At 62.4% G+C, this 57374-nt stretch carries 53 protein-coding genes (2 of these 53 only partly in view); 19 read left to right on the forward strand and 34 right to left on the reverse strand.

Annotation, left to right across the window (positions count from 1 at the left end):
• From tgt to V3330_RS13055, 6 genes are all read left to right on the forward strand, one after another.
• On the forward strand, positions 1–348 hold the end of the coding sequence (gene tgt, locus V3330_RS13030) for a tRNA guanosine(34) transglycosylase Tgt (protein ID WP_354695866.1). It extends 759 nt beyond the left edge of the window; the window shows 348 of its 1107 coding nt (coding positions 760–1107); the start codon falls outside the window, past its left edge; its stop codon occupies positions 346–348.
• 266 nt (positions 349–614) lie between these two features.
• Positions 615–944: a preprotein translocase subunit YajC gene (gene yajC, locus V3330_RS13035; RefSeq protein WP_354695867.1), complete on the forward strand. Its 330-nt coding sequence runs from the start codon at positions 615–617 to the stop codon at positions 942–944.
• 40 nt (positions 945–984) lie between these two features.
• A complete protein-coding gene (secD, locus tag V3330_RS13040; protein ID WP_354695868.1) occupies positions 985–2817 on the forward strand; it encodes a protein translocase subunit SecD in 1833 nt (610 codons plus the stop codon).
• 8 nt (positions 2818–2825) lie between these two features.
• Positions 2826–3797 (forward strand): protein translocase subunit SecF, encoded by a 972-nt coding sequence (secF, locus tag V3330_RS13045; protein WP_354695869.1) that lies wholly within the window; start codon positions 2826–2828, stop codon positions 3795–3797.
• A gap of 100 nt (positions 3798–3897) precedes the next feature.
• On the forward strand, positions 3898–4887 hold the full coding sequence (locus V3330_RS13050) for an aspartyl/asparaginyl beta-hydroxylase domain-containing protein (RefSeq protein WP_354695870.1): 990 nt from the start codon (positions 3898–3900) through the stop codon (positions 4885–4887).
• 7 nt (positions 4888–4894) lie between these two features.
• Positions 4895–5788, forward strand: coding sequence for a sulfotransferase family protein (locus tag V3330_RS13055; protein ID WP_354695871.1), 894 nt, complete (start codon positions 4895–4897; stop codon positions 5786–5788).
• 49 nt (positions 5789–5837) lie between these two features.
• Here V3330_RS13055 and V3330_RS13060 read toward each other — a convergent pair whose 3' ends face one another.
• Positions 5838–6458 (reverse strand): hypothetical protein, encoded by a 621-nt coding sequence (locus tag V3330_RS13060; protein WP_354695943.1) that lies wholly within the window; start codon positions 6456–6458, stop codon positions 5838–5840.
• A gap of 243 nt (positions 6459–6701) precedes the next feature.
• Positions 6702–7505, reverse strand: a complete 804-nt coding sequence (locus V3330_RS13065) for an inositol monophosphatase family protein (RefSeq protein WP_354695872.1) — start codon at positions 7503–7505, stop codon at positions 6702–6704.
• A 78-nt stretch (positions 7506–7583) separates the two neighbouring features.
• Between V3330_RS13065 and V3330_RS13070 the strand changes: the two genes are divergently transcribed.
• Positions 7584–8324 (forward strand): RNA methyltransferase, encoded by a 741-nt coding sequence (locus V3330_RS13070; RefSeq protein ID WP_354695873.1) that lies wholly within the window; start codon positions 7584–7586, stop codon positions 8322–8324.
• Complete coding sequence (locus tag V3330_RS13075; RefSeq protein ID WP_354695874.1) at positions 8317–9279, forward strand: alpha/beta fold hydrolase; 963 nt, start codon at positions 8317–8319, stop codon at positions 9277–9279. The genes V3330_RS13070 and V3330_RS13075 overlap by 8 nt, the downstream gene beginning before the upstream one ends.
• A gap of 39 nt (positions 9280–9318) precedes the next feature.
• On the opposite strand, the gene V3330_RS13080 is transcribed toward V3330_RS13075, so the two are convergent.
• Positions 9319–9966, reverse strand: a complete 648-nt coding sequence (locus V3330_RS13080; protein WP_354695875.1) for a pyridoxamine 5'-phosphate oxidase family protein — start codon at positions 9964–9966, stop codon at positions 9319–9321.
• Positions 9967–10130: 164 nt separating this feature from the next.
• Here V3330_RS13080 and V3330_RS13085 point away from each other — a divergent pair, with 164 nt between their 5' ends.
• Entirely contained in the window at positions 10131–10511 is a 381-nt protein-coding gene (locus V3330_RS13085) for an MGMT family protein (RefSeq protein WP_354695876.1), read from the forward strand.
• Positions 10512–10713: 202 nt separating this feature from the next.
• Positions 10714–11250, forward strand: a complete 537-nt coding sequence (locus tag V3330_RS13090) for a TlpA family protein disulfide reductase (RefSeq protein ID WP_354695877.1) — start codon at positions 10714–10716, stop codon at positions 11248–11250.
• Positions 11251–11318: 68 nt separating this feature from the next.
• Here the strand turns inward: V3330_RS13090 and fghA are convergent, their stop codons facing one another.
• The 13 genes from fghA to V3330_RS13155 all read right to left on the reverse strand — a co-directional run bounded on the left by fghA (position 11319) and on the right by V3330_RS13155 (position 25460).
• Positions 11319–12155 (reverse strand): S-formylglutathione hydrolase, encoded by an 837-nt coding sequence (gene fghA / locus V3330_RS13095; RefSeq protein ID WP_354695878.1) that lies wholly within the window; start codon positions 12153–12155, stop codon positions 11319–11321.
• Between the two features lie 8 nt (positions 12156–12163).
• On the reverse strand, positions 12164–13273 hold the full coding sequence (locus tag V3330_RS13100) for an S-(hydroxymethyl)glutathione dehydrogenase/class III alcohol dehydrogenase (RefSeq protein WP_354695879.1): 1110 nt from the start codon (positions 13271–13273) through the stop codon (positions 12164–12166).
• 118 nt (positions 13274–13391) lie between these two features.
• Positions 13392–13793, reverse strand: a complete 402-nt coding sequence (locus V3330_RS13105) for a hypothetical protein (protein WP_354695880.1) — start codon at positions 13791–13793, stop codon at positions 13392–13394.
• A gap of 138 nt (positions 13794–13931) precedes the next feature.
• The gene (locus V3330_RS13110) at positions 13932–14231 is read right to left on the reverse strand and encodes an encapsulin-associated ferritin-like protein (protein ID WP_354695881.1); all 300 of its coding nucleotides are present in this window, start codon (positions 14229–14231) and stop codon (positions 13932–13934) included.
• Positions 14232–14261: 30 nt separating this feature from the next.
• Positions 14262–15104: a mechanosensitive ion channel family protein gene (locus V3330_RS13115; protein WP_354695882.1), complete on the reverse strand. Its 843-nt coding sequence runs from the start codon at positions 15102–15104 to the stop codon at positions 14262–14264.
• A 34-nt stretch (positions 15105–15138) separates the two neighbouring features.
• Positions 15139–15546: a hypothetical protein gene (locus V3330_RS13120; protein ID WP_354695883.1), complete on the reverse strand. Its 408-nt coding sequence runs from the start codon at positions 15544–15546 to the stop codon at positions 15139–15141.
• Between the two features lie 37 nt (positions 15547–15583).
• The gene (locus tag V3330_RS13125) at positions 15584–16351 is read right to left on the reverse strand and encodes an SDR family NAD(P)-dependent oxidoreductase (RefSeq protein ID WP_354695884.1); all 768 of its coding nucleotides are present in this window, start codon (positions 16349–16351) and stop codon (positions 15584–15586) included.
• A 39-nt stretch (positions 16352–16390) separates the two neighbouring features.
• On the reverse strand, positions 16391–17302 hold the full coding sequence (locus V3330_RS13130) for a hydroxymethylglutaryl-CoA lyase (protein ID WP_354695885.1): 912 nt from the start codon (positions 17300–17302) through the stop codon (positions 16391–16393).
• Positions 17295–18107: an enoyl-CoA hydratase-related protein gene (locus V3330_RS13135; RefSeq protein WP_354695886.1), complete on the reverse strand. Its 813-nt coding sequence runs from the start codon at positions 18105–18107 to the stop codon at positions 17295–17297. Before V3330_RS13135 ends, V3330_RS13130 begins: the two co-directional genes overlap by 8 nt.
• 64 nt (positions 18108–18171) lie before the next feature.
• Positions 18172–19791 carry a carboxyl transferase domain-containing protein gene (locus tag V3330_RS13140; RefSeq protein WP_354695887.1) on the reverse strand — a complete coding sequence of 540 codons (1620 nt, stop codon included), beginning with the start codon at positions 19789–19791 and terminating at the stop codon, positions 18172–18174.
• Positions 19792–19859: 68 nt separating this feature from the next.
• Positions 19860–21038 (reverse strand): thiolase family protein, encoded by a 1179-nt coding sequence (locus V3330_RS13145; RefSeq protein WP_354695888.1) that lies wholly within the window; start codon positions 21036–21038, stop codon positions 19860–19862.
• Positions 21039–21208: 170 nt separating this feature from the next.
• On the reverse strand, positions 21209–22378 hold the full coding sequence (locus V3330_RS13150; protein ID WP_435791825.1) for an acyl-CoA dehydrogenase family protein: 1170 nt from the start codon (positions 22376–22378) through the stop codon (positions 21209–21211).
• 82 nt (positions 22379–22460) lie between these two features.
• On the reverse strand, positions 22461–25460 hold the full coding sequence (locus tag V3330_RS13155) for a M16 family metallopeptidase (protein WP_354695889.1): 3000 nt from the start codon (positions 25458–25460) through the stop codon (positions 22461–22463).
• A gap of 527 nt (positions 25461–25987) precedes the next feature.
• Here V3330_RS13155 and V3330_RS13160 point away from each other — a divergent pair.
• Entirely contained in the window at positions 25988–26737 is a 750-nt protein-coding gene (locus tag V3330_RS13160) for a sulfotransferase family protein (RefSeq protein WP_354695890.1), read from the forward strand.
• A 26-nt stretch (positions 26738–26763) separates the two neighbouring features.
• Here the strand turns inward: V3330_RS13160 and V3330_RS13165 are convergent, their stop codons facing one another.
• Entirely contained in the window at positions 26764–27837 is a 1074-nt protein-coding gene (locus V3330_RS13165) for a sulfotransferase family protein (RefSeq protein ID WP_354695891.1), read from the reverse strand.
• A gap of 334 nt (positions 27838–28171) precedes the next feature.
• On the opposite strand from V3330_RS13165, the gene V3330_RS13170 reads away from it, so the two are divergent.
• Positions 28172–29332, forward strand: a complete 1161-nt coding sequence (locus V3330_RS13170) for an acyl-CoA dehydrogenase family protein (protein WP_354695892.1) — start codon at positions 28172–28174, stop codon at positions 29330–29332.
• Between the two features lie 13 nt (positions 29333–29345).
• Here V3330_RS13170 and V3330_RS13175 read toward each other — a convergent pair whose 3' ends face one another.
• Together V3330_RS13175 and V3330_RS13180 are read right to left on the reverse strand one after the other, a co-directional pair.
• Positions 29346–30758 (reverse strand): enoyl-CoA hydratase-related protein, encoded by a 1413-nt coding sequence (locus V3330_RS13175; protein WP_354695893.1) that lies wholly within the window; start codon positions 30756–30758, stop codon positions 29346–29348.
• Between the two features lie 35 nt (positions 30759–30793).
• Positions 30794–32002 (reverse strand): acetyl-CoA C-acetyltransferase, encoded by a 1209-nt coding sequence (locus V3330_RS13180; RefSeq protein WP_354695894.1) that lies wholly within the window; start codon positions 32000–32002, stop codon positions 30794–30796.
• A gap of 199 nt (positions 32003–32201) precedes the next feature.
• On the opposite strand from V3330_RS13180, the gene V3330_RS13185 reads away from it, so the two are divergent.
• The gene (locus V3330_RS13185; protein ID WP_354695895.1) at positions 32202–32966 is read left to right on the forward strand and encodes an SDR family NAD(P)-dependent oxidoreductase; all 765 of its coding nucleotides are present in this window, start codon (positions 32202–32204) and stop codon (positions 32964–32966) included.
• A 108-nt stretch (positions 32967–33074) separates the two neighbouring features.
• On the opposite strand, the gene V3330_RS13190 is transcribed toward V3330_RS13185, so the two are convergent.
• The 5 genes from V3330_RS13190 to V3330_RS13210 form a co-directional block, all read right to left on the reverse strand.
• Positions 33075–33962 carry a fumarylacetoacetate hydrolase family protein gene (locus tag V3330_RS13190; RefSeq protein WP_354695896.1) on the reverse strand — a complete coding sequence of 296 codons (888 nt, stop codon included), beginning with the start codon at positions 33960–33962 and terminating at the stop codon, positions 33075–33077.
• A gap of 40 nt (positions 33963–34002) precedes the next feature.
• Positions 34003–34944: a fumarylacetoacetate hydrolase family protein gene (locus V3330_RS13195; RefSeq protein ID WP_354695897.1), complete on the reverse strand. Its 942-nt coding sequence runs from the start codon at positions 34942–34944 to the stop codon at positions 34003–34005.
• 135 nt (positions 34945–35079) lie between these two features.
• Entirely contained in the window at positions 35080–35556 is a 477-nt protein-coding gene (locus V3330_RS13200) for a nuclear transport factor 2 family protein (RefSeq protein WP_354695898.1), read from the reverse strand.
• Positions 35553–37220, reverse strand: a complete 1668-nt coding sequence (locus V3330_RS13205) for a hydantoinase B/oxoprolinase family protein (protein WP_354695899.1) — start codon at positions 37218–37220, stop codon at positions 35553–35555. The genes V3330_RS13200 and V3330_RS13205 overlap by 4 nt, the downstream gene beginning before the upstream one ends.
• 50 nt (positions 37221–37270) lie before the next feature.
• Positions 37271–37717 (reverse strand): nuclear transport factor 2 family protein, encoded by a 447-nt coding sequence (locus V3330_RS13210; protein WP_354695900.1) that lies wholly within the window; start codon positions 37715–37717, stop codon positions 37271–37273.
• Between the two features lie 284 nt (positions 37718–38001).
• On the opposite strand from V3330_RS13210, the gene V3330_RS13215 reads away from it, so the two are divergent.
• Positions 38002–39366: a spinster family MFS transporter gene (locus V3330_RS13215; protein ID WP_354695901.1), complete on the forward strand. Its 1365-nt coding sequence runs from the start codon at positions 38002–38004 to the stop codon at positions 39364–39366.
• Positions 39367–39407: 41 nt separating this feature from the next.
• Here V3330_RS13215 and V3330_RS13220 read toward each other — a convergent pair whose 3' ends face one another.
• The 9 genes from V3330_RS13220 to V3330_RS13260 all read right to left on the reverse strand — a co-directional run bounded on the left by V3330_RS13220 (position 39408) and on the right by V3330_RS13260 (position 51285).
• Positions 39408–40445, reverse strand: coding sequence for an NAD(P)-dependent alcohol dehydrogenase (locus V3330_RS13220; RefSeq protein WP_354695902.1), 1038 nt, complete (start codon positions 40443–40445; stop codon positions 39408–39410).
• 34 nt (positions 40446–40479) lie between these two features.
• Positions 40480–41751, reverse strand: coding sequence for a cytochrome P450 (locus V3330_RS13225; RefSeq protein ID WP_354695903.1), 1272 nt, complete (start codon positions 41749–41751; stop codon positions 40480–40482).
• A 16-nt stretch (positions 41752–41767) separates the two neighbouring features.
• Positions 41768–42931 (reverse strand): thiolase family protein, encoded by a 1164-nt coding sequence (locus V3330_RS13230; RefSeq protein ID WP_354695904.1) that lies wholly within the window; start codon positions 42929–42931, stop codon positions 41768–41770.
• Between the two features lie 3 nt (positions 42932–42934).
• The gene (locus tag V3330_RS13235) at positions 42935–44485 is read right to left on the reverse strand and encodes a class I adenylate-forming enzyme family protein (RefSeq protein WP_354695905.1); all 1551 of its coding nucleotides are present in this window, start codon (positions 44483–44485) and stop codon (positions 42935–42937) included.
• Positions 44482–44892: a Zn-ribbon domain-containing OB-fold protein gene (locus tag V3330_RS13240; protein WP_354695906.1), complete on the reverse strand. Its 411-nt coding sequence runs from the start codon at positions 44890–44892 to the stop codon at positions 44482–44484. The genes V3330_RS13235 and V3330_RS13240 overlap by 4 nt, the downstream gene beginning before the upstream one ends.
• The gene (locus tag V3330_RS13245) at positions 44889–45755 is read right to left on the reverse strand and encodes a hypothetical protein (protein ID WP_354695907.1); all 867 of its coding nucleotides are present in this window, start codon (positions 45753–45755) and stop codon (positions 44889–44891) included. Before V3330_RS13245 ends, V3330_RS13240 begins: the two co-directional genes overlap by 4 nt.
• Positions 45756–45877: 122 nt before the next feature.
• Complete coding sequence (locus tag V3330_RS13250; protein WP_354695908.1) at positions 45878–47917, reverse strand: hydantoinase/oxoprolinase family protein; 2040 nt, start codon at positions 47915–47917, stop codon at positions 45878–45880.
• 11 nt (positions 47918–47928) lie between these two features.
• Positions 47929–48771 (reverse strand): hypothetical protein, encoded by an 843-nt coding sequence (locus V3330_RS13255; protein ID WP_354695909.1) that lies wholly within the window; start codon positions 48769–48771, stop codon positions 47929–47931.
• A gap of 84 nt (positions 48772–48855) precedes the next feature.
• Positions 48856–51285, reverse strand: coding sequence for a TonB-dependent receptor (locus V3330_RS13260; protein ID WP_354695910.1), 2430 nt, complete (start codon positions 51283–51285; stop codon positions 48856–48858).
• Between the two features lie 260 nt (positions 51286–51545).
• On the opposite strand from V3330_RS13260, the gene V3330_RS13265 reads away from it, so the two are divergent.
• Genes V3330_RS13265 through V3330_RS13285 form a run of 5 tightly spaced genes read left to right on the forward strand, consistent with a single transcriptional unit; the run spans position 51546 to position 55916 of the window.
• Positions 51546–53171 (forward strand): GMC family oxidoreductase, encoded by a 1626-nt coding sequence (locus V3330_RS13265; RefSeq protein WP_354695911.1) that lies wholly within the window; start codon positions 51546–51548, stop codon positions 53169–53171.
• On the forward strand, positions 53168–53617 hold the full coding sequence (locus V3330_RS13270) for a hypothetical protein (protein ID WP_354695912.1): 450 nt from the start codon (positions 53168–53170) through the stop codon (positions 53615–53617). The genes V3330_RS13265 and V3330_RS13270 overlap by 4 nt, the downstream gene beginning before the upstream one ends.
• Positions 53614–54381 carry an electron transfer flavoprotein subunit beta/FixA family protein gene (locus V3330_RS13275; protein ID WP_354695913.1) on the forward strand — a complete coding sequence of 256 codons (768 nt, stop codon included), beginning with the start codon at positions 53614–53616 and terminating at the stop codon, positions 54379–54381. Before V3330_RS13270 ends, V3330_RS13275 begins: the two co-directional genes overlap by 4 nt.
• Positions 54378–55325 carry an electron transfer flavoprotein subunit alpha/FixB family protein gene (locus tag V3330_RS13280; protein ID WP_354695914.1) on the forward strand — a complete coding sequence of 316 codons (948 nt, stop codon included), beginning with the start codon at positions 54378–54380 and terminating at the stop codon, positions 55323–55325. The genes V3330_RS13275 and V3330_RS13280 overlap by 4 nt, the downstream gene beginning before the upstream one ends.
• Positions 55326–55340: 15 nt before the next feature.
• Complete coding sequence (locus V3330_RS13285; RefSeq protein WP_354695915.1) at positions 55341–55916, forward strand: carboxymuconolactone decarboxylase family protein; 576 nt, start codon at positions 55341–55343, stop codon at positions 55914–55916.
• Between the two features lie 89 nt (positions 55917–56005).
• Here the strand turns inward: V3330_RS13285 and V3330_RS13290 are convergent, their stop codons facing one another.
• A protein-coding gene (locus tag V3330_RS13290; protein ID WP_354695916.1) for an ATP-dependent acyl-CoA ligase crosses the window boundary here: on the reverse strand, positions 56006–57374 show its 3' portion. It continues 293 nt past the right edge of the window; 1369 of the gene's 1662 nt are visible here — the last part of the coding sequence; its start codon lies beyond the right edge, outside the window; its stop codon occupies positions 56006–56008.

Below are 57374 nucleotides of genomic sequence, written 5' to 3' on the forward strand. Positions count from 1 at the left end.
GTGCAGCGTGGTATCGACATGTTCGATTGCGTGATGCCGACCCGCAATGCGCGTAACGGCTACCTGTTCACCAGCCGGGGCGTGATCAAGATTCGAAACGCCCGTTACGGGTCGGATACCCGGCCGCTCGATCCGGAGTGTGGCTGCGAGACCTGCCGGCTTTACTCACGGGCCTACCTGAAGCACCTGGAACGCTGCAACGAGATCCTCGGCGCCCGGCTGATGACCTTGCACAATCTTTATTTTTATCAGGAACTCATGCGCGGCATCCGTGCGTCCGTTGAAGCGGGGACGTTTGACGAATTCCGGCGGGGATTCCTGGACAAACAGGCAATGGGGCCGGAATAGGTGGTGCTTTCGCCGGTGCCCACGCGGTTTCGGCACCGTGCGGCGTGTGCGGTTTCGTGCTCGAGAAGGCGCCAATCGACCGGATGCGGTGCCTGACGGGGCGGGGGCGGGTCCGAACGAATCCACGGGGCATAGGCGGCTACCCGCGATTGATTTATAATGCCCGGCTTACCTGCGGGCCGGTCGTAGCCGAAGGGGTGAGCCGTCGATTGAATTGACCCAAACGGCCCCCATATCCGCACCATAACGCCAAGTAGAGGTTTTTCATGGATTTCTTCATTTCCAGCGCGTACGCACAGGCGCCGAGCGGCGGAGCGGAGGGCGGACTGCTCTCGTTCCTTCCCCTGATCATCATCTTCGTGGTGTTCTATTTCCTGCTCATTCGCCCGCAAACCAAGCGCGCCAAGGAGCATCGTCAACTGGTGGCCAATCTGTCCAACGGCGACGAGGTGGTGACCAACGGCGGAATGCTGGGACGGATCACCAACGTGGGCGAATCGTTCGTCACCGTCGAACTGGCTGACAATGTCAGCGTCAAACTGCAGAAACACGCAGTCGCCAGCGTCATGCCCAAGGGCACGATCAAATCGGCCTGAGTCGACCGGCCGGCCCCATTCTGCTTCCCGAGGCCAGAAAATGAATCAATACCCCGCCTGGAAGTACGCCCTTATTCTTGCCGTATTGTTGTGCGGCGCGATTTACGCGCTGCCCAATCTCTACGGCGAAGATCCGGCGTTGCAGGTTACCTCCGCGCGCGGCTTCGCGCTGCCGCTGGATCTCACGACGACCATCGATGATGCCCTGGTGGTCGAGAAAATCTCCTACAAGAGCCGCGAGCAGGCGGGCAACCGTCTTCTGTACCGTTTCAGTTCCGCCGAGGATCAATTGCTGGCGGCTGATGTGGTGAAGGCCAAGCTCGGAGAACAGTACATCGTGGCGCTCAACCTGGCCCATGCGACGCCGGACTGGCTGCGCGCGCTCGGCGGCAAGCCGATGACCCTCGGTCTGGACCTGCAGGGCGGTGTTCACTTTCTGATGCAGGTGGACATGGATACCGCACGGGGGCAGCAGCTCGACCGTTTCGTGGACGACATTCGTGTTGCGCTGCGTGACGAGAGCATCCGTTACGTCTCGGTTCGTCGTGAAGGCCAGGGATTACTGGCCCTGCTGCGTTCCGCGGAGGACCGCGATCGGGCGCTGAGCATTATCCGGGCCGACCAGAGCCTGCAGGGCCTGGACCTGGACGAAACCGAGACGGGTGAATACTTCGGCATCTCGGCGAAAGTTCAGGAACAGCAGCTGCTCGACCTGCAGCAAACGGCTTTGCGCCAGAACATCACCACCCTGCGCAACCGGGTAAATGAACTCGGCGTGGCCGAGCCCGTGATTCAGCAACAGGGCGCGGACCGGGTCGTTGTGCAGCTTCCGGGCGTACAGGATACGGTGCAAGCGAAGAAAATCATCGGTGCCACCGCCACCCTGGAATACCGTGCCGTGGACGAGCAGAACGATCCCTTCACGGCCGCACAGTCGGGGCGTGTGCCGCCGGAATCCCGCCTGTATTACGACAACACCGGGCAGCCGGTGCTACTCAAGAAGCGGCTTATCGTTTCCGGTGATCAACTCATCGGGGCTTCTTCCGGATTCGACCAGCAGACCGGCGAACCGCAGGTCAGCGTCACCCTGGATGGTGTGGGTGCCAAGCGCATGCTGGATTTCACCCGCGACAACGTGGGGAACCGCATGGCGGTGGTGTACATCGAGCAGAAGCCGGGTGGTCGCCGCACCGAGGAAGTCATCAGCGTGGCCGTTGTGCGTGAGCCTTTCGGCAAGCGGTTTCAGACCACCGGGCTCGACTCGATGGACGAGGCCAGCCAACTGGCGTTGCTGCTGCGGGCCGGCGCGCTCGCCGCCCCGATGGAGATCGTCGAGGAACGCACGGTGGGCCCGAGCCTGGGCGCGGACAACGTCGCCCAGGGCTTCAAGTCGGTCATGATCGGCTTCATCCTGGTATTGGTTCTGATGTCGCTTTACTACCGGGTGTTCGGCCTGGTGGCCGATCTGGCCCTGTTCACCAACCTGGTACTGATTGTTGCACTGCTGTCCATGCTGGGTGCGACGCTGACCATGCCGGGTATCGCGGGTATCGTTCTGACCGTGGGCATGGCTGTCGACGCCAACGTCTTGATCTACGAGCGCATCCGCGAAGAGATTCGCAACGGCAACACGCCTCAGGCCAGTATCCGGGCGGGTTACGACAAGGCTTTCTCGACCATCGCGGATGCCAACATCACCACTTTGATCGCCGCCTTCGTGTTGTTCCTGTTCGGTACCGGACCAATCAAGGGCTTTGCGGTCACCCTGTCGCTCGGCATCCTGACGTCGATGTTCACGGCCATCATGGGTACCCGTGCGGTGGTCAACCTGATATACGGCGGGCGTAAACGTATCGCCAAGCTGGCGATCTGAGGTCCAGAATGAAACTTCTCAAAGAGAAAACCCGTTACGATTTTCTGAAGTTCAGTTCAGCCGCGGTCATCGTGTCGGCCGCGCTGATCGTGCTCAGTATCGGTTCGCTTGCCACACGCGGGCTGAATTTCGGTCTCGACTTCACCGGCGGTACCCTGATCGAGGTCAGTTATCCCAAAGCGCCTCGCATTGCCGATGTTCGCGACAATCTGGAAAGCCAGGGGTTCGGCGACGCGGTGGTGCAGACTTTCGGGGCTGCCACGGACATTGTCGTTCGCATCCCCCCGCGCGACACCGACAGCGAAGACTCCGCCGGCTCCACTGAAGAAAGCAATGCAGAACTTTCAACCGAGGTTCTGGCGGCGCTGCAGCAGAATGTGGAGGGCACCGTTGAAATGCGCCGCGTTGAATTCGTCGGGCCGCAGGTCGGCCAGGATTTGACGGAGCAGGGTATTCTGGCCGTGGTTTATGCCCTGATCGGCATCTTCATCTACGTGATGTTCCGGTTCCAGTGGCGCTTCTCGGTAGGTGCCGTCGTGGCCGTGGTGCACGACATCCTCATCAGCATGGGCTTGCTTTCGCTGCTCCAGATCGAATTCGATTTGACGGTGGTGGCGGCGCTGCTGGCGGTTATCGGTTACTCGCTGAACGACACCATCGTGTTGTTCGACAGGATTCGTGAGAACTTCCCGCGCATGCGCAAGTCGTTGCCGAGGGATGTGATCAACGCGTCGATCAACGAGGTGCTGTCGCGCACGATCATGACCTCGCTGACCACCCTGTTGGTGTTGATCGCCCTGTTCATCTTCGGTGGCCAGATCATTCACGCATTCGCCTATACCCTGATCGTCGGCGTTGTCATCGGTACCTACTCGTCCATCTACGTGGCCTCGACCAGCCTGCTTTTCCTGGGGGTCAGCAAGTACGACCTGCTCGAAGTCGAAAAGGAAGGGGCCAACGCAGTCGACAGCCGGCCCTGACCGCCGCCGCGCAATCCCACACGGACCGGGCCGGAATCCTGACGCCCGGTCCGTGGCTCTCGGGTAGAATGACTCCAATGCCGTTCTCCGGCCCCGGATCATGAAACTGCCCCGCGAATTCATCCGCCTGCCGCTTACTTTCGACGCCGAACGCATGGCTGCGGAAGTCGCCGATCTGCCCGCGCAGGCCTGGCAGGCCCATCCCCTGAATTATTCGGGCAACTCCGCGGTGCCCCTGGTCTCGGTGAATGGCGAGGCGAACGACTTTTTCGCCGGCCCCATGGCCGAGACTCCCTGGTTGAAGCGTTCGCCCTATCTGCGCCAGATGCTGGCCAGCTTCGGTGTGGTATTCGGGCGCTCCCGGCTGATGGGGCTTGCCGGTGGTTCCGAGGTTCCGTTGCACTGCGACATCAATTACCACTGGTTCAGCCGGGTGCGAATTCACGTGCCCATCGTGACCTGGCCGGACGTGCGGTTTCATTGCCACGATCAGGCTATCCACATGGCTGCCGGAGAAGCGTGGATTTTCGACAACTGGAAAGTGCACCGCGTGGTCAATCCAACATCCGGGCTCCGGGTGCACCTGGTGGCGGACACCCTGGGGTCTTCGTCGTTCTGGAACCTGGTCGACGACGTACTTGCAGCAGATCAGCCGGGTTCCGAAGCACCCGCGATGCGCCAGGTTCCGTTTGACGATTCGAGCCTGCCGGAATTGCTGCTGGAGCAGGTGAATACGCCCGATGTGATGCACCCGTCGGAAGCGAACAACCTGACTGAAGACCTCATCCGCGACCTCGAGGCTTCGGGTGATCAAAATCCCCCGATTCAGGTGCGATCGTTCGTGCGGGCGGTGCGCGCCTTCTGCCAGGACTGGACGGCCCTGTGGGCCCGCTTCGGGGACGCGCGCGAGGCCTGGCCGCAATATGAACAGCGCCGCGACGCGTTGCTGCGTGAGTTGGTCGCGATGCGCAAACCGCTGGTTCTCGCCAGCAATGAACGCGTTGCCCAGAAGGTGATGCTGTCTCGTGTTCTGGTCGCCTGCGTACATCGGCCCTTGCCGGGAATGAACGAGATCCAGTTCGGGGGCTGATCCGGACATGAACACGCCGCCCGGCTCATTGCCCGATTTCGACCGACTCTTCGACCGGCCGGTGATCATCCTGGCGGCGCCGCGTTCCGGTAGCACACTGCTGTTCGAGACCCTGTCCCAGTCGCCGGATGTGTGGACCATTGGCGCTGAGAGTCACCACATCATCGAAAGCCTGCCGGCGTTGAATCCCAATGCCGGAAAAGTGACCGACAATCGCCTCGATGCCCGGCATGCGAGGCCGCGAATCGTAACGATGCTGCGACGGCGGTTCGCCCGTTTTCTGCGGGATCGTGATGGGCGGGAATTTTTTCATCACCGGGACAGGGAACGGTTGCGTTTCGTGGAGAAGACGCCCAAAAATGCGCTGCGGCAGCCGTTTCTCGACAGTGTTTTTCCCGGAGCCCGTTACATTTTCCTGTTCCGCGACGTGCGGGCGAACCTCAGCAGTATGATCGAAGCGTGGCGGTCCGGGCGCTGGGTCACCTATCCGAGACTCGGTGGCTGGGACGGCCCACCGTGGTCCCTGCTGCTGCCGCCGGGATGGCAGACGACGAACGGTCGGCCACTGGAGGAGATTTGTGCATTCCAGTGGGCGGCGGCGAACCGAACCATACTCGCTGACCTGTCGCGAATTGAGAAAGACCGCTGGATCAGCGTGAGTTACGAATCACTGACCGGTGCGACGCAAACCACCGTCGAACGGCTGTGCGAATTCGCAGAGCTGGAAATGGACGAACGATTCGAACGGCATCTGGGAGAACCCCTTCCCCTGTCCCGGATGACGCAGACGCGGCCCGATCAGGAAAAGTGGCGCCGGAACGAAGCACTGATCCAGCGTGTGCTTCCCTCGCTGGAAGATATCGAAAAGGAACTGGAGCCGCTGGGTTATCGGCGGGTATAAAAAAACCCCGCCAGGCCTGGGCCGGGCGGGGTGGTCATTCTGACCGGGATTATTTCTTCTTTGCGGACTTCTTGCGTGCAGCTTTCTTCCGCGTGGCCTTCTTCTTGCCGGCCTTCTTCGCTACTTTCTTGCTGGCGGCCTTGCGTGCAGGCGATTTCCGCGTAGCCGCGCGCTTGGCGGTTTTCTTGCGCGAAGCCTTTTTCGCTACCTTTTTCTTTGCGACTTTTTTCTTCGCAACTTTCTTTTTCGCGACTTTCTTCTTCGCGACTTTCTTTTTCGCTACCTTTTTCCGCGCGACTTTCTTCTTCGCAACTTTCTTGGCGGCCTTCTTCTTGGCTGCCTTGCGTGCCGGAGCTTTTCTCACCGGCGACTTCTTCGCGGCCGCGCGCCGGGCTGCTTTCTTGCGCACTGCTTTTTTCCGAACCACCTTCTTGCGCGCCGTTTTGCGGGCGGCAGCTTTCTTGGTTGCAGCTTTCTTGGCGGCTGCTTTCTTGCGTGCCGGCGCCTTCTTCACCGCGGTCTTCCTGGCGGCTGCGCGCTTGGTGGTCTTCTTCCGGGTGACTTTCTTTGCTGCGGTCTTGCGGGTCGCGGCCTTTTTGGCCGGAGACTTCTTCACGGCAGCCTTCTTCTTGGCCGCTGCTTTCTTGCGGGTTGCTTTCTTGGTAGCCATTGTTCACTCCTTCACAGGTCGGGCAATGTTTAAAGACCAGTCCGGTTGCTAGTCGCACCGATGCATTCCGTGGTCCTGGCGGCCATGCCCGTAAGACGATCGGAACAAGCGCGCGGAGCATCGACCACAGCATGATTATAAACTGCGCAATGCACGGCGCAACAATTCAAAGCAGGTGAATCACTGATTCGGATTGATTTTCCGGATGAAAGGCGGGTGAAAGCCGTGAATGGAAGATCAAAATCATCCTGTTCGGTCAGGCTGTTTCCACCGGGAATGGATCAGTTGTCGGAGCGGAGTCATTACCCGGTAGGGTGCGGCGATCAAGGTGCCGGCGTTTTCGACGTCGTCGTTGCCGTCAAAGTCCATCACGACACCACCGGCCTCGCGAACGATGAGGGCTCCTGCGCATACATCCCATGGGTGCAATCCGATTTCGAAGAAGCCGTCCAGTCTCCCCGCTGCGACCCAGGTAAGGTCCAGGCAGGCCGTTCCGGCACGGCGAAAATCCTCGACCTGCTCGAACACGGCCTGGAACACACGTCCATATCGCGGCAGTTTGGAGCGCTGGCGGAACGGAAAAGCGGTCGCCAGAATCGCACCGTCGAGATCGTTCCGGTTCGACACACGAATCCGCCGGTTGTTGAGTACGGCGCCGTTGCCTCTGCTGGCCGTGAAGAGTTCGTCGCGCATGGGATCGTAGACTACGGCATGTTCGGTTCGCCCCTTGACCTGCTGGGCGATGGAAACGCCGAAGTGGGGTAATCCGTGCAGGTAGTTACTGGTGCCATCCAGCGGGTCGATCACCCACACGATGTCGCCTTCTCCCGACTCGCCGCTCTCTTCGCACAGAAATGCGTGATCCGGGAAGTAACGGCGGATTTCCCGTACAATTTCGGCTTCGCAGGCACGGTCGACTTCGCTGACGTAGTCGTGCCGTGCCTTGTGTTGAAAGGGTATGCTGCCAACCTTGTCGAACTGGCGGCGCATCATTTCGCCGGCGGCCTTGGCCGCGCCAACGGCGACGTTGATTACAGAATGGGTCATGACTCGGTGTCGATGAGCGGGAAAGGCGGAGAGGATACCAGAAGCGCCGAAACGCTGTCCGCAGAAGCGACAGAGCGTATGGCCAGAGTGCGTGTGGTGCTGATCAACACAACGCACCCCGGCAACATCGGAGCCACCGCGCGGGCCATGAAAGTCATGGGTCTGACCCGGCTGCACCTGGTCACTCCCTTGCATTTCCCCCACGCGGATGCGACCGCGCTGGCGTCCGGCGCCGACGATGTGCTGCAGCATGCGCGCGTGCATGAGTCGCTGGATGGCGCCGTTGAGGGTTGTGGTCTCGTGCTCGGTACCAGCGCGCGCCTGCGCAGTCTTTCCATGCCCCAGCACGACGCGCGCGCGGCCGCGGGTCATGCCCTGGCCGAGGCGGGTGAATACGACATCGCCGTGCTGTTCGGGCGCGAGCGCTACGGACTGACCAACGAGGAAATGCAGCGGTGCCATCGGCTGGTGCACATCCCGTCGAATCCCGAGTACGGTTCGCTCAACCTGTCCCAGGCCGTGCAGATCCTGGCCTATGAACTCCGCCTTGCTGCGCTGGGCGGGGGAGGGCATTCCGAACAGCCGCTGGACTGGACACCGGTCGACGCGGTGCAGATGGGACGGTTTATCGAGCATCTGGAACAAACCCTGCTCGACGTGCGCTTCCTGAACCCCGCCCAACCCAAGCGTCTGATGATGCGCCTGCGGCGGCTGTTTAACCGTGCACGTCCGGATCAGAACGAAATGAACATACTGCGGGGGATTCTGACGGCCGCTCAGGAGGCGTCCCGTTCCGGCGAGCCTTTCGCGGGTGAGTGATCTGCCCGGCAGGCTGTGCGCCTGGGAGGCTTCCGGCCGGTTTTTCAGAGTGGACGGAATCCGGATATGGTATCGCTGTGTCGATCAGCTCGGGTTATCCGGTGTAGCCGAAGCGGACACAGATCATCGTCACGAGGGCGCTGACGACTCGCGCGCGTTGGTCGACCGGCCGGATTCCGGGCGCCCCTGGCTGGTCTGTTTCCATGGTTTTCCAACCAGCAGTTGGGACTGGCACCTGCTGTTGCCCCTGATTCAAGCAAATTACCGGATCCTGATATTCGACCTGCCGGGGTTCGGTCTTTCCGACAAACCCGTCGACCGGGACTATTCGCTGCTGACTCAGCTCGATGCCGTTGAAGCACTGCTGCATCACATGGATATCCAGCAGTTTCACATTCTGTCCCACGACATGGGCAACAGTGTCGTCTGCGAAATGCTGTACCGCCGTGAACAGGGCGACTACCCGTTCGAGCCGTTGACGGTCACCCTGCTCAATGGCGGCATCTACATGGACCTGCATCGTCCCTTGCTGACCCAGCGGCTGTTGCGGCAGCCCGTGATCGGGTCGCTGACCGCCCGCTTCAGCAGTTGGCGGGTGTTTCGTGCGCAATACCCCCGGGTTTATGCCGATCCGGAGCGGTTTGACGACGTCCACTACCGTGAACAGTGGGCGCTGATGTTGCACCATCGGGGACGAAGGACACTGGCCCGTGTTGCCGGGTACATGCGCGAACGCGTTCGCCGCGGCAGCCGCTGGACCCGGCCGCTGGAGCGATTGGACCGTCCGCTGCGGCTGGTATGGGGAAGCCGTGATCCCATCGCGGTGCCGGAGATCGCCGCGCGATTGGTGCGTCGCCGGCCTCAAACCCGGCTGCTTGCCCTGGACGGTGTGGGTCATTACCCGCAGATCGAGGCGCCGGAGGCCGTGGCTCGGGCTTTGCGGGAACGGTGTTAAACCGCCCGGACACGGCAGGCAGGGCTCGCGCCTTGCTGGTCAGAGCTCGCCCAGATAGTCCGGTAACGGGATGGCGGAATCCAGTTCCGGGTCTCGTATCGGTTCACCCGCTACGGTTCGCAATGGAACCACTCCCGCCCAGATTCCGGCGCCCAGATCCCGGGCGGGGTCATCGGGCGGGCCTTCGCTGATTTTGACCGTGAACACCTCCAGCGGTATCGCAAGTACCTGCGTCGCATTGATTTCCTGTGGTGTCGAGGCGCGCAGCTCCTCGCGGCGTCCCGGCAGCAGATGGTCGGTGAGCACCTCCAGGCAGCGGGCTTTTTCATCGGGATCCGTCACCGGACTGGCCCGGCCAAACACCATCAGGCTGCGGTAGTGCATCGACGAGTTGAAAGCCGAACGGGCCAGGACCAGGCCATCCAGGTGCGTGATCGTCACGCAGCAGGGCAGGCCCGAGGCGAGCTGTTGCATCAGTCGGCTGGCGACCGAGCCGTGCAACAGCAATTGATGCTGATCGCGGGCCACGGCCATGGGTACCACGTACGGTTGGCCCTCGTCCGCGAAGCCAACATGGCCGATGCGGGCCTCGTCGACGATGCTGCAGGCGAGTTGGAAGTCCCGGCTGCCTTTTTCCTTTAGGCGACGAAAACGCGTATCGGGTTTGGGTGCCGGTTTATCGGTCATGGATGCGCCCGTGGTGGATATGCAGGGATACTAACCCCGGGTCGCGGCGGATGAAAGATACAGAAGGTTTTGACGTATCGCGTTCCGTGTACAGGCGCGTCCCCGGCCTGCGGTGCATAATGAGTCCCTGTCCACGCGCCGAGAGATTGTTTCAAGCTGCGACCATGTCCGATAGCCGAACCACCAGGGAAAATGATTTCGGAACCTGGGTGAAAAATGTCTGGCAGGTGGTGGCCGGCATTCCGCGCGGCCACGTGCTGACCTATGGTGAAGTAGCCCGCCTGGCCGGCCCCGGTGGTTCTGCCAGGCGTGTCAGTCAGGCCATGCGGCGCGCGCCGCGGAAGCTGGCCCTGCCGTGGCATCGGGTCATCAACGCACAAGGCAGAATCTCGCTGCCGGCGGACAGCTCCGGACATCGCGAGCAGCGTGAACGGCTGGAACGGGAAGGGGTTCGTTTCGACGGCGATCGCATCGACCTGGACCGCTTCGGCTATGTGGGCGCACTGGATCAGTTGCTGTGGGGACCCCCCCCGGACCCGGAATGAACCCGGTCTCCACAATGCGGTCTGATTGCTCCATGGAAAGTTACAGGCATCCGGTTCGCGAGGGGTTCGGACACCCGGGGCTGGACGGCTCACGCTGCGTAATTGTCCCGTTCCGAAACGGCTGCACTTCCCCTGGCGTTGCGGTCCCGTCAACCCGAAAGACAAGCGTTCCCCCTGGCCGACCCGTGGGGGCCTTGGGCGAATGATGCCGCTCTCGCCAGCTCAGCTGTGGGCCAGACTGCGCGCACACTTCTGGCTGTCCCTGGCGTTTGACGTCACGGTTCTGCTGCTGGTGTTCGTCGCCATTCACGCCTGGCAGACCCGCGATCTGCCAATCGGGGAGCTGGCGCCGGCGGGCGTGATGCCGGCTTTGGACGGTTCCGGTTTACGGCAGCCGGTGCATTTGGGTGGTCCCGGCGTGGTCTATTTCTTCGCTCCATGGTGCGGCGTGTGCCGCTCGAGCATTGGCAATCTCGATGAACTGGTGGCGGACGGCACCCTGGATTGGGCGACTGCCGTCGCGCTGGACTATGCCGATCCGGCCGCGGTCGAAGCATTCGTGAAGGACACGGATCTGGCCGCTCCGGTTCTGCTGGGTGGAGCGGACACGATTGCTGGCTGGGGGATAGGCGCTTTTCCGACCTATTTTGTCATCGATGCTTCCGGCAACATCGCCAGCCGGTCCGTCGGCTATTCCACCCGGCTGGGTATGGAGGTTCGGGCCCGTCTGGCTCGCTGACACCGTGTGGCTGCGCAAGGGCTCCTCATCGCTCTGACGGTCACCGTCAGGCGATTCCGGCCCGGACTTCAGATCAGTCCGAAACCCCGTGCGTGATGGCGCAGGTGATCGCCGATGAAAGAAGCGATGAAATAGTAGCTGTGGTCATAACCATCCTGCATGCGCAGTTCAAGCGGATAATGGCTCGCGATGCAGGCCTGTTCCAGGGCGCCCGGCTTGAGCTGGTCGCCGAGAAATTCATCATCGCTTCCCTGGTCGACCAGGATCGGTACGGGGTCATTGGCTTCGCCGATCAACAACGCCGCGTCGTAGTCCTTCCAGTTTTCACGCGCCTCGCCGAGGTAAGCCGTAAATGCTTTTTGACCCCAGGCGCATTCCGATGGGTGGCAAATTGGCGCGAAGGCTGAAACCGAGGCGTAGCGGCCCGGATTGCGCAGATGGCAGACCAGTGCGCCATGCCCGCCCATGGAGTGACCGCTGATGCCGGGTTTGCCCGTGACCGGAAATTCGGCTTCGACCAGGGCCGGGAGTTCGGCGGTCACGTAGTCGTACATCCGGTAGTGCGCGGACCAGGGTGCCTCGGTGGCGTTGACATAGAATCCGGCCCCGGAACCCAGGTCATAGCTGTCGTGCTCGCCAGGCAGCTCCGTGCCGCGCGGGCTGGTGTCCGGGCAGACGATGGCGATGCCGAGTTCCGCGGCCAGGCGCTGGGCACCGGCTTTCTGCATGAAATTCTCGTCCGTGCAGGTCAGGCCCGAGAGCCAGTACAACACGGGGACGGGACCATCCGCCGCCTGGGGCGGCAGATAGATTCCGAAGACCATGTCGCAGCCGCAAGCCTCCGAGGCGTGACGGACACGCCGTACCTCACCTTCGAAGGAGCGATACCGAACTGCGATTTCCATGCCGGTGCTCAATACAGCACCACGGACCGGATGCTTTCGCCCTCGTGCATCAGGTCAAACGCATGATTGATTTCGTCCAGCCCCATGGTATGGGTGACCATTTCGTCGATTTTGATTTCGCCGGCGAGGTATCTTTCGACGTAGCCAGGCAGTTCCGTGCGGCCACGCACGCCGCCGAATGCGGTACCGCGCCAGACCCGGCCTGTCACCAACTGGAACGGCCGCGTGCTGATTTCCTGGCCGGCGCCGGCCACGCCGATAATGACCGACTCGCCCCAGCCCTTGTGGCAACATTCCAGCGCGGCGCGCATGACGTCGACGTTTCCGATGCATTCGAAGGAATAATCCGCACCGCCGTCCAGCAGGTCGACGATCACGTCCTGGACGGGCTGGTCATGATCCTTCGGGTTGACGAAATCCGTGGCGCCCAGACGCTTGGCCATGTCGAACTTGTCGGGATTGAGGTCGATGCACACGATGCGGCTGGCCCTGGCCATGACCGCACCCTGGATCACGCTGAGCCCGATGCCACCCAGGCCAAAAACCGCGACGGTGCTGCCGGGTTCCACTCCGGCCGTATTGAGCACGGCGCCAATGCCGGTGGTGATGCCGCAACCGAGCAGGCACACCTTGTCGAGCGGTGCGTCCTTGCTGATTTTCGCCAGCGAGATTTCCGGCAGCACGGTGTATTCGGAAAACGTCGATGTGCCCATGTAGTGATACAGGGTCTTACCATTGTGTGAAAACCGGCTGCTGCCGTCCGGCATCAGACCCTGGCCCTGGGTGGCGCGGATGGCCTGGCACAGGTTGGTCTTGCCGGACTTGCAGAATTTGCACTCGCGGCATTCCGGTGTGTAGAGCGGAATCACGTGGTCGCCGGGCTGGACACTGGTCACCCCGGGGCCGACTTCCTCGACGATGCCGCCGCCCTCATGGCCCAGGATCGACGGGAAGATGCCTTCCGGATCCGCGCCGGTCAGTGTGAAGGCGTCGGTATGGCAGACTCCGGTGGCAACCACCCGTACCAGGACTTCACCTTCCTTCGGCCCGGCCACGTCGATTTCCTCGATTTCCAGGGGTTTACCTGCCTCCCAGGCAACTGCAGCTCTCGATTTCATTGATTTTCTACCGGTCCGTCATGTGGGTTGAAGAGGCTAACTATAGCAACTCCAGCCAAACAGAAAAGGGCATACCGGAACGGGCCCCTGAATGGCCGCAACCTGCCGACGTCCAAGCCTATTTATTGATGAATGCGGTAATGACGCCGGTGAGAATCACGGCCACCGAATCGTAGGCGACCTGCTGGGAGGCCAGGGACGCCGGCATGGGTTGAACAGCGAAATAGATCAGGTAAATCGAAACCGTCATCAACAGCGCCAGCGCGATGCCGAAACGGATTCCCTGGCCCAGCCATGCGCGGCCGTGGCGTCCCATGCGGTAGATCCAGGTGATGCCGATGGCCATCGCAACGTGCCCGGCGAGCATGTAGGGAAAGTGCGCCATTTGGTCTGCCTCGGGCCGGTACAGATCGGTCAGCGCGGCGTATTGCGGTCCCAGCAGCATGCCGTGAACCAACATGCCGGCCAGCAGGGTCCAGACGAAGAGCACCACGACGGAAATGATGAATTGTTTGTTCATGTGCGACTCCCTTTTTCTTGATGATGGGTTTGGGTCGCACTAAGTATAGGTGGGCTTACGGAGTCTGCCTGGCGTGGCAGATCGTGATCCGGCCCCGCACTGCGCGGGGCCGGGATGGGCCGGGATAGGACGGCCGGTTCAGTCGTGGTCGTGGTGGTGACCGATTTCGCCTTCGGTGAACAGGTAATCCTTCAGTTCATCGTTCAACTTGGGGTCGCGGCGGCGGATCCATTCCAGGACCATGGCCGCGTGTTCCTTTTCTTCGTCGCGATTATGGGCCAGGATTTTTGCCAGTTCCGGGTCCTTGCAGGCATCAACCCGCTGGTTGTACCAGTCCACGGCTTCGAGTTCTTCCATCAGTGACACGATGGCCCGGTGCATGTCCCGGGTTTCGTCGCTCAGTTCCGCGACGGGTTCGTGATAGCCTTCGCTCGCCATTATCGGGGCTCCTCTTTGATTGTGTTTCGATTAGTTGGAATCGGAACCAGTGTCCGACTGAAACAGGTGTACATCGCGCTGTGGGAACGGGATGCTGCAGCCGGCGGCCTCGAGTTCCACCTTGCCGGTTTCCAGCAGGTCACCCCATACCGTCCAGTAATCCGCGGTCTTGACCCACGGGCGCACGGCGAAATTCACGCTGCTGTCACCCAGGCTTTTGACGAAAATTTTGGTTGCAGGCTCATCCAGAACCAGTGCGTGATCGCGGCAGATGCGCTCGAGAACCTCGCGCGCGGTCTTCAGGTCGTCTTCATAGCCGACGCCGAATTCCATGTCGACCCGGCGCTCGTCCTTGGCGCTGTAATTGACGATGGGGTCCGCGGCCACCTGGCCGTTGGGAATCACCACCTGTTTGTTGTCCGGCGTGACCAGCACGGTGTTGAATATCCGGACTTCCTCAACGGTGCCGGAGACGCCTGCCGCCTCGATGAAGTCACCCTTGCTGAAGGGGCGAAACAGCACGAGCATGATTCCGGACGCGAAATTGCCCAGGGAGTCCTTCATCGCCAAACCGATGGCCAGGCCGGCGGCACCGACCACGGCAACCAGTGAAGTCACTGGCAGACCGAGTTGGTCCAGGGCGGCGAGAATGACCGCCGTCAGCAGAATCGCATACAGCAGATTAGTCAGGAAGGCGACAAGTGTCTCGTCAACCTCGCGTGACTTCATCAGACGTTCGAGCCAGCGGACGAGCATGGCCGCGATCCATTTACCGACCAGGTAAATGACAATCGCAAACACGAGGTTGATTACCCAGTCCGTCAGTTGCGGTAGCAACTCCTCGCTGAGCAGGTACTCTTTGACGCTATCCATTCAAAACTCCGTTTGTTGTGCTTGCCGGGCCGGTTCAGGCCACGTCCTGACCGGGCTCCAGTGATTGTTCGATCTGATCGGCTGTCCGTGCAACGTGGCGCACGGTGTCGTCCAGTTCCTGGTCGACCAGGAAGGCATATGGCAGGTTTTCGCACATCTTGATGTAGGGCACACCCTCCAGATCACCGACGGCCAGATAGCCCACCCGCTGCATCAGATTGATGCGCAGACACTTTTCGGCCGACAGTCCGGAGAGCGGTGCGACCGGGGTTTCGACCCGCAGCACCCGGCGCCCGTCGCTGGTTTTCAGCTCGGCCAGAAACATGCTTTGGCGCCGGCCGGTTTCTTCAACCGTGTATTCGAAGCCGATGATGAACGGTTCGTCGATCTCCAGCGCATATGATTCCAGGATGTGCTGGCGTACTTTGGCAAAGGTTTCCATGCCTTGTTCCTCTGTTGAAAAGTCTGCAGGCCGGCCGCTATTTCGGTGCCAGGCGTACGCCGCCGTCGAGCCGGATGGTCGTGCCATTCAGGTAGATGTTCTCGACGATGTGTTCGACCGTAGCGGCAAATTCTTCGGGCTTGCCGAGGCGCGACGGGAACGGAATGCTCGCATTCAGTGACTCCTGAACGTGTTCCGGCATGCCGTCCACCATGGGGGTCCAGAAAATGCCCGGTGCGATCGACACGACTCGCACGCCGATGCGCGAAAACTCGCGGGCCATGGGCAGGGTCATGCCGACGATACCGCCCTTGGAGGCCGAATAGGCGGCCTGGCCGATCTGGCCTTCATAGGCCGCGACCGAGGCGGTATTGATGATCAGGCCTCGCTCACCGTCCTCGCCCGGTTCGTTCTGCTCCATCTTGTGCGCGGCGGCGCGGGCCACGTTGAAGCTGCCGATCAGGTTGATCATGATGGTGTTGGTGAAGAACGAAAGCGCCATCGGTCCGTCGCGACCGAGCACCCGGCCCGCCCCGATGATGCCGGCGCAATTGACGGCGAGGTTGAGGCCGCCGTTGGCCTGTTCGGCCTCGCCGACAGCCATGTCGATGGCGGACTCGGATGTGACGTCGGCGTGAATGAAGCAGGCCCGGTCGCCCAGCTCCTCGACGGCACTGGCGCCGGCTTCGTCGTTGAGGTCGATCAATACGACCCGGCCGCCGCCGGCGATGATGCGGCGGGCCACGGACAAGCCCAGGCCGGAAGCACCGCCGGTGACCAGCGCTTTGACTTCATTGAATTTCATCGGGTTATCTCCTCGAGATTGGTTGTGTCTGGAATGTGTTCAGGTGCCGGATGTGGACATCCGTGCCAGCAGGGCCCGTCCGGCTCTGCTGTTATTGTCGCGGTTCAGGCGGGTGGAAATCCAGTCGCCGGTCCGGGCGAGGGCTTCCAGGTCAACCCCGGTTTCCAGCCCCAGGCCGTGCAGCAGATAAACCACATCCTCGGTGGCGACATTTCCGGTGGCGCCGCGCGCGTACGGGCAGCCGCCAAGGCCGGCCACCGATGAATCGGCGATACGCACGCCTTCCTCCACACAGGCCAGGATATTCGCCAGGGCCTGGCCCCAGGTATCGTGAAAATGCACGGCCAGGCGCTCCATCGGCACGCTGCCCGCGCAGTCGCGCAAAAGTGTCCGCGCGGCATGCGGCGTGCCGATGCCGATGGTGTCGCCCAGGGAAATTTCATCGCAGCCGGCTGAATACAGGGCTTCGGCGACTGCGACGACCGCGGCGGGACTAATCTCGCCCTCGTACGGGCAGCCGAGAACGCACGAGATGTAGCCGCGTACACGGTGCCCCGCGTCGGCTGCCGTGGCGATGACGGGCCGCAGGCGTTCGAGTGATTCGTCGATCGAGCAATTGGTGTTGCGGCGGCTGAAGGATTCGGATGCCGCGGCGAATACGGCGACTTCGGTGGCTCCGGCGGCCACGGCACGCTCCAGCCCCTTCATGTTCGGAACCAGAACCGGGTGACGGGCCGGAGTGTCGGGATCGATGCCGGCCATGACCTCGGCCGCGTCGGCCAGTTGCGGCACCCATTTCGGGCTGACAAAGCTGGTGGCTTCCACCACCGGCAGACCGCAGGCGGCGAGGCGCCGGATCAGTTCGATCTTTTCCGCCGCCGGCACGACCTGCTGTTCATTCTGGAGGCCGTCCCGCGGACCGACCTCGACAATGGTGACCCGATCAGCCATCTTTGGCGTCTTCCTGATTCATCCACTGGGCGGTCCGCTTGTCGAGAAAGGCGCCGAGTCCCTCCTGGCCTTCGGCGGATACCCGCAGTCGGGCGATCAGGCGGGCATTGTCGTGATCGATACGCCGCTGCCGCTCCAGGTCCTGCCCGGCTGCCGCGAAAACCAGTTCCTTGGCATGACCCAGGGCTTCCGGGCCGCCGCGCAGGAGATCATCCAGGCGTGCCTCAACGGCGGTGTCGAGGGATTCGGCGGCGACCACGTCCTGCACCAGGCCGATGGCCTGGGCGCGGGCCGCGTCGAACCGTTCCCCGCTGAGGAAGTAGCGGCGCGCGTGCCCCTCACCGATGCGCCGGAACACGTACGGAGAAATCACCGCGGGCACCAGGCCCAGGCGTACCTCGCTGAGTGCGAAGCGGGCATCTGTGGAGGCGACGGTCAGGTCGCAACAGGCCACCAGGCCGACCCCGCCGCCCATGGCCGCGCCGTTGATGCGGGCAATGACGGGTTTGGGGTGGTAATTGAGTTGCCGCAGCATGCGCGCGAGGCGCAGGGCGTCCTGCTCATTTTCCCCGGCGCTGGCGGCGGCCATGCCGCGCATCCAGTTCATGTCGGCGCCCGCCGAGAAACTCTTGCCCGCGCCGGTCAGCACGATGGCCCGGATCGCCGGGTCGTCCCGGGTTTCCTGCAGCACCGTGCTCAGTTGGGCGATCAGTTCGTCGCCGAACGCGTTGTGGACCTCGGGGCGGTTCAGGGTCAGCGTGAGGACGCCGCGTGAATCCCGGTGTTGGCGCAATGGGTGGCTCATGAAAGGCTCGGGCAAGTCCGGTGGGAACAGGTGTGTTCGGGAGGTGTGGGCACGGGGCGGCGCATCACATGCGGAACACGCCGAAGCGGCCTTCGCCGACGGGCGCGTTCCGGGCGATGGCCAGGGCATGAGCCAGCACCGCGCGGGTGTCGACCGGGTCGATTACGCCGTCGTCCCACAGGCGGGCGCTGGCGTAATAAGGGTGACCCTGGTTTTCGTATTGTTGCCGGATCGGGGCGCGGAACTGCTCTTCCTCGGCCTCGCTCCATGTTTCGTTGCGGGCTTCCATGCCGTCGCGCTTGACCGTGGCGAGCACCGACGAGGCCTGCTCGCCGCCCATGACCGAGATTCGTGCGTTGGGCCACATCCACAAGAAGCGAGGTTGGTAGGCGCGCCCGCACATCGCGTAGTTCCCGGCCCCGTAGGAGCCGCCGATGATGACCGTGAACCTGGGGACGCGAGTCGTCGCGACGGCGGTGACCATCTTGGCGCCATCCTTTGCAATTCCGGAATTTTCGTACTGCTTTCCGACCATGAAACCTGTGATGTTCTGTAGAAATATCAGAGGGATGCCGCGTTGATCACACAATTCAATGAAGTGTGTGGCTTTCAGTGCCGACTCCGAGAACAGGATGCCGTTATTGGCCACGATGCCGACGGGAAAGCCTTCCAGGTGGGCGAAGCCACAGACCAGGGTCTTTCCATAACGGGCTTTGAATTCATGAAATTCACTTCCGTCGACAAGGCGGGCGATAATTTCGTGAACGTCGTAGGGGTAGCGGGTGTCCTGCGGGATGATGCCGTAGATTTCGTCGCTGGCGTAGCGCGGCGCTGCCGGTTTGCGCATCTCCAGTTCCAGGCCGGCGCCTGTTCCCTGCGGCCGGTTCAGATGCAGCAGCGCTTCGCGCGCAATCAGCAGTGCCTGGGCGTCGTTGTCGGCCATGTGGTCGGTGACGCCGGAACGGGTGCTGTGCACCCTGGCACCACCCAGTGATTCCGCGTCCACGACCTCGCCCGTGGCGGCTTTGACCAGCGGCGGTCCGCCGAGAAAAATCGTGCCCTGCTCGCGCACGATGATGGCTTCGTCGCACATCGCCGGAACGTAGGCGCCGCCCGCGGTGCACGAGCCCATGACCACGGCGATCTGCGGAATGTTGCGCGACGACAGCCGTGCCTGGTTGTAGAAAATGCGGCCGAAATGATCCCGGTCCGGGAACACTTCGTCCTGCAGCGGCAGAAAGGCGCCGCCAGAATCGACCAGGTAGACGCAGGGGAGATGGTTTTCCAGTGCGATTTCCTGAGCGCGCAGGTGCTTTTTCACCGTGAGCGGAAAATAGGTGCCGCCCTTCACCGTGGCGTCGTTGGCGACCACCATGACCTCGCGGTCGTGGATGCGGCCCACTCCTGTGATCAGTCCGGCGCACGGGGCGCCGCCGTCGTACAGACCGTGCGCGGCCAGTACGGAGAGTTCGAGAAAGGGACTGTCGCGGTCGAGCAGGGCGGCGATGCGCTCGCGCGGCAGCAGTTTGCCGCGTGAACGATGCTTGTCGCGCGCGGCTTCTCCACCGCCGAGGCGGGCCTGTGATACCTGCTGCCCGAGATCTTCGACCAGCGCGCTCATGTAGGTACGGTTCTCGGCGAACTCGGGGGAACCGGGGTCGATCCGCGTCTCGATGGTCGCCATCAGTCGATCAGTCCCTCAGGGTTGAGCCGCTCCAGGCGGAGCGGCGATTGGGTTCAAATTTCGCTCGTTCAGTCGATTCGCTCTACGGCCAGCGCCACGGCTTCGCCCCCGCCGATGCACAGGGTTGCGATACCACGGGTGCCGCCACGCCTGCGCAACGCGTGCAGCAGCGTGACCAGGATGCGGGCACCGGAGGCGCCAATCGGATGACCCAGCGCGCAGGCGCCACCGTTCACGTTCACCTTGTCGCGGTCGATGCCGTTTTCCCGGATCGCGGCCATGGCCACCGCTGCGAAGGCTTCATTGATTTCGAACAAGTCTACCTGGTCCAAAGTCCAACCGGCCTTGTCGATTACGTTGGCGATGGCCGTGGCCGGCGCCGTGGTGAACCATTCCGGCTCGTGTGAGTGCGTGGCCTGGGCGACGATGCGGGCCAGCGGCCTGGAGCCGAGCTCTTCGGCTTTTTCCGCCGTCATCAACACCACGGCGGCGGCGCCGTCGGAAATCGAAGACGAACTGGCTGCGGTGATCGTGCCGTCCTTTTTGAACGCGGCGCGCAGTGATGGAATCTTGTCGATGCGGCAGCGTGGCGGTTCCTCGTCTTGATCAACGACTCGTTCGCCCTTGCGCTCGCGCACGGTGACAGGCGTGATTTCGTCGCTGAAGTCGCCTTCGGCCATGGCCCGCTGGGCGCGCTCGACGGTTTCGATGGTGAACGCATCCTGTTCCTCGCGGCTGAACTCGTACTTGTCCGCGCACAATTCGCCGAACACCCCCATCATCTGATCGTCGTACGGGTTTTGCAGACCGTCCATGAACATGTGATCGATGACCGTGCCGTGGCCCATGCGCATGCCGCCCCGGGCCTTGGGCAGCAGGTAGGGGGCATTGGTCATGGATTCCATGCCGCCGGCGACCACGACCCCGGAATTGCCGGCACTGATGCCGTCGTGTCCCAGCATCACCGACTTCAGGCCCGAACCGCACACTTTGTTGACCGTGGTGGCCCCGGCCGATACCGGAATGCCGGCCTTGATCGCTGCCTGGCGGGCGGGTGCCTGGCCCAGTCCTGCGGGAAGCACACAGCCCATGATGACTTCGTCGATGTCGCCGACTTCCACGCCGGCGTGCTCGAGTGCCGCCCGGATGGCGGTCGCGCCGAGGTCGGTCGAACTGACGGGGCCGAGTGCGCCCTGGAAAGAACCGATGGGGGTGCGCTTCGCACCGGTGATGACAATGTCTGACATGCTGATTTCCTGATGGGTTTGAATGGAATCTCCAGAGAGCCGCGTTCAGGCTCAGCGCCGCCGCGGCTCACGAATCCGGTTATCCTTAAGAAGTGAGGCCGGATCCGTGATTTGCAAATCGTCCGGTCGCGTCAACGGGACACTGCTCGCCCGGCGTCCCGCGGGCATCATCAGGCGCCTCCGACCAGTTCCCGCCCGATCAGCATCCGGCGGATTTCATTGGTGCCGGCGCCAATTTCGTACAGCTTGGCGTCTCGCAGGATGCGGCCGGCCGCGAATTCATTGATGTAGCCGTTACCGCCCAGCGCCTGGATGGCCTCCAGGCCCACCATTACCGCGCTGCGCGAGGCGTGCAGCAGGCAGGCGGCGGGGTCGACCCGCGAGCGTCGGCCTTGATCGTAGTCTTCCGCCACGCGGTAGACGAAAGCGCGCGAGGACTGCAGCGCCGTATACATGTCGGCGACCTTGGCCTGCATGATGCCGAAGGAGCCGATGGGGCGATCGAACTGCTTGCGCTCACCGAGGTAGGGCAGCACCAGGTCGAGCGCGGCCTGCATCAGGCCCAGCGGGCCGCCACTGAGCACCAGTCGCTCGGTGTTCAGTCCGCTCATCAGTACCCGCACACCGGCATTGACTTCGCCAAGTACGTTGTCGGGTGGAATGATGCAATCTTCGAACAGAAGTTCGCAGGTATTGGAACCACGCATGCCCAGTTTGTCGAGTTTCTGGGCGGTAGAAAAACCCGCCATGCCTTTCTCGATGATGAAGGCCGTCATCGCGCGCGAGCCGTGCTCGCGGCCAGCCGTGCGCATGTAAACGACGAGCACATCGGCCTCGGGGCCGTTGGTGATCCACATCTTGGAGCCGTTCGCGACCCAACTGCCGTCTTCGCGCGGTTCGGCACGGCAATTCATCGAGCCCACCACGTCGGAACCCGCCCCGGGCTCGGACATGGCCAACGCGCCAACGGCTTCGCCGGCGCACAGGGCGGGCAGATAGCGTTGGCGCTGTTCCTCGCTGGCGTTTTTGAACAGATTGTCCAGCAACAGGTTGCTGTGCGCGCCGTAAGACAGGCCCACCGAGCCGGACGCGCGGGAAATTTCCTCCAGAGCCACCACATGGGCCAGATAACCCAGGCCGGAGCCGCCGTATTCCGGGTCCACCGTCATGCCCAGAAGGCCCAGTTCACCGAGTTGGGGCCAGAGTTCCTGGGGGAAGGTATTGGACGCGTCGATTTCCGCGGCACGCGGTGCGATTTCCTGCTCGGCGAAACGCCTGACGGTGTCGCGCAGCAGTTCGAAGTCTTCGCCGAGCGGCATGCGTGCGGTCAAGAGGCCCATCCTCCGGTGCGGGTGAAATGGAGCCCTCTAGTTTACCCTACCGTTACCTCAAAAACCGGCCTCGAACCGCGTGCGGTCCGTGTTATGGCGCAGGCACCGGGTCCGTGGCGAAGCCATCGGCATCGAGTACCCGAATGGGCCGTTCCAGCGATTCGAGTTGCGGCAGCACGGTCGCCGCATCGCCAACCACGACAATAGCGAGGTTCTGCACGTCGATCAGCCGGCCGGCGAGTTCGTTGAGCTGGCCGCGGCCGGTTTCACGCAGCAGGTCCTGTTGCCGGGCCCGGTAATCGAGCGGCAGATCGTAGGACAGAATCTGACCGAGCAGGCCCAGTTTTTCGCCGGGTGTCTCGTATCGCAGCGCGTCGCGTTGGCCGATGGCGCTCTGCAGAAACCGGTACTCGTCCTCGCTCATGCCTTCGCTGGCGTAACGCTCCAGTTCGTTCAGAATCTCGCGAATGGCGTCGGCCGTGGCTTCGCGGTTGATTTCGGCAGAAACCCGGAACGCGCCGAATTCAGGCCCGCCGCTGAAGCTGCTTCGTGCACCGTAAGTCCAGCCTTTCTCCTCGCGCAGATTGAGGTTGATGCGGCTGTCGAAGGTGCCACCGAGATTGAAGTTCATCAGCGCCGCCAGGTAATACTCGCCCAGGGCATCGTACGGCAGGGACGGATGGAACACGCGCACGCTGCTTTGCGCCGCGTCGGCCTTGTCGACAAAATAGATCTGCTGCCCGTTTGGCTGAAGCAGTCCGTCCATGGGTTCGCGGGCGGCGGCTTTGACGGCCAGTTCGCCGAGTGGGGCCAGGCGCCCGGTGAGACTCTCGATGGGCACGCTGGTGCTGGCCAGCACGCCTTTCAGTCGGGTCGGGATGTGTTCGGCATAAAAGTCCCGGACATCTTCCGGGGTGATGGCCTCGACGGTGGAGGGCAGGCCGCTGCCGGGGTAGGACAGTGGATGGGTTGGGCCCGCCAGCACGGCGCTGGTGGCGCGCGCAGCCAGGGACGGGCCCGATTTGCGGGCCTGAATCAGACCTTCCAGGGTGCGCGATTTGATGCGCTGGAAGTCCTCGTCGGTGAAGGCCGGTTGCAGCAGGCGCTCCATCATCAGGTCCATGCCTTCGTCCAGGTGTTTGGCCAGCACGCTCAGGCTGACCGTTGTTTCGTACTGGCCGGCGCTGACCGACAAGCGGGCACCGATGCGCTCGAGGGCCTCGGTGAATTCGGCAGCGCTGCGCTCCGTCGTGGCCTCGTTCATCAGGGTGGCGGTCAATGCGGCCAGGCCGGCCTTGCCCTGGGGTTCGTCGCGCTGGCCCACATCGAAGACGGCCTGGATCGCGACGGTGGGCGTTTCCTCGTTTTCAACCACCAGCAGGCGTACACCGTTACCCAGCCGGGTGTCGGTGATGGGCGGCAACAAGACCACCGGATTGATCCCCGGTTCGGGCTGCACGCTGCGGTCGAATGAATCCTCCACTTCGCGCAGTTCCGGTTGTGGCTGCGGGGCTTCGGGTGAAACATCGGGTGGACTGTCTGCAGAGGCGGTCAGGCGCTGCGGCGCCGAGTAGTTGGGTTCGCGCGCGGCCATTTCCGGTTTGCCGTTGGGCACGATGCTGAGCACCACGGCAGGGCGGCCGGTCACGTATTGGTTGAAGGCGCGCACGACCTGGTCGGGTTCGACGGCCGCGTAGCGTTCGAAATCGTTCTGCAGCGCCTTGGGATCGCCGTGGAACATTTCCGAGTAGGCCAGCGCGCCGACCTTGCCGGATACGCTCTGCAAGCCGAAAATCCTTCCGGCCTCGTACTGGGCCTTGAACTTCTGCAGGTCCTCGTCGCTGACACCCCGCTCGGTGAATTCCGCCAGGACCGCGCGGATTTCCTGTTCCATTTCCGCCAGGGTTTCGCCTGACGATGGATTCTGCACCACGATGAATGCCATCTCGCAGGCCAGCTCACGGCAAGCATGGCTGACGAAGGCGCTGACCGCGCGGCCGCTTTGCACCAGGCGCTGGTAGAGCAGGGAAGCCTTGCCCTGACCGAGAATCTTGGCGGCCGCATCCAGCGGCGCCTCGTCGGCGTGGTTGTAATACACCGTGGGGAAAAGCATCGCGACGGCCGGCAGGTGGATGTTGTCTTCCAGGGTGACGTAGCGATCGGCCTCCAGTTCGCCGGGCTGTGGCGTCAGCCTCGGAACCTCCGGTCCCGCGGGAATGGGACCGAAGTATTTCGCCACCCATTCGAGGGTCTGGGCGCTGTCGATGGCGCCGCCAATGGTGAGTTGCGCGTTATTCGGACCATACCAGCGCAGGAAGAACCGCTCGAGATCATTGAGGGTCGCCGCGTCGAGATCTTCCGTCCATCCGATCACCGGCCATGAATACGGGTGCTCGGGCGCATACAGATTCTTCATCATGGTCTCGCTGGCCCGGCCGTACGGCACGTTGTCCACCCGCTGCCCGCGTTCATTCTTCACCGTCTCGCGCTGGACTTCGAACTTCTCCTGGTCGACCGCCTCGAGCAGGAAGCCCATGCGATCGGCTTCCAGCCACAGCGCGATCTCGAGCTGATTGACCGGTATGGACTCGTAGTAATTGGTGCGGTCCGAATTGGTGGTGCCGTTCAGGCTGCCGCCGGCGTTGGTGATGATGCGGCCGTGCTCCCCTTCGTCCACGTGTTTCGAGCCCTCGAACATCATGTGCTCAAAGAAATGGGCGAAGCCCGAACGGCCCGGTTCCTCGCGGCTGGAGCCGACGTGAAACGACAGGTCCACGTGCGCGAGTGGATCCGAATGGTCCTCGTGCAGGATGACCGTCAGGCCATTGTCGAGGCGGTACTTGGCGTAAGGAATGGAAACCCCGTCGATGGCGCCGGCGTACTCCTCGATCAGGGTCACGCCGGGGGGCAGATCCGAATCCGGCGCCGCAGCCGCTGAACCCGCTGCGGCCGCCGAATCATCGCTCGCGTCTCCGCCTACCGGTTCTTCGGGTGCGCAGGACGCGATCAGCAGGCTCGCGATGGCCGCCGCCGCCAGTTTCAGGAAGCCGCGTGAGCGACGCAGGATCGGGTTCGTTTGTGGGTTGTGCATGAACAATCAGCCTTGGCGCAAACGCGCATCATCTCATGTTGTGCTCGAGGGCTCACCGCGGTTCGCTCCCCGGTTGGACGCAGAGAGGGCGGTGGGCGTCAAAATTCAGACCGAAGGCGGGCGTCAAGGTTCGCGCCACAGCAAAAATCCGTGGTCTGATCAGTCGCGAAGCTGGGCAGATGAGCCTGACACAGGGCGGCGGGGGGACCGACCCGTCCCCCCAACCGCATATCCCGACACACTCTGTCGGGTGGCGAGATATCTGGCCGTCCCGGGCGGATGGAGGGCATTTCCCTGTGCCCGAACTGCGGCTAGCGTACTCCGATTTTTTGGGCGGCGCAAACCGGTCAGATAATCCTTACCCAAACAGGATTATGAGTCCGGATCGAACGCTTATGGATGCCGTGCCCAACGACCGTTCAGCCGGGAAATGTTGTCGATGGCGCCGCCGAAGTGGCGTTGGGACATGACTTATACTGGCGTCACTGACAGGTTTTTCCAACGAACGGTTCCGCCCAACGCCAACCATGACTGATCGAAGCGAACTCCGGGTTATCGTTTCGCTGTGCAAGAGCGGTTCCACCGCCCTGATCCATTCCCTGGCGCATGCCGACGGCGTGAGCTGTTACATGCAGACCGTGAAGTCGGGCCAGCGCACACACGGCACTCCGGATTACGGGATTTACCGGCAGCATCACGAAGGGACAGCGCTCGGCAAGGAAACCATCGGCCCTCGAACCCTGGCGGACTGCACCCTGGCGGTATTTCCCGATGACGCGGCCATCCGCGCCACCCGGCCGGTGTTTCTGCTGCGTGACCCCCGGGATACCTGGGCCACCTGGTCCCGGGCGGGCTGGGGTAGCCTGGAGCGGTTTCTGACCGCTTACGAACATCTGCTGAATCTGTACGACCGCGCGCAGGCCCTGGGCGTCGGCACGGTCTTCCGTTACGAGGCGTTTGGTGAAGATGTGGAGCGCGCGTTCCGTGAACTGAGTGCTGCGCTGGGCATCGGATTCACACCGGACATGATCGATTGGCGCCTGCGTTTTCCCGACGAAACACCGGTCATCTGGCGCGCCGACGTACAGGCCGACGTGGACCGGGGCCTGTCCGATTCCGCGCGGCGTGCGACCGGGTTCCGTTACCGCCGGTCACCGCAGTCCATCACGCCGGCGGCGCGTGCCGCGATCGAGGCACGCGTGGGCCGTCGCTATCGCCAGCTTGTCTCCAGACCGCAGGTCATCGGGTCAGCCTGCCCGGCAGCGGATTCGGCCTGATTGCCCATGGGTTGTGCTCTGCCGTGCTATTCCGGTGGCCGGTTCGCGGACTCCAGGAGTTCGGGGTAGAAGCGCAGGGCGCGAGGATTGCGTAGCGTCGCCAGGTTCAGTTTTCCGGGATCCAGGGAGGTTTCGGCGCGGTGCCTCCGGGTTCGATAAATGCTGGCCAGCGCCCGGATGTGGCGACGGGCGGTGCCGAAGGCTTCGGGCAGGTCGCGACATGCAGCCCATCGGCATGCCCGCGGGGTCGGCTCCGTGTCGAACTCGGCCGCCACGTAGCCGTACCGGGCCATGGTGCCGGCGTTGGATCGCTCGATGATCCGGATCCACTCCGGTGTGAGTTCCGTCCGCCATTGCGGGGTACCGGACGAGGGTGGGGACAACGGACGCCGCGTCGCGGAACGGTGCCACGGAAACGGCGGCACGTCGTCGGTGGGGGCGTTTTGGACGTGGTTCAGCACTGCCTCGTCCCAGGGTTCACCGACATACTCGAGAATGGTGCCGATTGTCGAACGCGGATCGGCGATCAGGGCTTCCAGAGTCACTTCATGAATGCGCCCGAAAAACGGCGCGACCTGATCGTATTGACGGAAGCAGGCCCGGTTGGCGAGCAGCAGACTGCTCGAGCCCCAGGGCATGCGGGTGAACGAGTGCACGACAGCTCGCGGGTCGCGCATGATGCACACCACCCGGGCGTCCGGGAAGTCGCTGAAAATGCGGCCGAGGTGCCGGCTGTCGAGCGGTGACTTCTCGCCGTAACGGGGCTTGCCGTGCCGTGCGGCCGCCAATCGCATAAGGGTCTGGATTGCCTCGTGGACCCGTTCACGGGGCAGGTCGGACGGAACCGCGGCCCGAACCGCGGCCCGGTCGAGGCCCATGAGCTGAAATGAACGCGTGTTGAAGTATCGCTCGAGCCATTCCGATGCTGAACACTTTCGTGCCAGATAGCGCTCATGAGCGTAGAAATAACCCTCGTGCGTCAGGTGAATCCGCGGGTGTGCGCTGAGAATCTGACGCAGCAGAGTGGTGCCGGAGCGTCCTGTGCCAATGACGAATATCGGTGAGCGATCGGGATCGGTCGGAGATGTTGATGCCGTCATCGTGGAAGGGCTCGCGCCGGTTGCCGGGCGCTTATCTTAGCGTGCCGCTGCGTTGCGCGCGCGGATTTACGCGGCCAGCCTTGTGGATTGAAGCCGGGGTCGGCTCGACGTGAGGAGGTCCTGCGTGCCTGTGGTGCCCGGCGGCCGCGAATCGTTTCTCCACGGTTACTATCGGCGCGTCCACTCCACTGCCTGGCAGCCGGTCTGGCTGACCGCATCGCGCGATTGGGACGGCGTTGACTCGAATTACGGGTTTAAAGAAACCTCCCAGATTTCGCATCAGTTTTTGAAATAGATTAAAATTCCTGCTGGCAATCGATTAGTGGGATCAGACATGGATTTCCAACTCAGTGAGGAACAGGAACAACTGCGCGAGAGCGTTCGCCGGTATGCGTCGGATCGGCTTTTGACCCTGGCGGAATCCATCGAGCAGACGGGTGAACCGCCGTCGCACGAACTGTTGCGCGAATTTGCGGAAATGGGCTACCTCGGAATCAACATTCCAGAGGACCTGGGCGGGCAAGGGCTGGGTAACCTCGAAGCGCTGATCGTTATTGAGGAACTGGGCCGGGTTTCCTCGGCGGTGGGCTTTCCGGTATTCGAGTCCTGCGTGGGGCCGGTCAGGGCGATTGAGAAATTCGCCAGCCGCGAACTGGCGGAAAGCGTGGTTCCGGAAGTGTGTGCGGGAAACAAGGTGATTGCCATTGCGATGTCCGAGCCGGCTGCGGGTTCGGCGTTGACCGACCTTACGACCCGGGCCGAGATTCGCGGTCAGGAAGTGGTATTGAACGGCACGAAGCGTTGGTGCTCGGGCGGCGGTCACGCGGATGGTTACGTCGTGTATTGCCGGTTCTCGGACCAGCCCGGAGCGAAGTCCATTGGTGCGGTGTACGTCGAAAAGGAAACGGATGGCTTGAGTTTTGGCCGGCCTGAGCACCTGATGGGCTTTCGAGGGGTGCCCTCGTGTGATCTGTACTTCGATGAAGTGCGTGTTCCGCTGCACCATGTCGTCGTACCGGAGGGTGGGTTCAAGCAGTTGATGGGTGCATTCGACCTGGAGCGTTGTGGTAATGCGACGATGGCTCTGGCGCAGGCCTCATCCGCGCTGGATGATGTCTGCGCCTATGTTCAGGACCGGCATCAATTTGGCAAGCCCATCGTGGATTTCCAGGCGGTTCAGCTCAAGCTGGCGGAGATGAAGATGCAGGTCGAGGCTGCGCGGCTCCTGATTTGGCGTGCGGCCGTCGATGCCGAGCGGGGATTCCCAAGCATCAGCGCTTCGAGTATCGCGAAGTGCTTCGCCAATGAAATCGCCCGCACCGTGACCGGAAACGCCATGCAATTGATGGGTGGTTACGGCTATTCGAAAGAGTATCCGATGGAACGCCGTTTTCGTGACGCCTGGGGTTGGGGCATTGCCGGTGGCGCCATCGACATTCAGAAAGTCAACATAGCCAGTGCCATGATCGGCAGGCGCTTCAACCAGAGAGGTTAAGCCCGATCGAGGTTCAATCGGGTGGCGGGTATATCCGGTCTTCGTCCTGCGCGCGCTCGCGCAGCCAGGACGAGGGTTCCAAAGCGGCGCCGGTCCGCGAGGTCAGGTCATCGCAGAGGGCGATGAACCGGTTCAGGCCCAGGGTGTCGACATACGACATCACCCCGCCGGTGTAACTGGGGAATCCCCAGCCGAAATGTGACGCCAGGTCCGCGTGTACCGGATCAATGATGTCCTCTTCCCAGCACTGGCAGGCCGCCAGCACCTGTGCGCACATCAACCGGTCGCGAATGTCGGCTGAAGCCAGATCGCTCCGGGACTGCGGCTTGCGATGGGTGTTTTCTTCCGCCAGAGCCAGTGGGCCATCAACCAGACCGGCGGAAAATGCGATGTTCTCGATCCGTTGCGGCTCGATTCCGGCTGCCGCCATCGCAATGCCCTGCCGGACGTAGGCGTCCAGGCAGCGCTGTTTCAACTGTTCGGATGCCGCATCGGAGAGCAGTTCCCTGATTTTCACGCCGGCCCGGTTGATGAAGAGCGTGCGTATCATGTTACGTGCGACCGGATCGCGGGTAAGGGCGGAAAATTCCCGGGTTTCAACGGCCAGCGCCTGGTCCATCGACTTGATCGTCGTTCCGTTGAACAAGCACCGGAGGGCCGCGACCGGCGCCGGATAGTTGTAGCGGTACTCTGCCGCGACGGTGGCGGTCAGTTGTTGAAACAGACGGCCGATTTTCATGTCGTTCAGTCCGGAGCCGCCGGGAATTCGGAATCCTCTGACGTCCCAGGGCTGCTGCGGGTCCGGTTCGCCCAGAACCCATTTCTCCGCCGTTTCGATCAGGTCATCGGCTGGCACGGCCTGATCGACGAGGCCGATTTCCAGAGCTTGTTCGGGTGTGAGCCGTTCCCCCTGGAGAATCAGTGACGCGGCTTTTGCGATACCGGTGATCCGGGGCAGTCGCTGCGTGCCTCCTCCGCCCGGGATCAGGCCGAGCGTGACTTCGGGCAGGCCCAGGCGAATCGAGGCATCATTGGCCACGATTCGATGGTGGCAGGCCAGCGCGAGTTCGAGACCCCCGCCCAGTGCGGTCCCGTTGATGGCGACCGCGACGGGCTTGCCGCAGGTCTCCAGGGCGCGCAGCGACTGGGTATAGGTCTGCGATTCGGAGTACGCCTGTTCCGGGCTCCGCTGGTCGTCGTAGTAGCGCACGATCCGGTTCAGATCTCCACCGGCCATGAAGGACGATTTCGCGGAGTAGACGATTGCGCCGCTCACCGTGTCGTCCGCGGCTAGGCATCGGGCCACCTCGCCCAGTTCCCGGTGAAGTTCGGGCGTGAGCACATTGACCGATTTGCCCTCGACGTCGATCGCTATGTGCGCGACGCCGTTCTCGCTGGGCCGGTAGGAGAGTGTTTGAAAGGACACGGTGGACTTCCCGTCGATGTTCGTTGCGCTTTGAGTCATTCGCTTCGTTCTATGATGGTGGCTGTTCCCATTCCGGCGCCCACACACAGGTTGACCAGTCCCGTTTCGAGGTCGCGCCGTTCCAGTTCATCCAGCAAGGTTCCCAGGATCATGACCCCGGTTGCGCCGATCGGATGTCCCATCGCGATGGCACCGCCGTTTACATTGATCAGATCGTGCGTTATCGCCATCTCCTCCATGAACAGCAGTACGACGGCGGCGAATGCTTCGTTGAGTTCATACAAATCGATATCGGATCGGCTCATGCCCGCCTTGTCCAGCGCCCGCTTCGCCGAAGGCGTGGGGCCGCTCAACATCAAGGTGGGATCGGTTCCGACCGAGGCGCAGGCGCGGATTCTGGCGCGGGGCTTCAGGCCCAGCCGTTCCCCCAGTTCGCGGGTGCCGATCAGCGCAGCGCCGGCACCGTCAACGATTCCGCTCGAGTTTCCGGCCGTATGGACGTGTTCGATTTTGCCGGCTTCCGGATATTTGAGAATGGCCTGAGTATCGAAGCCCATTTCTCCCGCCGCGGTAAAGGCCGGGCGAAGTTTCGCCAGGCTGTCCAGATCGGTTGTCGGTCGAATGGCTTCGTCCGCTTCCAGCAGCGGCAAGCCGATGGAATCGACGACCGGCATTACCGATTTTTTAAAGTGACCGGATTTCCAGGCAGCCGCGGCCCGTTGTTGGCTGTGCACGGCGTATTCGTCGAGATCTTCCCGCGTGTATCCGCGCAGGGTCGCGATCAGGTCGGCCGCGATTCCCTGCGGCACGAAATGGATTTTGTGGGCCAGCGCCGGGTCGGACGTCCAGGCTCCGCCGGAGGAGCCGATGGGAATCCGCGACATGCTTTCCACGCCGCAGGCCACGACCAGGTCGCACTGCCCGGATTGGATTTTGGCCGCGGCGAGGTTGACGGCTTCCAGGCCCGAGGAGCAGAAACGGTGAATCTGCTGGCCCGGAACCGTTATGTCGTAGTCCGCGGCCAGGCAGGCGGATCGGCCGATTGCGCTGCCCTGCTCTCCGATCGGCGAGCCACAGCCCGCAATCACATCCTCGATCAGGGAAGTGTCGAGCTGGTTACGGTCGCGCAAACCGCGCAGCACCTGGGCCAACAGTTCGACCGGGGACACCACGTGCAATGCGCCGCCGGCCCGGCCTTTTCCTCTGGGGGTTCTCAGGTGATCGAAAATATAGGCGTCGCGCATAAGCGAATTCACTCGTTCCGGATGACGGGAAACCGGGGCGAAACCCGGCTAACGGTGGTCATCACGAAAAAATAATGATGATTGGACTGATATTGCCTGCCGAATAAGCTACCATAGATTCTTGTATAAAGTTCAAGTTTATTCAAGCCCTATTTTCAACGAATCGCCATCGTTTGGTGAGAGAGAAAGGAACAACGACATGGATTTGAAGGAGAAAGTGGCCGTCGTGACGGGAGGAGCGTCGGGACTGGGCAAGGCAACCGTGCAAGTGCTTCATGACGCGGGTGCCCGGGTCGCGATTTTCGACATGAACGAGCAAGAAGGCGCTGCACTGGCCGAAAAACTCGGCAGCGGCGTTATCAGTTGTGGTGTGAACATCGCCGATGACGACTCCATTGCAGCGGGCATTGCCAGCGTCGTCGATGCCTGGGGTGCCGTACACGTGGGCGTAAACTGCGCCGGCCGCGGCGGCGGGGCAACCAAGACTCTGGGCCGGAAAGGGCGCTTTCCGATGCCGCTGTTTCGCGATGTCATCAACATCAATCTGATCGGCACGTTCAGCGTGGTGAGTCAACTTGCCGAAGTGATGGCGAACAACGATCCGGACCCGAGCGGTGAGCGTGGCGTCATCATCAATGCCGCTTCAATCGCTGCCTACGAAGGTCAGCGCGGGCAGGTGGCATACGCGGCGAGCAAGGGCGGGATGATCAGCCTGACCCTGCCCATTGCGCGTGATCTGGCGTACTACGGCATCCGGATGATGTCCGTCGCTCCGGGCGTATTCGACACGCCGATTCTGAAAGGAATTACCCCGGAGTTGAAACAGAGTCTGGCGAAGGATATTCCATTTCCGCCCCGGTTGGGGGATCCGCCGGAGTTTGCGGAACTGGTGCGGCACATTGCAGAAAATCCCTACCTCAATGGCGAAACGATCCGGCTGGATGGCGCTTTGCGCATGACCTGATGTAAAGCAGACGGGCCTGAACACCCTGGTTCAGGCCCGTTAATTTTGAAGGTCTTTAAACTCCGGTCCGGGCATCTGCCAGGCGGACCGAAGTTCCGGTAACTGCTTTCAGTAGGTGGAAACCGGGTTCTCGATCTCGCAGATTCCTGCGATTCCGCTCCGAACGACATCACCGTCCTGCAACCAGCGTTCGGGTTGTTCGCCGTGTCCGACGCCTTCCGCGGTGCAGGTGAGAATGACGTCTCCCGGTTCCAGGGTCATGCCGAAACTGATCTCCGACAGGATAGCCGCGGTTCCGAGCAGGCCGGATTCGGCTCCACCCGAGAGCGCCATACCGTCGTTCAGCCACAAGCGGCAGGCCAGATCCTCAGGCTCCGCTTCGTCGGCGGTGACGAGAACCGGGCCCCAGGGGAAGAAGGTATCCAGGGATACCGCCTTGTCCCACTGTCCGTGCTTGCGTTTGAGATCGGAACTGATGACGTTGGTCGCGACCGTGTATCCGAAAACGTTGTCGAGCACATCCGCCGGTTCGACGTAGGAACTGCGGGCGCCCATGACGACCGCGATGTTGGGTTCGGCATGTACCTGCGTGGCCAATTGCCGGGGCCATGAAATCGGCTGCCCTGGATCCACCGTCGCTGATGGGGCCTTGGTGTGATATCGCAACATCGGGCGGCCCTTTGGCGATCGCTCGGCCACGAAGTCGTCCCGAGTGTTGCCGCCCGCGACGGTAATGTTCTGCCTGGGCCGGTAGGGCGCATGCAGAGTGACATCCCTGATCGGGTGAGACCAGTCGGAATCCGGCTGGTCGCCCACCGCGGACGACAGGTCGCGCAAGGCGGCGAGATGTTCGACGCGGGCCAGGGATTGCAGGTCGGTTACGGAGGGAAGCGCGACATTCTTCGCCTTCGCGGCCTGGTTCAGGTCGCACACCTGCTCACCGACGAGGAATCCCACGCGGGGTTCAGCGCCGTTGGAATACGTTACGAGCTTCACTGGATCATTCTCCCGTTGACGGCGGCGAAACGTCCGGACTTCATGCGTAACCCGCCATTTTGATGGTGTTGCGCAGCAGTCCGATCCGTGAAATTTCCGCTTCCAGCACGTCGCCGTGCTGAAGCCAGGACTGGGGCAACTGTTCAAACCCGACACCCGGTCCGGTGCCGCAAATGATGATTTCGCCCGGTTCGATGGTCATTCCCTGCGAAAGAACCTCGATGAGCTTGTCGATCTTGTAAATCATGTCGCCGACCGGCCAGTCCTGCCTGAGTTCGCCGTTCACCCACTGGCGCATGCGCAACTGATTCGGGTCGCCGCAATCGCGCGGCGTGGCGATGACGGGTCCCAGTGGGCAGAAACCGTCCTGGCTCTTGCCCCGATGGTACTGCTGGTGGCCGAGTTGAAGCTCACGGGCCGACACGTCGTTGGCCACGGTGTAACCGAAAACCCAGTCATACGCATCGGCGACAGGAACATCCTTGCCTGGCTTGCCGATGACCACGGCGAGTTCGAGTTCATAGTCGACCGTACGGGTCGCTCGCTTGTCATAAACGATATCGTCGTCGTGGCCGATGATTGAATTCACCGCCTTGGTGAAATACTCGACATGCGGCGGCGCGATGGCCGGGCGCGGGATTCGGGCGAATCCATTGGCGAGATGCTGATAGTAGTTCGCGCCGACGACCCACGGATTCTTGCGCGGGATGATGGGGGGGCGGAAGGTCACATCGGCGTTCTGCCACCACCACTTACCCTCACCGTCCGCCGGCAGTTCACCGCTGCGGAATTCGTCGTAGAAGTTTTCGAGTTCGGCCCAGGTATCCGGTCCGGCTTCGATGATTCCCAGGAGTGTGTCGGGGGCGGCGGCCACGGCTTCACGGCCGTGGTGGGCCGCCGCCTTGTGCACGGAAATGGCCTGATCGCCTGCGGTGAACGCGACCATTTCCTGGTCTGCGGCTTTAATGGTAGTTATGTACATCGACAGGAGTCCTCTCGGAGCGTCGCGGTCTGAAATGAGCGGCGAGCATAACCGAAAACTTGAATTTAAGTCAAGAAATGTTCCGGCGCGAAAAAGGGGATTTCGCGCCGGAACTTTCACGTTTGCGCCTCGGGGTCAGGTGTCACCCGTCTGGTGGATTTCGGGGTTGCCGAAGGTCCACAGCACACGAAGCTTGCGATGGCGAATTCGCCAACCCTCGGGCGTGCGCGTCCATTCGTCCACGTATTCGCCCGCGATGATGTTGCTGTCGCCTCCCGGCGTGTCGGGCCGGACGTGTTGCGCATGCAGATAGCAGCTGCTGGTTGCCTCGTCACCATCGACCTGGATAGCGATATTGCCAATCAGGTGCTGGGTGACCGACATGGGCTGAAGTGCCGTGCGGCAGATGGACTCAATCGCCGGGTAGCCCTCGAGTAGCCCGATGGTTTCGTACTCGGCAGATGCCTCCGGCACGAAACAGCTCGACAGCATCGACCAGTCTCTTTGATCCAGCGCCGTGGCGTAACGGAGCAGGACGCTTCGGATATCCCGCTCGTCCCAGAGAACCTGGAGCCGGTCTGCTTCGGACGCTCCCCGCTGACCGCCGCTCATGCCGCGTCCCTCGTGTTCGCCGGCGCTTCCGGTTCGCCCCAGCCACCGCCACCTGCGGTTCTAATGCGCACCAGGGCGCCGCGCTGCAGTTCCAGCCCGGTCACCTTGTTGGCCTCGATCCAGTCGTCGGAACCCGGTTGCAGTACGTGCACCTCACCCGGCAAACCGGGTTGGCCTCCCGCCAGGCCCCAGGGTGGATCGATGGTTCGATCAAATGCCGTTTGCAAGGCCAGGGGCTCCAGGGCTTCGACAATACGCTCGATACCCGGTCCGCCGCGGCGTTTACCCGCGCCTCCGGCTTCCCGCCGCAGTCGCGTTGACTGAATGCGCAACGGAAACCGCGCTTCCAGCAGTTCGATGGGAATGCCCGGGTTGTCGCCGTGGATAAACGACTTCAGAGGCCCGTAGCCGTCATTTTCCGAGGTGGCGCCGAAACCGCCGCCGTAGGATTCTATGGCCAGCCAGAATTCACCGGTCGACTCGCGATTTCCGGTGAAGAACACGCCCGACACGGTGCCGTGGTGACCTGCCGGGACGAGTTCCGGGTGCGCGTTGCCGATGGCGCGGAAGATCAGGTCGACCGTGGTGGGCGGGACCATGACCCAGAACCCTTTTGGGGCTTCGGCCGATGCACTGACCAGCGTGTCGGGTGGCGCGACGACGGATAATGCATCGAACATCCATTCGTCGGCGGGCCGGTCCGGCAGGCACAGCGCCTTGAACGCGAGCTTGGCAATGTTCACCGCACCGCCGAGGCGGCCGGAATTGATCGGTGTGGCCACCTGTTCCGGCATTCCACTGAAATCCACCTCCATGGCATCCCCGGATATCGTGATGGCGACGTGGAGATCGACGGGTTCGGTGCCCTCGACGCCGGCATTGTCGAGCCGGCAGGCCGCTTCGTAGCGTCCGTCCGGGATATTGCGCACGGCCGCGCGGCCGAGTTCCGCACTGGCTTCCGCCTGGAAGGCGATCAGCCGTTCGAGTTCCTCGGGAGTCCAGCGCTCGGCCACCCGGTCCTTCCAGCGGGAGCGCCCCAGCATGCAGCCCGCGATCTGGGCCATCAGGTCGCCGGTAATCGCCGCGGGTGAACGGGTGTTCGCCTGGATGGTCGCCATCACATCGGGCACGATATTGCCCTCCCTGACCACCCGCAGGCCACGATACTGAACGCCTTCCTCGAATACACTCTGAGCCTTCCAGCTGAGCGAGGTCGGGGCACTGCCGCCGATGTCCGCCCAGTGTGCGCGGATGACGATGTAGGCAACGATACGGCCTTTGTCGAAAATGGGAGTGCAGCAGGAGATATGATTGAGATGCTGGCCGTTGACACCGGACCAGTTGTGCAGGAACACGTCGCCTTCACGCAGTTGGTCCAGCCCGATGGCTTCTACCGCATCCCGGACCTGGGGCCCCAGGTCGCCGACGAAGATCGGCATGCTGCCGGCTGATTGGGTCAGCAGGGTGTAATCGGCCAGAACAATCCCGACGCAATAGTCCTTGTACTCGTAGATGAGTTCGCTGAAGGCCGTTCGCGTGAGATTAAGCTCGATCTCGTCAACGACCGAAGTCGTGGCGAATCTGAAAATTTCGGCTTCGACGGCGTCTATCGGTCGCGGCGGGGATTCAGCTGTTTCTTCGTGTTTCGGGTGATTCGTTTTCATTTCACTACTCGCAGTTCTGCGTGAGTTGATTGGACCGGGGGTGCGGCTCTTCAGCCGGCACTCGTCCCGGTTGCGTCCATTTGTTCGATGATGGCACTCAGGTTGGGCGGAGCCAGAGGAACACCACGCCGGGAACGAATTCGCCACCCGGCGCTCGTGCGCACGTAATCGTCCTGAAAATAGCCCGCGGCGGAAATCGGGCCGGCATCCTTCACCGCGCCATGCATCAGGTAGTAAGCCGTGCCTGCCGCCTGATCACCATCGAGGTCGATGCGGTGCGTCCCCGAAATGTGCTGGGAATACTCGTGCAGGGGGATGATTTCGCGATAGAAGCGGCGAAGTTCCTGTTCGCCCTGGATGACGCCCATACCCATGGCGGTGGCGTCCATGACGCCGTCAGGTGTAAACAGGGATACGATTCCTTCCGCATCGTGATTGTCGGCGAACCAGCAATAATCGTCGGCCAGTCGGCGGATTCTGTCGAGATCTGAAATCATTTCCATTCTCCAGGGGCAGGGGACCCTGCGGTGTTCCGCCGATAGTCCCGTATGCGTTGGAAGTTACGGTCAAGATAAAGCGTTCCGGGATCGGTGCATCCTGTTTCAGTTTGGCCAAGCTCCGTCATCACCGATTGCAGCGATTGCGCTATCCAGTCGGGAGATCGGTTAACACCTGAACGGCCAGATACGGTATCTTGCATTTTTTGTTGAATAAATTTCAAACTGCAGCCGGGGCGAGCGAATCCCTCACCGGTATTCTTTTCAATGTCGAGAACAAAAACATGACGGCCAACTCCAATACGCCCGATCCTTCCACCCGACAGCCGGATTGGCCCGCGCCTGCGGTTGCGTGGTATGCGGTTGGCGTGCTTTTTCTGGCCTACACGGTGTCGATTGCCGACCGTTTCATCCTCAGTCTTCTGATCGAACCGATCAAACAGGACCTCAATCTCAGTGATACCAAGGTCAGCCTGCTCCACGGTTTCGCCTTCGCGATTTTCTTTTCGGTCATGGGTATTCCGATCGCGCGACTCGCGGACCGGTTCAGTCGCCGGATGATCATCGCAGCGGGTGTGACGGTCTGGAGTCTGATGACCGCGGCATGCGGTATCGCCAACGGCTACTGGCAGCTTTTCGCAGCCCGAGTGGGCGTCGGGGTTGGCGAGGCCGCTTTGTCCCCGCCGGCGTATTCGATGGTGGCCGACCTGTTTCCGCCGCAGAAACTGGGCCGCGCGCTCAGTTTTTATACGACCGGCGCGTATATCGGTGCCGGTATGGTCTTCATCATCGGCGGCATGGTTCTTCAGGCAGCCATGAGCACTCCGGAAATTACCCTGCCCGTCGTCGGTACCATCAGGTCCTGGCAGGCCGCATTCTTCATAGTCGGCGTGCCCGGTCTCGCCGTGGCTCTGTTGATGTTCACGGTGCCCGAGCCGGTTCGCCGATTTCAGGCCAATGCCGCTTTCAGCGGTGATGTCCAGGATCCCATTCCGCTGCGGCAGGTGAATGAATACATGCGGCAACGCTGGCGAGTCTACGGCGCGCATATCTTCGGATTCTCTTTTCTCGCGGTCATTTTCAACGCGATCGTGGCCTGGACGCCCGCGTACCTGACCCGGAGTTTCGATCTGTCCATCGGCCAGACGGGTCCCGCTGTTGGAGTGCTGGTGCTTGTGTTCGCCACCGCCGGCATCATTGTCGGCGGCTGGTTGGCGGACCGCCTGGTAATCAGGGGATACACCGATGGTGCGATGCGAGTCGGCGTGATCGCCGGTTTGGGTTGCATACCGTTCGCTCTGCTGAGTTTGACGGTTACTTCAGTCACCGGGATTCTCGCCATGTACGGTCCGCTGCTGTTTTTCTCCAGCTTCGGTTTTGGCGCCGCCGCCGCTGCGCTGCAGCAGGCGACGCCAAATCGTCTGCGGGCCCTGGTGTCGGCTATTTATCTCTTCATCCTCAACCTGATCGCATTGGGATTGGGCCCGACCATTACGGCATCGATCACTGACTTCGTGTTTCGCGACGATCTGGCCGTCGGACGGTCCATCGCCTGTGTGGCCATCGTTTCGGGCATTCTCAGCGCCTTCATACTGGGCCGGGGCCTCAAACATTTTCGTGCCCAGGTAGCGGCGCAGGCGGCGAACTGATGCCGGTTCCATCGTTGTTCGCCTGAGTCTGCCCGCCGGGTTCATGGCACCAGGACCGCACGTCCTCGAACCGTGCCATGGCGCAGGTCGCTCAGCGCCCGGTTGATGTCCTGCAGCGGATAGGATGTCTGGGTCAGTTGGATGCGGTTGCGCGCAGCCAGTTGTGCGAGTTCCGCGAGTTCCCCCAGGGTTCCCACCAGGTTGCCTTTGATGGTCAATTCCCGGCCGGTCAGCGCGAGCGTGCCACAACAGGCTTCACCGGTATCAGCGCCAAGTGCCGAGTAAACTCCGCCGCGCCGCAGCATCGCCAGCGATTGTTCGGGGACCGGTGCGACACCCACACAGTCCATCACCAGATCGACACCCGTGCCGCCGGTCGCTTCCATGACCTGGTCGACCAGTTCGTCGCCCGCGCTCAGCGTCAGGTCCGCCCCCAGTGTTTCCGCATCCCGGAGTTTTTCGGCCACCCGGTCGACCGCAATCAGCCGTGCGGGTGAAAACAGTCTGAGCAGCTGTAGCGCGAAGTAGCCTACGCCGCCTACGCCAATGACCACGGCAACACCATCCGCCGGCAGATCGCCGCAGGCGCGTCTCACGGCGTGGTAGGCGGTCAGTCCCGCGTCCGCCAGCGAGGCCATGGGCGCCGGGTCGGTACCGGGCGGCAGTTTTACCAGCGCGTGTTCGGTGGTGCGAAACAGTTCCGCGAAGCCACCTGCGGTTCGGCCGTCGATTCCCGGAAATCGCAGGGACTCGCAGAATGATGCTTCATTCCGCCGGCAGGCGCGGCACAGGCCACAGGTAATGTGGGGATGAGCCAGGACCGGATCACCCACTTGAAGGCTGGTCACCGCGGATCCGACGGCTTCGACATAGCCCCCGTTTTCGTGTCCCAGAACGTAGGGGAATTCAGGAGCGCCCAGGACGTCCTTGAATGCGCCTTCGATCCAGTGCACATCGGAGCCGCACACGCCGGCACCGGTGACACGAACGATCACGTCGCCCGGGTGCTGGATGCGCGGGTCCTCGACTTCGGTGAGGGCCAGTTCGCGATTGAATTCGTTCAGTACGGCCGCTTTCATCGGGACAGGCTCCGATCGCTTCCGGAGAGGTCCATCACAGATCCCATTCCACGAGCAGGCGTTTAGGCGTCGGTGTGATGAAGTTCGGCTGGAACTCGACTTCCTGCTCCGGTATCCGCAGCGTGGGCAGCCGGTCGAAAATCGCATTGAAGGCGATTTTCGCCTCCAGCCTGGCCAGCGGCGCTCCCATGCAGAAGTGCGGTCCGGCGCTGAACGCGACATGTTCGAATACGTTCTTGCGGTCCGGGTCGAAGCGATCGGGGTCTTCGAAGTGTTCCTCGTCCCGATTGGCGGACGCGCCCATCCAGTAAATCGTCGAACCCGCCGGGATTTTCACGCCGGACAATTCAGTGTCGCAGGTCGTCACGCGGTTGAGACCGCGGACCACGCCGGTATGCCGCAGTGTTTCCTCCATGATGCGTTCGAGTTGGGAGCGGTCTTCGACCACGGACTGCCACAGGCCCTCCCGATGGAGCAGCCGCACCGTCTGGGTGATGTAAATCGCGGTCGTGTCCGTACCGGCGACGATGAAGGCGATGATGTTGGCCGCAATCTCTTCGTCGGTCAGCGGCGCGATGGACTCGTCCTCGGGCGGGGCCATCAGCGCTGACACGAGATCGTTCTGCGGATTCTTGCGGCGGTCCTGGATCATGTCCTGGATGTACAGGTACCAGTCGATCAGTCCCGACCACAAGGTCCGCGCTTCGTCTTCACCCATGTCGGGCGTGCCCATCAGGAGCAGGAACTGATCGGTCCATGCGCGGAATTTGGCTGAATCCTCCACCGCGAATCCCAGCACGGCGGCGATGGTTCGCATCGCCATCTTGTTGGCGAACTGGCTGACCAGATCGGCCTTGCCGTCCGCGATGAAATCGTCGATGAGATCATTCGCGATTTTCTCGATCTGGGGCGCGAACGGTGCCACGGCCGGCCGGCTGAATGTCGGCTGCATGAGTTTACGCAGGCGTTTGTGCACTTTTCCGTCCGCATTGGCCACGCTTTCTCCCACGCTGGGGAATGGGCAGCCGGGCGGGATTTCCAGGCCTTCGGGCAGCGGGACCCGCATGAAGTTCGCTCCGACGTTGGAGTATGTCCTGGAATCTTTCTGGATGGTGCGCACGTCTTCGTACCGCGTAACGCAGTACATCTGCAGTTGCGGCATCCAGAACACGGGTTGTTCCCGTCTGGCCTTCGCCAGTATCGGCCAGGGATCCTGTTTGTTGTCGGGCGCCAGCGGATCGTAATCCGGAAACAGCGGACGATCGCCGCTGACCGGGCATTGTGACTTGTCAGACTCTGTATTCATTCAATATCTCCAGAATTCAGTGGGGCTCACGCCCCAGTATGACGACGTTGTGGTACTGGGCGCCGGAACCCGCGCCTGTCGCCAGGCCGACCTGGGCGTCCGCCACCTGGCGGTCGCCGGCCTCGTGGCGGAGTTGATGCACCGCCTCAACGATTTTGAGCGTGGGACCGCCCCAGCCGATGTGGCTGTACGACATCAGTCCGCCATCGGTATTAATTGAAAGATCGCCCTCGGGACCGATTCCACCCTGGCATACGAAGTCGGCGGCCTCGCCCGGCGGGCAAAAGCCCAAGACCTCCAGTTGCCGCAGGACCTCGAAGGAGTTGATGTCATAAAGCTGGGCGAGATCGATGTCTTTCGGTTTCAGGTCCGCCATCCGGTAAGCGCGCTCGGCGGCGTCGGAGCCGATCGACCAGACTTCCTCGTAGCGGGGGGGATCGACGTACTGTTGCTTGTGCCAGTCGCAACCGCCCCCCAACACCCACACCGGTGACCGGGTGTCCCTGGCGATGTCCCGGCGCGTCACCACCATCGCGGCCGCGCCTTCGGTGGCGAGGCACAGATCGAGCAGGGTAAACGGGCTGGCGATCATGTTGGCGGACAGAATGTCTTCCGCGGTATACGGCCCGCGGCCGTACATCACGGCCTCGGGGTTGGCGTGTCCGCGGTTGCGTATGATGGCGGCGGCCTCGGCCGCGCCTTCGCGCGAGCGGGGGTGACGATGCAGGTACTGCTGCGCCAGCAGCGCGAAATGGACCGCCGTGAAGGCGCCCCACGGTGCGATGAATTCATTCTCCGGACGGGTGTAGGCGGCCACCTTCGCCGTCGCATCACGAATGGCCGCCTGCCCGCCGACGATCAACACGGAAGAGCACAGCCCGGCGGCAATCGCGGCGGCGGCATCGAGCACCGCCGGAACGCCCTGGGGGTAGGTGTCCTGAACCCAGCGAACCGGAATGCCGAGCAGCGTGGCCCAGTCCAGGGAGCCGGGATGCATGACCGTGCCTCCGGGTCCCGGCCAGCGGCCGGCCACGCCATCAATATCACTGACGTCCATGCCGGCGTCACGAATGGCGCTCAGCGCCGCGTCCAGACAGGCGGACAGCGCCGTGCGTTCGAGCCTCTTGCGCTGTTCGCTCGTGCCGACGCCGACAATGGCTGTTTGATGCAGACCACTCACGGCTCAGTCCTCGTCCGCGGCGGCGGAATAGTTCCGGCGCAGCTCGTTCTTGGCGATTTTCCCGACTGCGTTCTTGGGCAGACTGGGCACGAACTCGATGTTGCCGGGGAGCTTCACGGTGCTGAGCGAAGACTCGTTCCTGCACCAGTCGATCATGGTGGTGGCATCGGAAGCGGCCCCGGGCTTGAGCGCCACAACCGCCAGGATGGACTCGCCCCACTGCTCGTCGGGCACACCGATAACACCGACTTCGAGAACATCGGGATGCTGGTGCAGCGCCGCTTCGATTTCGGCGGGTGCGATGTTGTAGCCTCCGCGGATGATGAGATCCTTGATCCGGTCGACGATGTAGATGAAGCCGTCGTCGTCGACCCTGGCGACATCCCCGGAATGAATCCAGCCGTCGATCAGCGTGCGCGCCGTGCGGTCCGCATCCCGGTAGTAGCCCTTCATCATGTACGGCGCCGAGAAGATGACCTCGCCGCGTTCGCCTTTATCCACATCGTTTCCGGCGGGGTCCACGACCCGGACATCGATGGCGTACGAGGGCTGGCCCACGGACCGCAGCAATTCGGGACGGCCGTCCAGGGCCGTGACATGGTCGTCCTTGCGCAGCATCGTTCCGATCGATGCGATTTCCGCCATGCCGTATAACTGGTTGAAAATCGGTCCGAACCGCTCCACCAGCAGGGCGGCCTTGTCGGGGGACATGGGTGCCGCGCCGTATCCCAGGGTGTTCATCGAAGCGAGTGAATCCTGACCCGGCGCCGTTTCGAGAAGCCGGTACAGTTGCGTCGGAACCAGGTAGGAATGCGTCGCGGCGGTGCGCGCCACTTCCCGGACATAGACTTCGGCATCGAATCTGCGGGAGTCGAAAAATCCCATGGCCCCGCCCATCGTCATGCACGGTGCCATTGTGATGTGCACCGATGAATTGTGCGGAATGGCCGTCAGGTAGCGTGTCTCACGGTCGATTTCATACTCCAGGGCCGCCACCGTGGCGTGTTGCAGTACCCGGCCGTGGTCGAACCAGACGCCCTTGGGGGTTCCGGTGGTACCGCTGGTGTAGACGATGCAGAAATCGTCTTCCGGCCTGACCTGGTGCAGGGTCGCCGGTGCCAGTGACGCGGCATCGGCCAGCAGTGATTCGTAGCCGCTCGATGATGCGTCGTCGAGATCGATGAGGCGGATGTCCTGGCCCGAGATCAGATGCTCCGCCCGTTCGCGGTACTCGCCCGCGACGATCAGCACGCGGGGCTGTGCATTTTCGAAGACGTGGGCGAAGTCCGTGTCGCTCATGCGGAAATTCAGGCCGACATAGACGAGGCCGGCCTTGGCAACCCCGGCCAGAACTTCCGGAACTTCCAGGCGGTTCGGCGCCCATAGCGCGACGCGGTCGCCCTTGTCGAGCTGCAATCCGGAATGGAGGACATTTGCCAGGCGATTGCTTCTCGCGTCCAGGTCCCGCCAGAGCAATTCACGTTCGTGGTCGAAGGCCGCCAGCCGGTCGGGATAGCGACGCGCCGAGCGGGTTGTGGCCAGGCCGATATTCATGATGGGTTCGCTCCGGAGGGCCGGAATACCGGCAGCACAATGCCGTCGGCCCGGCTCTGGAAGTCAACTTCGACGGCTTGACCGATGCGCACGGATTCGTGGGGACAGTCGACGATGTTCGTCATCATGTACCAGCCCTCATCCAGGTCGACCACCGCGACCACGTAGGGCGGTTCCAACTCGTCCGTCGGGGCGCGGTGCACAACGGTGAAAGTGGAGATCACGCCTTTGCCGGAACTCTGCTCGTAGGTCCAGTCTTCGGTATGGCAGTCGGGGCAGGCAATCTGCGGAATGAAGAAATTGCGGCCGCATTGACCACATACCGGACGAACCAGGGAGCCGGCCGCGGCTGCTTCCCAGAAAGGGCGGGTTGTCGTGGACGCTTCGGCGGGCAGGGACAGGGTCATTCCGCGTCGTCCTCCTGCAGCAGCAGGTGAGCCGCTTCCCGGGCCTTCATGCCCACGCGCACGCCCCGTTTTTCGGCGGGCCCGTTGCAGGCGACGATGATCCCGTCGTGATAGGTCGAATACGCATCGCCAATGGCGGCCGATTTGGCCGAGACGCTGGCGCCGGCCAGCCCTTCTTTTTCCACGATGGCGAGACCGGCGGTTCCGGAGTCGTTCTTGCCGCCGCCGCCATCCGAACAGATGAAGCCCCAGGGCTGGAATTCGAGCAGGAACGACGCACCGGAAGTACCGGTATGGCCGGCCGTCACGAGTACGTTGCGGCCCTTGTCTTCCGGCCGGGCAAAAATGATCGAGTCGGTTATGACGACATCGCGTCCGGTCGGAGAAGTTTCGACGACTTCGCGGCGAATTTTCGTTCCGGGTTCAACGTCTCCCGGTTCGTTCTCCAGCAGGATTCGGGCTGCCTCGGCGACGGACTGGCCCGGCCGGACACCGCAATTTTCGGCGAGAATATTGGTTCGGCTGATCACGCCGGCCTCGTAGTGATCCGCGCCATTGCCCAGTTCCGCGCTTTCGCCGTCCACGGCTGCCGCGGGAATGCCGAGCGCTTCCAGGTAATACAAACCCTGAATTCCCGCCGCATCCTTGCCGATCCCGCCGTCGTGTCCGATGACGGCGCGGGGTTTATGGGGCGCCATCAGGCGTGCGGGCAGCACGCCGATATAGGATGCCGCGACCACGACATCGCGTTCGGTGTTTCTGGCGTCCACGTAACGCGCCGAGTCCATGGTCACCACCCGGCGCCCATCCTGTTCCAGAACGATTTGTTGCGGGTGATCTTCGGTTTCGAGCAGATCAGTCAATGTACTGTCTCCGTTTCATTCTCGTTTGCCGGGGCCGCAAAGAATCGGACCGCGGCGCCGATGCGGCGTTCCCGCACGGCGTGCATGTGCCCGGGGCGTCACGCGACTTCCCCGGAGTGGGTCTACTTGAGCGTTACCAGCAGGGTCAGGTCATTGAGCACCCGGGCGTGCGATCCGGGCGGAATGACGGATGTGGACCCTTCCTCGCAGACGATCACCGGACCCTCGAGCGTGTCTCCGGCCACCAGTGAGGCCCGGTCAATCACCGGGGTCTCGATCGGTGGGGCATCCAGGCCGAAATAGGCCGTGGAACTCTGCGGCAATCCGGTTCCGCCAGCCGAACTCGGCTTGATCCGGACTTGCGGCAGGGCCCGTTTTCCGACCAGTTCGAGTTGCACGACCTCCACTTCCGACAGGGAGTCGGCATGCCCGAAGAGGGTCTGGTACTCGGCGGCGAACGCCGTGGCGAACCGGTCGCCGAAATCGTCCGTGACGTCCAGACCTTCGGTCGCGGCCGGAATTTTCAGCGTGTGTTCCTGACCGACGTAGCGCAGCATCAGGGCGTATTCGAAGACAATGTCCTCTTCGGAGGCGCCGACTCCGCTGAGCGATTTGACGAGTTCTCCACGCATGCCCTGCATCAGCCCGCGCAAATCGTCGGGATTCAGCTGGCTCAGTACCTTGCCGATCGTCGTGGTGCGTTCGAACCGGAGGTCGGCGCTCAGCATGCCGATCGCCGAAAAGTGGCCGGGGTGCATCGGGATGGCCACGTTGTGCACTCCAACATCCCGGGCCACATCACAGGCATGCATCGGCCCGGCGCCGCCCGACGCGATGAGGAGGAAATCCCGCGGGTCGCGGCCCCGTTCGAGGGTCTGCCGCCGTACCGTCCTGGCCATCGACATCACCGCGAGGTGCAGCATGCCCCGGGCCAGCCGCCGGGTTTCCATGCCCGCTTTCTTCGCCAGAGTGGACAGGGCGCGCTCGGCCGCCTCGGCATCCAGCTGCAGCGAACCGGAGAGCTGCACCTGCGGCAACCGGCCGCAATACAGGTTCGCATCGGTGATGGTCGGTTCCGTGCCGCCCTGGCCATAGCAGGCCGGTCCGGGTGAAGAGCCTGCGGATCGCGGACCCACCCGCAACCGATTGCCATCATCCAGCCACGCGATCGAACCGCCTCCGGCCCCCACCTCGAGGATATCGATGCAGGGTACCTGGGTCGGGAAGCCGCGGTTGTAGCCTCCAATCCAGTACAGGTCCGTGGACAGAAACCGTCCCTGTTCGACCAGACTGGATTTCGCCGTCGTGCCTCCCATGTCGAAAGCGACCGCGTTTTCCACGCCGTGTGATATCGCCAGATTACGGGCCGCCAGCGCACCGGAGACCGGTCCGGACTCGATGGTTCGCAGCGGAAATTCCATGGCGACTTCGACGCTCTGGGCTCCGCCATTGGAGTCCAGGACGACCAGGTCTCCCGAAAAACCGGCTGCACGGACGCCGTTGTCCAGCAGGCTCAGGTAGTTCCGCATCAGCGGAGCGACTGACGCATTCGCCGCCGCTGTGGTGAAGCGCTGATATTCGCGAGGGCTCTGACTGATGTCGGAAGACAGGCAAATGGGCAGGTCGGGGAAGGCCTCCTGCAGCCTGGCCCCGACAAGGTGTTCGTTTTCGGGCTGCACGTAGGCATTGAGGAATGCCACGGCAATCGCCTCGGGTTCGGCCTGGCGCAGTTCCTGGATCAGGGTTTCCAGTTCCTCCTCGGTCGGCTGGCGCAGGATTTCCCCGCGTGCTTCCGCGCGCTCATCGATTTCGAATCTCAACTCCCGCGGCACCAGCGGGGGATCGCGGCGAAACGTCATGCAATAAGGTTCCGGGCGGGAGTCGGTCGCCAACTCATGAATGTCGGCGAAACCCCGGGTGCACACCAGCGCGGTACGACCAACCCGTCGCTCGAGCAGTGCATTGATGACCAGCGTCGTTCCGTGGGCGAGAACGGTGTCGGGCGTCCAGGGCACGCCTGAGTCGACCGCGGCGGCAACCGCGGCTTCGTTCTCGGCTCCGACCGATGTGAGCCTCTTGCCGAGGTGAATGGCACCGTCCGGCCCAACTGCCGCGACGTCTGTAAAGGTACCGCCAATGTCCACACCGATCCGGACAGTCATGTCTTCTCCTGTTATCTGCGCAGCAACAGCAAAGCCGCTTCCCGCGCCGTCATTCCCGTATGCACCCCGCAGTCCGAGGCGTGTTGATTGCAGGCACTGATGACACCGTCACGATAGGTGCTCAGACCATCTCCCATTCGCGCGGTCGCTGAATCGACTGTCGCTCCGGCCAGTCCGTCCCGCTCCACGATCGTCAATCCGGCGATCCCGGACCGGTTCCGGCCGCCGCCGCCGTCACTGCAAATGAATCCCAGCGGGCGGGCCGAGCGCAGGTAAGGGACTGCGCTGCGGCCGGTATGCCCACCGGTGCACAGTACGTTCCGGCCCGTGTCCTCGGGCAGAGCGAACGCAATCGAGTCGGTACACACGATGCTGCGCCCCTCGATTTCGTGCACCACCGTTCGGTTGGTAACGGAGCCGGGGGCCTGGTTGTGGTGTGTCCGGGTGCCAAGCATCAGACCCGCGGCCTGTTGCACCGTCATGCCTTCCTTGACCCCCAGTTCGCGCGCCGGATGATTGAAACGCGAAATCGCACCGTGCTCGTAAACATCCCGTCCGTTCCCCAGTTCCACGGTGTTGATGTCGGCCGCAGCCGCGGGCAGGTCGAGTGCCTCGTAGTACCACAGCCCGGCGATCGCAGATCCTTCCAGCCCCATTCCGCAGTCGACGCCGATCACGCCCCGCGGGTGATGCTGCGATGTGAACCGGGCGCACAGCACTCCGCAATACGAAGCCGTTACAACGACGTCCTTGTCCCGGTTTCTCCGGTCGACATCGTAAGCCGAGTCCATGCAGACGATGCGCCCTTCCGGCGCGTCGCTGACAATGGTCTGTTTAACCGGCTTCGTGTTCACTGCGGGTATCCTGTCGCCGAACCCGCGCTTTTCGTTCAGGCGGCTGCGGCGTGACGGTTGCGTTTGCTGCCTTTGCGTTTTTGGTCAGAAATTGTAGGTGACCTGGAACAGAACCGTACGCGGCAAGTCGACCAGACCGACCGGGTCGGCCGGAACGGCGTCGTTGGTGCCGGTGCCGCTGCCACTGTTGGGGAGATCGGTTTCGCCACTGATGTGAAAATCGTCAGTGATGTTACGGGCGATGACCGCGGCCTCCCAGTGCCCCCCGGAGTGCCTGAAACGCAGGCTGGCATCCAGGTTGAAGTAGGAGTCCTGCCGCGAAAGCGGCGCGCCGAAGCTCGACGATATGAAGTCGTCGCTGTAGCGGAGGTTGCCGCCAACTTCCCAGCTGTGGCCCGATTCCGTGCCCCATTCGTAAGCCGCGTTGAGCGATGCGACCCAGTCAGGCGCCATGGCCAGCGGCTCTCCGCTCAGGTCCTGGCCCAGGCCGGCCCCGAAGTTGGTGTTGCAGCCCGCGGCAATGGACTGGCCGGTATAGCAGGGCGCGATGTAGTCGGTGTAGCGGCCCTTGTTGTAGTTCAGGTAACCGGACAGAAGCAGCCCGGGCACGGCGTTGGGTGCGTAGTCGGCTTCGAATTCAACGCCTTCGACTTTCGCCGCACCGGCATTGGTCGTGATGAACTGGAACGTCACCGAATCAAAGAAATCGACCTGCAGATCCTCATACTCGAATCGATACAGAGTCATATTGAAGCGAAGCTGATCATCGAACAGCATGCTCTTCATGCCCACCTCGAAGCCATCGCCCGTTTCCGGTTCGAATGTGACATCGCTCGGAACCGTGGCCGCGACGATCAGGGAACTGACCGCGAATCCGCCGGACTTGTAGGCGGATTTGTAGCCGGCGAAGAACGTCAGATTGTCGGCCGGGTAATAAGTCACGGTCACTTCCGGTGTCCAGTCGGTGAAGCTCTGGTCGCCATAGACCGGAACGTCCTGAAGGAACAGGCCCTGCAGCGCCGGCATGATGTAGCTCTGCACCAGGAAACTGTCACGTGTTTCGTGAATGTACCGCACGCCGGCCGCCAGCTCGGTCCGGTCGGTGGCCCGCCACGTGAGCTGGCCGAATCCCGACCAGGTTTCCGCTTCCGAGCCTGAAGGCTTGATGTAACTGGTGAACTGCGTTTCCGGGGGATTGGTGGAGATTTCCAGCGGCGCGAAGGCACCGGCCTGGTCGTGATCCCGGTCGGTGTTCTGGTAATAAAAACCCACCATGAAATTGACCGGCTGGTCGAAATAGGTCTGGAAACGCGTCTCGTTGGACCAGGCGCTCAGTGACGTATTCTGCGTTGCCGCGATGTAGCTCGTCGGAGACGCGACATTCTGGGACAGACCCCACTTGTTGCGGTGCCAGTTGTAATTGGTGACGGAGGTGATCGTCGCATTGCCGAAGTCGTAGCTGAGATCGGCCGTCATGGCCCAGGAGTTGTACTCATTATAAGACGAGCCATCTTCCTTCATGTCCGGAAGGTTGCCGCCGACGCCATCAGGGGCGTTCGGAACGTGGGCGTTGAACTCCCGTTCGCAGGGTACGGCGGGATTGGGCTGCGTGAAGCCACCGGGACATTCGAAAACCACGAAATTCCAGGCGTTGGCTTCGTCGTTGCGTTCGTTGATGCTGGCCTTGAACCTGGCGGTGAAGCGCTCGGTCGGTGTCCAGACAAGCGTGCCCCGGGCGACGTAGGCCTCTGTTCCCGGCAGCGAGCCGTCATTGGGCGCCTGGTTGCGAGTAACGGGTTCGAATGTGGCGAGATCCAGAAAGCTGATCGGCGTGTCCACCGCAGCCTGGTCGAAGTATCCGCCCCGCATGTCCGACACGCGAACGGCCAGGCGGCCGAGCAGGTTCGGCGATATCTGTCCCGAGACGAATCCTTCTGCTGAATACTCTTCGGCGGTGGTTTCGTACCCGGCCCGCATTTGAGCTTCGAATTCTTCGGTGGGGTTGGCCGTGTTGAAGGAAATCACCCCCGCGGTTGCGTTCTTGCCGAAAAAGAGCGCCTGTGGCCCTTTGAGGACTTCAATGGATGCAAGGTCGAACATGGCTTCGTTGAGAAACATGCCGTGACCGTAGTAAACGCCGTCCACCACCACGGCGGTGGATTGCTCCATGCCCATCGTGGTGCGGCCCGATCCCACGCCGCGCAGCGTGATTTGCGCCCCAGACCCGTTTGAAGAGCGTCCAATGAACAGTTCGGGAATATTCGCGGCGAGCGACTCGAGGCCGTCGAGGGCATAGCGGTCAATTTCTTCCTCGGTCAGAACGTTGACCACCACCGGAACATCCTGCAGGGACTCTTCACGCTTGCGTGCCGTGACGATGACTTCCTCGAGCCTTCCGGCTTCCAGGAGGTCGTCATCCGCCGCCGCGACGGCGGGAATTCCGGCCCAGGTGCCCAGGGTTATCGCACACAATGTCGACGTGATCGCGCTCGGATACTTTGCCTTGCTGGTCATCGTTGGGGCCCCGGTTCTGAAGTTGAATAATATTCAAACAAACATTAGAATTCCACAACCATAGTCACCTGTCAAGAAGCGGCAGGTCGATCCTGCAACACCCGGGCAAGCGATAAGGTATGTCCATAAACGACTCTTTTCAGTGCTGGTGTTACGCGTGCGGTCAGTTGGCCAATGGGCGTTGGTCTTTACCGGTCGCGTGCACTGAAATCACGGGTGATCAAGCGTAATGAGCGACAGCAAATGGAGGCATGAAACCAGTGACGCGCAACACTAAGGCAGAGGTGCTGATAATTGGTGCCGGAGCGTCAGGCGGCGTGGTGGCGAAACACCTGGCTGAGAACGGAATGGATGTCGTCGTGCTGGAGCAGGGTGACTGGGTCAACCAGGGAAAGCTTCCCGGCATCCGTCCAGACTACGAATTGCAGATCATGGGAAGGTGGAACGCCGACCCCAATGTGCGTGCCTCCGATGCCGATTACCCCGTCGACCAGACGGACTCCGAGGCGCCCGTGGTGCAGATGTTCAATGGCGTCGGCGGCAGCACGGTCCTGTTCGCGGCGGTCTGGCCACGGCCGACTCCGGCGGATTTTCATGTCAAGACCCTCGACGGCGTGGCGGACGACTGGCCCCTGACCTACCGTGAGTTGCAGCCTTATTACGAGGCCATCGATATTGAATTCGGGGCGTCCGGAATGGGTGGCAATCCGGCCTATCCGCCAGGCGCGGCACCGCCTCTGCCACCCCTTCCCATCGGCACCACCGGACGCCGGCTCGCCGAAGGCATGAACAAGCTGGGCTGGCACTGGTGGCCCGGCAACAACGCCATCGCGTCCGAGGACTACGGTGAGCTGAAGCAGTGTCTGCGTTACGGGACCTGTGTGGGCGGCTGTCCCGCCGGCGCCAAGGGTTCCGCGGACGTAACCCACTGGCCGGCGGCGATTCGGGCCGGGACCCGATTGATCACGGGGGCGCGTGTCCGGGAAATCACGCTCGATGATCAGGGTCTGGCCAATGGGGCGGTTTACATCGACCGGGACGGAAACGAACAGTTTCAAGCGGCGTCGCTCGTCATCGTCGCGGCCAACGGTATCGGCACTCCGCGCCTGTTGCTGATGTCCCGGTCGGAACGCTTCCCCGACGGACTGGCCAATTCTTCGGGCCTGGTGGGCAAGCGGCTCATGATGCATCCGTGCGCGACAGTGGCCGGCATTTTCGACGAGGAGTTCGAGGAGCACGGCCCGAGCGGGCAGAAGATCGGGTCGATGCAGTTTTACGAATCGGACCCCGCCCGGGGTTTCGTTCGGGGCGCCTATTGGACCCTGTACGACGGCATCGGCCCGCATCTGCACATGCTGCGGCGCTCACTCAGTGAGGGTCTGAGCGAAGAAGCGTTCTGGGGAGCCGGTTTTCCGGCCGCCATGAAGGAGGCGGCGCATCACACTCTGATGTGGGGCATCGTGGCTGAAGACCTGCCCGAAGAACACAATCGGGTGACGCTCGATCCCGACAAGACGGACAGCGATGGTCTGCCCGCGGCCAAAATCACCTACAAGCTGTCCGATAACACGCGGAAACTCATGGATTTTCACTGTGAGCGCGCGATGGAATCGCTGGATGCCGCCGGCGCCAGGAAAAGCTTCGTGTTTTCCCGGGATATCCCGGCAGGTCACCTGCTGGGTACAGCGCGAATGGGCGATGATCCGGAAACATCAGTGGTTGATCGGTGGGGGAAATCGCACGACGTACCGAATCTCTACCTGGTTGACGGCAGCGTGTTCGTGACGGCTTTCGGTGTCAATCCGACGTGTTCCATCGCCGCCATCGCGAAACGAACGGCGACTCATTTGGTGGAAACCCGACGGAATCAGGTGGTGTCGCAATGAAAGAATTGAATGATGTTCAACGTACTCGCCTGGCTGCTCTCGCCGATGTACTGATGCCGGCCGGGGCCGGACTGCCGGCCGCGAGCGAGGTCGACGTACATCTCACCTGGATGGATCAGGCCCTGGACGCGGTGCCGACGATGGCGCCTGCGATTCTGGCCGCACTTGAAGTTTCGGGTGAACCGGCGGAAGTCGTGGAAACGCTGCGCGAAGAGTCTCCGGATCTGTTCATGGCGCTGACTTTCGTGCTGTCAGGCGCCTATTTCATGCATCCCCGGGTGCGCCAGGCGCTGGGTTACGAAGGGCTGGCCGTGGAACCGAACCCGCCTCTCGAGGGGGAGGCCGAATACTACCTCGAAGACGACCTGCTGCAACCCGTCCTGGAGCGGGGTCCCATTTACCGGCAGGTCCCTGAAGAAGCGAACAACGCGGGTGGAACTTCATGAAAATCGTCGTTTGTATCAAGCAAGTCATGGTTCTGCCCGGAGCCGTCGTGCTGGATGGCGAAGGAACGGGTATCGATCCGCTTTTCGTCACCCGGCGATTGAATGATCCGGATCGTTACGCGGTCGAGGAAGCCATTCGCTTGTGCGAGGAGCATGGTGGCGGTGAGGTCGTGGTCGTATCCGTCGGTGGAGCCGAAGCAGACAAGGAACTTCGCAAGTGTCTGGCCATGGGGGCGCAGCGCGCCGTCCGCGTCGCGGATGACGGCCTGCAGCTTTTCGATCCGCTGGTGGTGGCCAGGGCCCTGGCGCTCGTGGCACGCCGTGAGGCGGCGGACCTGGTGCTGTGTGGCGTGCAGTCCGAAGATGCAGCGCAGCAGGCGACCGGACCGGCACTGGCCGGCGCTCTGGCGTATCCCTGTGTGTCGATGGCGACCAAAGTCGAATTCGAGCCGGACACGAGGCAACTGGTGGTTCACAAAGAGGCGAGCGGTGGGCGCACCGAGGTCGTTCAGGTGGATCTGCCCGCCGTGCTGACCGTTCAGACCGGGATCAATACGCCGCGCACCGAGTCGTTCAAGGCGGTCATGATGGCCAAGCGGGCACAGATCGAGGTCACCGAGCCCGAAGATCTTCCGCCCTCGACCATTCAGGTTCAGAGCATGTCGGCTCACGCGCCGTCCCGTGGTCAGCTGCAACTGATCGAAGGCGATCCGGCCGAGGTGGCGGCCCGGATCAGGGAACTCGTCCAGGAGGTATCACAATGACCGGGACACTCGTCATCGGAGAAATCGATGCGGGCGGGCTGAGTGAAGCCAGCGCGGAACTCGTCAGCGCGGCCGTCAGCCTGGGCCGTCCCGTCACGCTCGCCGTCGGGTCGGCGGACCCGCAGTCGGTGAGCGCCATCGACCTGCGGGGTATCGACCGGCTCATCGGTCTGCCCGTCCCCGGGGATCCTCAGGCGCATGAGGTTCGCGAGCGGGCGGTCGAAACCCTGATCGATCTCACGCAGCCGGCAACCGTATTGCTTTCCGCGAACTGGGACAATGCCGCATTCGCGGCCGGCCTGGCGGAGCGGCGCCGGTTTTCGTTCGCGACGGATGTGATTGAAATATCGAGCGAGCCCGATGGGGCGCTCGTCGTCACGCGGCCGGCGTATGGCGGCAAGGTCAACGTCAAGCTTCGAATCGATGACGAGGGCCCGTCGATCGTGCTCCCGCGCGCAGGCGTGTGGACGCCCGCGGAATCATCCGGTCAAGCCGTTCCGATGGAAGTGGTCGGCGAGGCGGTCAGCGAAGACAGCCGGGTACGCCGGATCGACTTGCTCGAGTCCGGCGCCGGAGATGCGGAACTGGCGCGGGCCGAGGTCATCTTCGGGCTCGGCCGTGGCGTGGGCAAGCCGGAGCACATTGCGGTGTTCGAGGATATCGCCCGTCAACTCGGGGTGGCGCTGGGCGCGTCGCGCCCGCTGGTGGACGTGGGTCTGGTCGACCGGCACAAGCAGATCGGTCAGTCCGGTGTCACGGTGAAACCCCGGCTCTACGTGGCGTTCGGAATCTCCGGTTCAATGCAACACATGGCCGGGATCAGCGAGAGCCGGATGATTTTCGCGGTCAACACCGACGAGGAGGCGCCCATTTTCGACGCGGCGCACCTGGGAACCCACGTCGACGCCATGGAAGTGGCCAAACACCTGCTCTCCAGCGACTGAGCGGGAATAAAAATCATGGCTTTTGTTTCGTTTCTCAGGGCAGGTCATGGGCTAGGCGGGTTGTTCACCCGGGAGCCCGACCGGTACCGGCATTGCATGGATCTCGGAAAGACGCTGATGACCGGGCCTGGCGAACTGAAACGCAGGGAGCGCGAACTGCTGGCGGCCTATGTGTCAGCGTTGAACGCCTGTTCGTTTTGTGCGGGCACGCATACCGGCATCGCCCGTGCGTTCGGGTGGGACGCGAACGTCCTCGAGGATCTGCTCGAGGATCCGGCGGCGGCGGCCGTTCCCGAGACCCTGACCCCGATCCTGTTGTTTGTCCGCAAGCTGACCCTGCAGCCGATGCGTTGCACGGCCGCGGATGTCGAGGCGATCACGAAGGCGGGCTGGACCGAGCAGACCGTCAGCGATGTGGTGGCCATCGCCGCCTACTACGCCATGACCAATCGGCTGGCCAGTGGCCACGGTATCGAGGCGTTGTCGGGCGAGGAAAACGCGGCCATCGGCCGTCATATCGCTGAACAGGGGTACCCGGACATTGAGAGCCTGGCGGTGCCGCGGTCGGACGAAGACGGGGAGATCGGGTAGCACGGCAGTCCCCGGTTCCGGCGGAACGGGATGTCACTCCCGGGAGTGGCGCTTCACCAACGATGGCGATCGCGCGTGGGGCTTTGGCTTCAGCGTTGGAGTTCGATACCCGCTGCTTCGCGATCCCAGCAATCCGGGGTAATTCCCTCTTCCTTGATTTTGAACTTCTCCACCCGTTCGCTGGGTGTTTTCGGCAGACTGTCCCTGATCGCGATGTAGCGGGGGATCGAAAAGTAAGCCAGGCGCGGCTCGCACCACCGTATCAACTCCACCTCGCTGGCATCCTGTTCCGGCTTGAGAACCACAACCGCCTTCACTTCCTCCTCCCCGACATCCGAGGGCACACCCACCACGCAGGCTTCGAGCACGGCGTCATGGGCCGTGATGACCGACTCGACCTCGAAGGATGAAATGTTCTCGCCGCGGCGGCGTATGGCCTGTTTTTTACGATCGACGAAGTAGAAGTAGCCGTCCTCATCCATGCGGCCGAGGTCGCCGGTGTGAATCCAGCCGTTGCGCATCAGTTCCAGGGAGGCTTCGGGCTGTTTGTAGTAACCGCTGGTGCCGATCCACATCCGGTTGGGGCGGGCGATGAACTCGCCCAGGGATCCGGGCGCGCATTCGTTGTCGTCGTCATCCACGATGCGAACGTCCCAGCCGGTGATCGGTTTTCCGCAGGAGCCGGGTCGGGGTTCATCGTAGGGACTGGCCAGGCAGCTGTAGCATTCGGTCATGCCGTAGACTTCGAGAATCTTGGTGTTGAAGCGCTTCTGAAACTGGTGCCATTCGTCTTCGGGCGCCGCCGCGCCGACCATGATCCGAACGGGATTGTCGGCGTCGTCCTCGCGCGGCTCCTGCTTGAGCAGGATGGGTATCATGCCGCCGATGTAGTTGGCTTCGGTGCAGTTCCAGCGGCGGCAGTCGTCCCACAGCCGGCTCGCAGAAAACCGTTCCACGATCACGGCGCGGGCGTCGGCCAGAATGGCGGGTCCGACCGTGATGCCCTGCGCGTTGCCGTGAAACAAGGGAAGTCCGCTGTACAGCACGTCGTCTTCGGTGTAGCGGGCGTAGCCGACAGCCTGTGCCCAGATGTCATACCAGTAATGGTGGCTGAGCATCACCCCCTTGGATACGCCGGTGGTGCCCGAGGTGTAGAGAATGGACGCAAGGTCGTTGTAGCTGACGGCGATGTCGGGTGTTGTGTCCGGGTGGCCCATGAGTTCGGCCATCGTCAGGTGCTCGAACCCGGTCCAGCCTGGAATTGACTGAGCAGCTGCCTGGGTGTCCGTCCAGGTGATGTGACGGATGTCCGCGAGGCGTTCCGCGATGTCCTCGATCCGGTCGCGGTACTGATGGTCAGCCACCAGGATCGTGCAGTCTGATTGAACCATCTGATAGGCGAGTCCCTGACCTTTCAGGGACACATTGATCGGAACTTCAACCGCGCCGATGCGGTTG

The organism is Elongatibacter sediminis (assembly GCF_037892215.1).
In the GTDB taxonomy this organism is placed as follows: domain Bacteria; phylum Pseudomonadota; class Gammaproteobacteria; order Xanthomonadales; family SZUA-36; genus Elongatibacter; species Elongatibacter sediminis.

Bases quoted from the DNA above. Each gene is read 5' to 3' on its own strand.
- yajC (WP_354695867.1), top strand. From the start codon at position 615: ATGGATTTCTTCATTTCCAGCGCGTACGCACAGGCGCCGAGCGGCGGA.
- secD (WP_354695868.1), top strand. From the start codon at position 985: ATGAATCAATACCCCGCCTGGAAGTACGCCCTTATTCTTGCCGTATTG.
- secF (WP_354695869.1), top strand. From the start codon at position 2,826: ATGAAACTTCTCAAAGAGAAAACCCGTTACGATTTTCTGAAGTTCAGT.
- V3330_RS13050 (WP_354695870.1), top strand. From the start codon at position 3,898: ATGAAACTGCCCCGCGAATTCATCCGCCTGCCGCTTACTTTCGACGCC.
- V3330_RS13055 (WP_354695871.1), top strand. From the start codon at position 4,895: ATGAACACGCCGCCCGGCTCATTGCCCGATTTCGACCGACTCTTCGAC.
- V3330_RS13060 (WP_354695943.1), bottom strand. From the start codon at position 6,458: ATGGCTACCAAGAAAGCAACCCGCAAGAAAGCAGCGGCCAAGAAGAAG.
- V3330_RS13065 (WP_354695872.1), bottom strand. From the start codon at position 7,505: ATGACCCATTCTGTAATCAACGTCGCCGTTGGCGCGGCCAAGGCCGCC.
- V3330_RS13070 (WP_354695873.1), top strand. From the start codon at position 7,584: ATGGCCAGAGTGCGTGTGGTGCTGATCAACACAACGCACCCCGGCAAC.
- V3330_RS13080 (WP_354695875.1), bottom strand. From the start codon at position 9,966: ATGACCGATAAACCGGCACCCAAACCCGATACGCGTTTTCGTCGCCTA.
- V3330_RS13085 (WP_354695876.1), top strand. From the start codon at position 10,131: ATGTCCGATAGCCGAACCACCAGGGAAAATGATTTCGGAACCTGGGTG.
- V3330_RS13090 (WP_354695877.1), top strand. From the start codon at position 10,714: ATGATGCCGCTCTCGCCAGCTCAGCTGTGGGCCAGACTGCGCGCACAC.
- fghA (WP_354695878.1), bottom strand. From the start codon at position 12,155: ATGGAAATCGCAGTTCGGTATCGCTCCTTCGAAGGTGAGGTACGGCGT.
- V3330_RS13100 (WP_354695879.1), bottom strand. From the start codon at position 13,273: ATGAAATCGAGAGCTGCAGTTGCCTGGGAGGCAGGTAAACCCCTGGAA.
- V3330_RS13105 (WP_354695880.1), bottom strand. From the start codon at position 13,793: ATGAACAAACAATTCATCATTTCCGTCGTGGTGCTCTTCGTCTGGACC.
- V3330_RS13110 (WP_354695881.1), bottom strand. From the start codon at position 14,231: ATGGCGAGCGAAGGCTATCACGAACCCGTCGCGGAACTGAGCGACGAA.
- V3330_RS13115 (WP_354695882.1), bottom strand. From the start codon at position 15,104: ATGGATAGCGTCAAAGAGTACCTGCTCAGCGAGGAGTTGCTACCGCAA.
- V3330_RS13120 (WP_354695883.1), bottom strand. From the start codon at position 15,546: ATGGAAACCTTTGCCAAAGTACGCCAGCACATCCTGGAATCATATGCG.
- V3330_RS13125 (WP_354695884.1), bottom strand. From the start codon at position 16,351: ATGAAATTCAATGAAGTCAAAGCGCTGGTCACCGGCGGTGCTTCCGGC.
- V3330_RS13130 (WP_354695885.1), bottom strand. From the start codon at position 17,302: ATGGCTGATCGGGTCACCATTGTCGAGGTCGGTCCGCGGGACGGCCTC.
- V3330_RS13135 (WP_354695886.1), bottom strand. From the start codon at position 18,107: ATGAGCCACCCATTGCGCCAACACCGGGATTCACGCGGCGTCCTCACG.
- V3330_RS13140 (WP_354695887.1), bottom strand. From the start codon at position 19,791: ATGGCGACCATCGAGACGCGGATCGACCCCGGTTCCCCCGAGTTCGCC.
- V3330_RS13145 (WP_354695888.1), bottom strand. From the start codon at position 21,038: ATGTCAGACATTGTCATCACCGGTGCGAAGCGCACCCCCATCGGTTCT.
- V3330_RS13150 (WP_435791825.1), bottom strand. From the start codon at position 22,378: ATGGGCCTCTTGACCGCACGCATGCCGCTCGGCGAAGACTTCGAACTG.
- V3330_RS13155 (WP_354695889.1), bottom strand. From the start codon at position 25,460: ATGCACAACCCACAAACGAACCCGATCCTGCGTCGCTCACGCGGCTTC.
- V3330_RS13160 (WP_354695890.1), top strand. From the start codon at position 25,988: ATGACTGATCGAAGCGAACTCCGGGTTATCGTTTCGCTGTGCAAGAGC.
- V3330_RS13165 (WP_354695891.1), bottom strand. From the start codon at position 27,837: ATGACGGCATCAACATCTCCGACCGATCCCGATCGCTCACCGATATTC.
- V3330_RS13170 (WP_354695892.1), top strand. From the start codon at position 28,172: ATGGATTTCCAACTCAGTGAGGAACAGGAACAACTGCGCGAGAGCGTT.
- V3330_RS13180 (WP_354695894.1), bottom strand. From the start codon at position 32,002: ATGCGCGACGCCTATATTTTCGATCACCTGAGAACCCCCAGAGGAAAA.
- V3330_RS13185 (WP_354695895.1), top strand. From the start codon at position 32,202: ATGGATTTGAAGGAGAAAGTGGCCGTCGTGACGGGAGGAGCGTCGGGA.
- V3330_RS13195 (WP_354695897.1), bottom strand. From the start codon at position 34,944: ATGTACATAACTACCATTAAAGCCGCAGACCAGGAAATGGTCGCGTTC.
- V3330_RS13200 (WP_354695898.1), bottom strand. From the start codon at position 35,556: ATGAGCGGCGGTCAGCGGGGAGCGTCCGAAGCAGACCGGCTCCAGGTT.
- V3330_RS13205 (WP_354695899.1), bottom strand. From the start codon at position 37,220: ATGAAAACGAATCACCCGAAACACGAAGAAACAGCTGAATCCCCGCCG.
- V3330_RS13210 (WP_354695900.1), bottom strand. From the start codon at position 37,717: ATGATTTCAGATCTCGACAGAATCCGCCGACTGGCCGACGATTATTGC.
- V3330_RS13215 (WP_354695901.1), top strand. From the start codon at position 38,002: ATGACGGCCAACTCCAATACGCCCGATCCTTCCACCCGACAGCCGGAT.
- V3330_RS13220 (WP_354695902.1), bottom strand. From the start codon at position 40,445: ATGAAAGCGGCCGTACTGAACGAATTCAATCGCGAACTGGCCCTCACC.
- V3330_RS13225 (WP_354695903.1), bottom strand. From the start codon at position 41,751: ATGAATACAGAGTCTGACAAGTCACAATGCCCGGTCAGCGGCGATCGT.
- V3330_RS13235 (WP_354695905.1), bottom strand. From the start codon at position 44,485: ATGAATATCGGCCTGGCCACAACCCGCTCGGCGCGTCGCTATCCCGAC.
- V3330_RS13240 (WP_354695906.1), bottom strand. From the start codon at position 44,892: ATGACCCTGTCCCTGCCCGCCGAAGCGTCCACGACAACCCGCCCTTTC.
- V3330_RS13250 (WP_354695908.1), bottom strand. From the start codon at position 47,917: ATGACTGTCCGGATCGGTGTGGACATTGGCGGTACCTTTACAGACGTC.
- V3330_RS13260 (WP_354695910.1), bottom strand. From the start codon at position 51,285: ATGACCAGCAAGGCAAAGTATCCGAGCGCGATCACGTCGACATTGTGT.
- V3330_RS13270 (WP_354695912.1), top strand. From the start codon at position 53,168: ATGAAAGAATTGAATGATGTTCAACGTACTCGCCTGGCTGCTCTCGCC.
- V3330_RS13275 (WP_354695913.1), top strand. From the start codon at position 53,614: ATGAAAATCGTCGTTTGTATCAAGCAAGTCATGGTTCTGCCCGGAGCC.
- V3330_RS13280 (WP_354695914.1), top strand. From the start codon at position 54,378: ATGACCGGGACACTCGTCATCGGAGAAATCGATGCGGGCGGGCTGAGT.
- V3330_RS13285 (WP_354695915.1), top strand. From the start codon at position 55,341: ATGGCTTTTGTTTCGTTTCTCAGGGCAGGTCATGGGCTAGGCGGGTTG.